This is a genomic window from Emticicia agri (genome assembly GCF_004168285.1).
GTDB lineage: Bacteria > Bacteroidota > Bacteroidia > Cytophagales > Spirosomataceae > Emticicia > Emticicia agri.
This window is the reverse complement of sequence record NZ_SEWF01000031.1, coordinates 1-57,671: the sequence shown is the minus strand read 5'-3', so window position 1 is coordinate 57,671 and position 57,671 is coordinate 1. Positions and strand designations below refer to the sequence as shown.

The window sequence follows — 57,671 nt, the reverse complement described above, 5'->3', positions numbered from 1 at the left end:
TACTATCGGTTGCTGCCTTACATGGGCCGTTGCCATCAGGGTCATTGGTAGTCAGTGTAAAATGTACAAAGCCTCTTGCTATATCCTGACTTGTATAGTTGTATTTTGTATTCAGACTCAGTGCATTATCAAACGAGCCAGTACCATCGCTTGTCCAGGTAGAACTTTGTGCCGAACCCCCGATTTTTCCTTTCAGGGTAAAGAACGTAGAGTTGATACACACAGTAGAATCGACTCCTGCATTAGCTGTAGCCGGACTGGTGGCACAAGAGGTAGTATCGTTACAAGAAATAATCTGTACATTAATTCTGCTTCCTTCGCTGAAACAACCATTGCCTGCTTTTTCAAATACGTAGTATGAGCCTGTTCCTACTGATGAAGGATTGGCAACTACAGCCGAATCAGGGCTGTTAAATGCACGGAAAGTAAATGTTCCGCCTACTGAAGACAAGGCACTCGTTACGCCTGTAGTTAAGTCCACATGGGTAAACGGACATACATTCACAAGGTCTTTGGTGGTTGGTTTTTTCAGCCCTGAGCCATTAACCTGTATAGTAATGGTATTTGATTTTTCACTTTGACATTTTCCGGCATCACAAATTGCCCAGTAACTGGTTACAGTTGAAGGCGATACATTAATAACAGCACCTACTTGTCCGTCAGACCACTTAACAGTACCCACGCAACCTGCGGCTTCTAAAGTAGTTGAACTACCACCACAAACCTGTGGTTTTTTACAGCTAACCAAAGGAGGGGCAGGACTACCTACGTTAACAGTAGCAGCGGCAGATGGGGCACTTTCGCAAGAACCTATTTTACATTTTACAGTATAAACTGTTGTTTCTTCCGGACTTACCACAATTGAAGAAGTGGTTTGTCCGTTCGACCACACAAATGTTCCCAAACAACCAATGGCTTTCAAGGTAAGTGTATCGCCTTTACATATTCTTGGTCTTGCACAAGTACAGGCAATAATTGGTGCCTCTGGTTGTGCAGTAACTGTAATAGTTAATTTAGCTGATTCGTCGCTTGTACAAGAGCCTTGTGCGGCTTTACAAACGGCGGTATATTCAGTAGTAGTAACCGGATTTACTGTTATTGTGCTTCCGGTAAGTCCGTTAGACCAGATTACATTACCATTACAACCTGTTGAAGAAAGTGTTGCGGCATTGCCAATACAAATGGTTGTCTGATTGGCGCTTATGACCGGTTTATTGAGTTTACCTATGGTAACAGTAATATTATTTGATTTTTCGCTTTCACAATTACCTATTTTACAAGCGGCTGCAAATACAACAGTGTTTGTTACATTTACTGTAATGCTTGACCCGGTTTGCATATTTGACCAGATTACTGTGCCTGTACAACCTGTAGCTGTTAATGTTATTTCACCGCTTGCACATAGATTCGTATTAGATGCCGAGATAACTGGAGCTACATTGGTTTCAGTATTTACAGTAATGGCTTTGGAGGCTACAGCTTCGCAAGTTCCGGCAGAACAGATAACAGAGTAAGTAATGGATGCCACAGGGTCAACAGTGATGCTGCTGGTGGTCTGACCATTGCTCCATAACAGAGAACCCGAACAGCCTGAGGCTGTAAGCGTAGATGAATCTCCTGAACAGAGAATTTCTTTAGTGGCTGTTATAACAGGCACAGCTGTAGATACAGTTACTGTATCTGCCGCAGAAGTAACACTATTGCAACCATTAACATTACAGATAGCGGTATAAAAAGTAGTGATTGTTGGACTTACTGTAATAGTTGCGGTTGTAGCACCTGTACTCCATGTAACTATACCATCGCAATTATGCGCTGTCAATACTACTGACTCGCCTGCACATATCTGGTCTTTTGCACTTGCAATAACCGGAGCCGCAGGTTGGGGTTTTACAGTAATAGTTTTAGACGCCTTGGCACTGCAACCTCCGCTTACACAGGTAACTTCATAAGTAGTGGTATTAACTGGAGAAACTGCAATGGCAGAACTGCTTACACCATTAGACCATACTAAAGTACCACTGCAACCTGTAGCCGTCAGGTTTACATTCCCTCCTGCACATACTACATCTTCATTGGCACTAATACCCGGAGTTTCGGCTGCCGGAGAAACAGTGATGGTAATAGGTGCAGAAGTCTGACTGCCACAACCACTTGACGAACAAGTAGCACTGTAAGTACCTGTTGTACCAGGCATAACGCTTATAGAACTTCCGGTTGAACCATTCGACCAGGTTATATTGCCGCTACATCCGTTGGCTGTAAGCACTACGGTTTCGCCATTACAGATAGCATTTTTGCTCGCTGAAATGGTTGGCGCATTGCCTGCAGTACCGATAGTAATCGTAATCGGGTTCGATATATTACTTGTACAGGTATTGGTTTTACAGGTAGCTGTATAAGTAGTATTAGTGGTAGGGCTCACTGTTATGCTTGAAGCGGTGGTGCCGTTAGACCAGATTACACTACCCGTACACAAAGTAGCTGTGAGAGTTACACTTCCTCCAGTACAAATAGTATTATTAGGGGCATTAGAAGTAATAACCGGAGCCACTATTACATTTACTACTACTGATATTGGGTTTGAATTGACACTGATACAATCATTAGTAATTTTACATTTGGCTGTATAACTTGTTGAACTTGTCGGGCTAAGTGTAATAGAATTACCTGTATCGCCTGTTGACCATACCACCGTACCTGTACAACCTACTGAAGTAAGTGTGATGCTTTCTCCGGTACAGATGTAGGGATTTAAGGTAGCAATCAAAGGAACAGGAGGATTACAAGCACCAGGAGTGATGGTTATATCTGCATCGTCGGTATCATCTTCTCCGTTTCCTGTGCCATTATTAGGGGTCGAATCATTGTCTTTCTGGTCTGATTTGGTAATCTGAGCCCAGTTTTTAATTGTTCCCGTTGTGGCAGTTACTCTGGCAACTATCTGGAAAGTTGAAGCATAACCTACTTTTATTTCATTAAATTTAGCTGTTACGGTATCGCCTGAAGTAGTAATATTGTCGGCTCCTGTAGCAGTAATTATAGTTAATCCATCAGGAACTATATCTTTTACTTCAATATTGGTAGCAGGATTTGAACCATTGTTGATAACCGTTACATAATAAGTGATTAACTCACCAGTAGTGGCAGTGGTCTTATTGACAGTTTTATCTAAGCTCAGGTCAGCAATAATTTCATTTGCAATTGGTGAAATAATTACTTTACTGTTGTCATCTTCTGAAGTAGTAGAAGCATTACCCGGAGTAGAGTCAATATCTTTCTGGTCGGCTTTGCTTACCTGAGCAAAGTTTATTTTATCTCCTGGCGATGTTACTTTTACCAGATAATCTAAGGTAATGGTTTGCCCTGCTGCAATATTAGAAATTGTGGCAGTAAGCATATCGCCATTTTTGGTAAAGAACGCACTTGATAAGAACTCCAGACCTGTTGGCATCTGGTCTTCAATCTCTACATTAGTTGCTGCATGAGGACCCGCGTTTGTAACTTTAATTGTATAAATAATATCATCCCATACTTTAGGAGTAGTAGTACTTACAATTTTAGTCAGGCTTAAATCAATGAGTGTATCACAGTTTTTCAGATTAACTGTTAACATTCTTGGCGGACTAAAGCAACCTGCCCCTGATTTTTCGAATAAATAGTAAACACCTGCCCCTACAGCTGATGGTGTTGATACCAGAGGCGATTTTTCACTGGCCGTAGTATGCCATTCAAAAGTACCACCCGGTGTAGTTGCACCGTTAATTACATAATCATTCAGATTAATAGTTTTTCCGATACACTCATCTACTACTCCCGCACAAGATGGAAGTGACGGACGAGCATTGACTACAATCACTACCGGCTGACGAGAATTAGGACAGCCTGGGCTTATTCCGTCGATCTCGGCATAGTAAGTAGTAGTAGTAGTAGGATAGACCAGATGAGACTCGTCGCTATTGGTAGTAAATGCCGGAGTACCATTGATAGCCGCTAAATACCACTTGATAGGGGCGTTGTTACTGGTAATACCTTTTATAAAAGTAGAGTCGCCCACACAAATATCACCATCAATGGTAGAAACTGCGAGTGTAGGACAAGCGACGGTCTGGTGGATAGCCGCATCTATTGATAAAATATCTTTTTTGGTGTTATCGGTTGGGTCAATGCTGATTTTTGCTGAATATCCTGTAGTAGGATTAAAATCGCTGTCAGCAGTATCATTACCACCTTTGTCTATCATTTCAGAGATAGCACTACCTGCCGGAAGAGAGGCTGTAATGATTTGCACTACATAGCCGCCCAGTGCTAAACCACTAAACAAGTAGAAACCATTGTTATCGGTAGTATCAGCTTTTAAAACATTACCTGTTGGAGAACCGTCGTTAGCCGCAGCATATAGGTGCAGAATAACACCTCCTAAACCAGACTCGTCCATATCCTGAACCCCATCATTATCGGTATCTTTCCATACATAATCACCGATTGAGCCAAGTGGATTATAGATGGCTGCATCAATTGTCAGGTTATCTTTATTAAGTGGATTAGACTCATTTTCGGGGTCTAATGTGATTTTGCCACTTAAACCTGTAGTGCTATTAAAATCGCTGTCAACTATATCATCACTGCCACTATTGATAAGCGTACTTATTACAGAACCTGCTGGCAATGAACTTGTCAATAGTTTTACTACATAAGCACCTTTAATCAGGTTGCTGAATTTGAATAAACCGTTGACATTGGTTGTATCTTTTGCCAGGGCAGTACCCACGGGGTTTCCGGAAGCATCAGCCGAATATAATTCTAAAATTACATTGTTTAAACCTACTTCACCACCATCCTGAATACCATTATTATTATTATCGTTCCATACAAAGTCTCCTATACTGCCTACCGGAGTATATAAGGCCGCATCTACAGTAAGATTATCTTTTTTGTTTCCTGTTGAATCAACATGAATGATTACTTTGGTAGAGAATCCGTTTGCGGCAGTAAAATCATTGTCTTTGGTATCATCAGAACCAACATCTTTTTTCTTTGAAATTCTTAGTGTATCTGATAAATTTGAGTCCACTATCTTCACCAGATAGTCGCCAGATAAGAGATTTGAAAAAAGATAATGACCGTTAGTATCAGTAGTATCTTTGCTGATAGCACTGCCTGATACATTTCCTGAACCATTTAAAGTATAGAGTTCTACAATAATGTTTTTGATGCCTGGTTCATTGGTATCTTGCAAGCCATTATCATTTTTATCTTTCCATACCCAATCGCCAATACTACCATAAGGGCCTGCAATGACTTGTATGGCACAACAGCCTTGTCCGACACATCCGCCTACATTAGAAGTAAAAGTATAATTGCCTATGGCTTTGATGGTAAGTGATGTGTCGGTATTTACTACTGCCTCAGGGGTACTTTCGATGATTTCTGTACCATTTCTGAACCATTGCACAATGGTACCAGTTTTCTTATAAGCACTTGGTACAAAAACAGTATATTGTTCGCCCGGATAAATCAAAAGCGGAACAGAAGAACAAACCGTAGTAATATCATCTTCACCAAGGTCATTGTTACCCGGAGTAGAATCAGAGTCGGTATCTCCACCGCCTATTGAGTTAATTTCAGCAATATTAAAATACACACCCCTTTGTGTAACAGTTCCCACTAATTCTAAACTTACCGAATCGCCTGCTGCAAGGGTTGCTATATTCCACAAGCCCTCGCCGGTACCTGTGTTATGAGTAAAACCTGCCCCGCCTGTATTGCTTGTAAGGGTAACACCGCCAATCGGGAAAGTATTTTTTACCACAATGCTGTTAGCAGTAGTAGCACCTTCGTTCTTTAACCAGAGTATATATTTAATTGAACTCCCTAAACTTGGCGCTGAGTTATCAATGATGCTGCGTAATGATAAATCTACGGTAGCAAATTTCTTTGCAGAAACCCCTAAAACGGAGAAAAGCACCAACAGAATTGTTGTTGCGGCACCTCTGAAAAATGAAGGATTTACCGGAGGGTCATTTTCTTTGTAAGCATTTTTATAAACAAGATTTGACTCAGAAAGGCAAGGTTTCCATTCTTTGGTTTCTTCATCAAATATGCTTGCTATCTGATAGGTCTTGGTAGAACTTGTTGACTGAACCACAGCGGCACTTGTATCTGACACTAATTTTGCTTTGATAGGCAATAGCTGATTAAGCTCATTTGCTTGCAAAGAATGTGGATACTCTTCTTCCGGATAAGGCTCATTATTAGTTACTCTATCCGAAAATAAACTATCTGAAGCAATAGTTGCCGGAGCTTTGTAAATGGATTTTTGACCCAACTTTTTCAGATAAATACCAACGGACGTACTGATTTTTTTTAAAAGTACAAATACGTTAATAGGTGTAGAAGTATTTCCTGCAAAATGTTCTCTTTTGTTTGTGGTAAATATATGTCTCATCTGCAAATATTTTTAATATTTACTTACTAATTGGGTTAATCCCACTCAATAGCATATTGTAATCTACATAGTAATATCTAAAACTGTGCCAAAGTTTTTTGTACGGTATAAGTGCTAAATTCGTTTTTTGCGAATGTTCTTAATATTATGCTAATTTATGGCATAATTTTCTATGTGAAAATTAATGAATAACTAAAATTGTGCCAAAGTTTCAAAAAAAAAGCAGGGGAAATTATTAGGAGAAAAGAATGATAGAGATGAAAACTTAGAAAAATTATATTTTCATTATTTTCTGAAATGGAGAAAAATAGCAGATAAATAGACAAATGAGCCTGAAATAAAGTTCAAATAAAGCCTGAATGACAGGCTTTATTGAGCTATTCTAAAACCTGACATTGGTAGCCATTGGTGTGAATAATGGTGCTGATTCTTTCGTGAGAAATGCTGTCGCCTTCTACTCTTAAAATTTTATCACAATCGTCTAAATCAAAATTTATTTTGAACAAAGGAAAGTGTTCTGCCAAAACTTCAAAAAGTAATATTGCCTGTTTTCTTTCCTGAATATTAGTTTTGAAAACTTCTACCATGATCATGTTAGTTTTATTATAAACATTTACCCTTCCTCGGCCAGCTCTTTTATTTTTAGTAGTGCTTCCTCCCACAATTCCGACATTGTATCAAAAGAGTCTTCCGTCATATCACACTCAATAGCAAGCAATGTTTGACCGTCTTTTGATGTCAGTTGGTAGCTTTCACGTGCTCCGTTGGTGAGTTTTGCGTCTTCACTTTCAAAGTCTTCGGCATGATTGTTTAACATTCCATAATACTCTATTTCCAAAAGCTCATAGGGGGCATGTGCAATGATACGGCCAATAATACCACTTCCTGAGTCGTCAGAAAAGACAACTTTACTGCCCGGTTGCCAGTCGGTTAAAGCATGTGAACCCGGGCTAAAGATTGCCAGCCAGTTTCGGTTATGGTGGTCCTGAATCAGAATCTCCCATACGTGTTCTTTAGTAGAAGCAATTTCAATCGATTTTTTAATAGTCTTCATCATGTTAAAATTAATGTGTGATTATAATGTATTATCCAGCTAATTCCGAAAAACTGTAGGTTGGTTGTTGCTGTGATGACAGAAGTTAAGCGGTGAATTATTGAAACAAAATTATACAATAACTCTCATTTTTATGGGTGTTAAAAAAGTCAATTGTAGGGGGTGTTTGAGACAAATTTTTTGTATTTTTACACAAAAAAAGTGCTATGATAAGCGTAGGTATTTTACTCCCACACGATTACAGATTACTAAGTGTTGCAGCTATTTTAGATGTACTTGAGGCTGCCAATAAAATCTATAAAGCCAATGGAGAAACAGCACCATTTGCTATTCATTTGTATCAGTTGGCAGAACCCGACAGAGATACCATTGGTTTATTTCATGGCTATCAGGTTGCCACAATTCCGCAAGAGAATCCTATTGATTTAATTCTGATTCCTTCGTTCAGCACCGACGATATGGGGCAAACCATTGCCAGAAACCGTGCCTATATTCCCTGGCTTCATCAGCATTTTATGCAAGGTGCCGAAATAGCTACTTTTTGCACCGGAGCTTTTTTATTAGCTGCCAGTGGTTTACTGAATGGAAAGGTGGCTACTACCCATGTAGATGCCTGCGGGGCTTTTGCTGGTGCTTTCCCTGAAGTAGTATTGAGAGGAGATAAGACTGTAACAGAAGACGGCAGACTTTTTACCAGTGGAGGTTCTACTTCTTCGTTTCACCTGTTATTACATTTGGTTCAGAAATACTGTAGCAGAGATGTAGCCGTGAAAATTGCCAAAATTTTTGCTATTGATATGGATAGACAGAACCAAGCGTACTTCAGTACTTTTCAACCTTCACGTGACCACCATGATAATATAGTGGCTATGGTACAACAAAAAATAGAAGACAATTATCAGGAAGCTGAAACGATTGAAGAACTGATAAAAGATATACCTTCAAGCCGAAGAAATGTGTTGAGAAGGTTTAAACAAATTACGGGTATTCCGCCTATTGAATACCTGCAACAGATACGCATAGAAGCAGCAAAAAAACTGTTAGAGCAAACCAACCACCACATGGGCGAGGTGATTTTCAGTTCAGGCTATAATGACCCCAAGGCTTTCCGCAGAATTTTCAGGAAAATTGTGGGAATGACCCCAACGGCTTACAGAGAGAAGTTTCAGAGTAATTGATGTCGGGTTTTTGAGATATGAGTTCTGTATTGTTTTAATAAAAACAAGGCTACAAACCTCAGTCTATAACCCTGTTTTTGTAGTTGTGAAGATTCATTTATTCATCTATGAAACTTATCAGTTCATTCAGAATACGTTCTATTTCTGCTTTATGGGTTTCAATTTCTGCCATATTATGCAAATAAGTCATACGGCGGGAAACATAATCGCCTTCTAAAATAGGTGAACTGATTTTCTCAATAGCCGGATGATGGAAAATGAGATGAACAAGGCTCTGGTTACGTGGATTAAAAGTTACCAGGTCTTCTTTATAATAATAACTTGGCGCCGCCCATTTAATACGCTCGGCAATTTTGCTGCTCGCATTTTTAATGATGGTTCTAACGGCCTCCATCTCGCTTTTTAGCGGATGGTCGAGTTGCGTCATGAACTCCTGTACTTTTTCAGCATCTGATGGTTTCTTAGCCATTTTTATAGTTATTTGGCAGGTACATAATTCAGCACTACAATACCACAAGGGCAAGCCTTGCTTTTGACTAATTCTAAACCGAATTTTTCAGATAAATTTCCGAAAATAGGTTTGCCTTTACCAATAGCAGCAGGATTCAGAAAAATATGATATTCATCAATCAGATTATTCTCAATAAAAGAAGAAACCAGACGGGCACCTCCGTATAGCATCAGGTCGCCACCTTCTTGACTTTTCAGTCTGTTAACAGTTTCAACCAAATCACCGCTTTCTATAATAGTGTTGTTCCAGTCGGCATGCGTAAGCGTTTTTGAAAAAACGTGTTTAGTCATGCTGTCGAAATTCTCAGCAGCAGTTTTATCATCTTCGCTACTTTCAGGGTTAGTCTTAACAGAAGGCCAATATACCGACATGCCTTCGTAAAGAACCCTACCAGCAATAAAAGAGTCTGCCGATGCCATAATTTCTCTTACATAGTCTTTCAGTTCCTCGTCCCAGTTCCATACTGTCCAATCCATTTCTCCGTCAGGACCGCAAACAAATCCGTCAACCGAAACCTGCATCTGTAATTTAATTTTTCTCATGTGTGTAGTATTAAAATTATTGTGTATTCTTTTGTGTGAAATTTTCTAATAAAGTTTCAACAGGAATCCCGTTGATGGTCATGCCTTTCAGGTTACAGTTTTGAATAGCTACATTGGTAAGGTTACAATCCGTAATTGTACTTGCTTCAAAATTACAATTTTCAAACCTCAATGGGGCTTGTCTGACATCAGGGTCATAGGCAGGATGCCCCTCAGGAGGCATACCAATGTTATGAATATAAGCACCTCCCAGACCTGCGCCTTCAATTTCAATATTACTCATATTGGCATTAGTAATCCGGGTACCAGTGAGGTTAACATCGTTGAAAATCAGGTTTTGCAGACTTACGCATTCAAAAGTAGAATTATCAATGCAAACATCTTTTACGGTAATGATGTTTCTGGCATAATCTATATCTATGAGGCTCATGACTGAAAATTTTATGATTGATGTAGGCAAAATTAGGCGGATTTATTAACTTTGAAGTGGTGTAAAAACGACAATAAAAGGGTCAAATCCGCCATTCTATTCAGCCTTTATTCTTATGAAAAATATTACGATTCTTATTCCCGAAAATGCGGTATTAGCCAGTGTTAATGACCCGCGTAATATCTTCACGTCGGTTAATCAATTTCTTCAGGCAGCCGGGAAACCGGCAGCATTCCGGGTGCAGATGGTAGGGCTTACCAAAGAAGTAAAACTCCATGACAATATTTTTACAGTACACGCTGATGCTATCATTGACGAAGTAGAAGAAACCGATATGATATTTGTCCCTGCGCTAAGTGGAGATATGCAAACTGCATTGGAACTGAATAAAGGTTTTTTGCCCTGGATTGTGAAACAATATGAAAATGGAGCAGAAGTAATCAGCCTTTGTATTGGTGCTTTTTTATTGGCTTCTACTGGATTGCTCAACGGAAAAAGGTGCTCTACCCACTGGCTATCGGCCAATGAATTCAGAACGATGTTTCCTCAGGTTGATTTAGTTGATGACAAGATAATTACCGAAGACCAGGGTTTGTATTCGAGTGGTGGTGCCAGTTCTTACTGGAATTTGCTTCTGCATCTGGTTGAAAAAAATGTAAATCGTGAAATGGCTATTAAAGTTGCTAAATATTTTGCCATAGATATTGAAAGAAACAGCCAGGCCTCGTTTATGATATTCAACGGCCAAAAAGGACATGAAGACGATGCCGTAAAAAAAGCACAGGATTTTATTGAAAAGAATTTTGAAGATAAAATTACGCTCGACCAACTGTCTGATATGTTTGCCATCGGTCGCAGAAGCCTTGAACGTCGATTTAAAAAAGCTACCAATAATACAGTGATGGAATATATTCAACGGGTGAAAATTGAAGCCGCCAAAAAACGCTTTGAAACCAGCCGTAAGAATATCACCGAAGTCATGTATGATGTGGGCTATACCGACAATAAGGCATTCAGAAGTACTTTTAAAAAAGTAACGGGCTTATCGCCCATTGCCTATAAAAACAAATATAACCGCAGTGCGCTGTTTTAATTCTTAGCTATTCGGCACTTCTGATACTTACTTTATCGGGTGTTGGGTATTCCAATAATTTTGAGAAATCAACTTTCCAGAAATCTAAATCAAGCAGGCGATTCTGGTGGTCTCTGGTTAGTGTAATTACAACGGGCGTGCCGTCGGTATCGGTATATTTTACCTGTATTAAGTCGCCTGCATAGCCTTCTACATCACCGCCCAGACTGATACTGCCCATTTTGCCACCCTCATATTCTTCTACATATTCATCGTAAGGATAATCAGCCGGATTCAGATTTAATTGCATGAGTAAAAAGCGAATTAACGCTCTTTCATTTTCTCTTATTAATCTTTTTGCGTTCATATTACCAGTTTTTAAAAGGATGAGCCGATAAGTTTGAATTGTAATATCTGTTGTCCCCGGTTACTTCTATGCTTATCCATTCAGGCAGTTCAAAAGATTCTTCTTCGCTTAAAAGTTCTATTTCGGCTACTATTAAGCCATCGTTATCACCCATAAACACATCTACTTCCCAGAGTTTATTCATGTACATTATTTTATACCTGACTTTTGATAGTTCAGATACCGCAAAATTATCTAATAATTCAACCGCCTCTTCTTTGGGTATTTCGTATTCAAACTCGGTTCTTGTCGCTCCCACAGAAGCGCCTTTAATAGTCAGGTAAGCAGTGGTATCGGTTAATCTGACCCTTATGGTTTTATTGGGGTCTTTCAGAATATATCCTTGTCGGTACAATTGTCCCTCAGGTTTTGAGAAATTATGCCATTTATCATGGTGGATTAAATATTTTCTTTCTATTTCTAAGGCCATATCAATAGTTTTAGATTTGTATCACGATTTTTTAAATCGTCTCCTCGTAAATGTGGAATATATATTATGTTATCGTCGAAAACGATTTGAAAAATCGTGATACATTTTCATTCCAACTCGTTCATGCGTTTACCTTTCAGGCTTGCAAATCTACTATGTTTTGGTTCGCCAATCATTTGTTTTTGATAAATACTCGTACGCCCCGACAACAAATAAGCAACAATACAGGCAACGGCCGCGTAAATGCCACATTCATGGCCGAATAATTCTATACCCATCAGCATACAAGCCAAGGGTGTATTGGTAGCTCCGGCAAAAACAGCTACAAAACCCATACCTGTGAGTAAGCCTACCGGCAAAGGAATAATGTATGACAAGGCATTACCTAAAGTGGCACCTATAAAAAACAGCGGTGTTACCTCGCCGCCTTTAAAACCTGCTGCCAGCGTAAGTATAGTAAATGCCATTTTAAGCAAAAAATCGTAGGCGGGTAAAGGTTCATGAAATGCTTGTACGATGGTTGGTATGCCTAAGCCAATATATTTGGTTGTACCCATGAGCCAGATAGCAAGAGCGACGATAACACCTCCGATAAAAGGCCGAAGTGGCGCATAGCTTATTTTTGATTTGAAAAGACTATTTATATAGTGAATAGTTCGGCTAAAAGTAGCTGCGCAGATACCTGCGGCAATACCCACTAATATAGCATAGAGAAGATAAAGAACCGAAACAGCAGGAATAAAACCTATCTGATAAACCGTATGCTGAACCTGACATAGTTTAGTTACTAAATCGGCAATAATAGCAGAGAGAAAAGCAGGCAGTAGAGCATCGTATCTCAGGCGACCTATCAGAAAAAACTCTAACCCAAAAATGGCTCCGGCTAAGGGTGTACCAAAAACAGAACCAAAGCCTGCTGCTACAGCCGCTATCAATAATATTTTTCTCTCGCTTTCAGACAATCTGAAAGGTTTGCTGAACTGGTCGGCAATGGCTCCTGCCATTTGTAAGGCTGTGCCTTCTCTTCCGGCTGACCCTCCTAACAGGTGTGTAACTAAAGTACCAATATAGATAAAAGGGGCCATTCTGAAAGGGATAGTTGTCCTGGGTTGATGAATAGTATCTATCAGTAAATTATTTCCAGCTTCTATGTCTTTGCCTAAGTGTTTGTAAAGTAAGCCAATAATCAGACCACCTAAGGGTAATAAGGCAATGAGCCAAAGGTGTGTTTCCCGAAAATCGGTTACCCAATCGAGTGTAAGCAAGAAAATAGCAGAAGCTATGCCTATGCAAGTACCGATAACCGAACTGATAAAAAGCCATTTTGCTAAATAAGGTATAGCAGGGAATTGTCTGAAAAACAGACGGATTTGAAGAATGATTCTGCGTGATTGTTTGTGAGTTGACATACCAGTTCCTGATTAAATGTGAAACATTTACAATCAGGCGCCATCAGCTTGTTTAAGGCGGTTCAATTAGGAAGACACCATTTCCTTTTTCTTTCTGCAAAAGTACTCATTGTGCTGATATAAAAAACAAAAGCTCTAAGAATACTTGTTTCTTAGAGCTTTGTTTTATTGGAGTAATAATTAATCTAAAGGCAATTCTGTAGTAATGGCTATTCTATTCCAGGCATTAATGGTTACAATAGCCATGATAATAGATGATAAATAATTAGCTCCGAACAATCTTTCTGCTGTTTGATAGGTTTCTTCAGAAACATGATTCTGAATAAGTGTTACCTCTTCTGTTAAAGCTAAAATGGCTCTTTCTTCTTCCGTGTAAAGTGTAGTTTCACGCCAGGCACTTAGCAGATACAGGCGTTGGTCGGTTTCGCCATGTTTCTTTGCTTCCTGGGTGTGCATATTTATACAGTAGGCACACCCATTAATCAGAGAAGCCTTTAGTTTTATTAAATCTTTATGGGTTTTACTTAATTGTGAAGTTTGCAAATAACCTTCTAAGGCATACATAGCTTTATAGGCTGCCGGTTCTACCTGTTGGATATTGATTCTTGTGCTCATTTTGTTTGTGTTTTAATGAACACAAAGGTCGGTAGTAGCTATTTAAAAAAACTTAAACAGGTTTAAGAAATACAGAGTTATATCTTTTTTTTGCGGATTTCACTCAGATATTCGGGTGTAAAGCCCAGATAGGAAGCTAACATATATTGCGGCACACGATTGACGAACTCAGGATGTAAACTCAGAAAATTCCGGTACATATCTTCTCTTGAAAGATTGTAAGTATGTTTGGTGCGTACTTGCGAAGCACCATAAGCCCTCTGAAGGATGAACCTGAAATATCGCTCAATTTTAGGAATTTCTTTTGATAATACTTCCTGTTGTTCGGCTGTAAGTACAAGAATATCAGTATGTTCAATTGCCTGAATATAAAAAAGTGAAGGCTTCTGGCTCAAAAGTGTGGAGTAATCGCTTAGCCACCAGTTTTCGATTGCAAAATTCGTAGTTTGTTCATCACCTTTATCGCTGATAAAAAACATTCTCAGGCAACCTTTTTCTATAAAATAACTGGCTTTGCATAGCTGACCTTCTTTCAATAAATACTCTTTCTTTTTTATGTGCAATTGCTGCACGCAAGCTGTTATGATATTTTCTTCCTGTTCGTCTAAGTCAATGTATTTACGTATATGGTTGAGCAGGCTTATAGACATATAGAAACTAATTGTTGAATGAGTTGATAAAAATTAACCACGGAGGTACACCGAGTTTAGCACGGGGTTTCACGAAGTTTAAGAAAAAATCAACCGTGAAACTCTGTGCAAGACTTCGTGGAACTCCGTGGTTTAATGCTTTAATAGCAAATAGTGCCCTCTATCCTTGTATAATAATCTAAAATAACCGAACTTGATTAGATATTTTAACCAATATTACTAATATCAAAAGGCAATTTACGTATGCGTTTACCTGTGGCTGCAAAAATGGCATTTCCCAATGCCGGAGCAATAGGAGGTAAGCCCGGCTCACCCACACCACCCGGATTAGCTCCGCTATCGATAATATGAATCTCCATTTTTGGTGCTTCGTTGATACGCATCAGGTTAAACTGATGGAAATTGGTTTGGTCGCAAACACCATTAGTAAAAGTAATCCCGTCTTTAATGGCTGATGTGAGACCCATCACAATATTGCCTTCGGTTTGTGCTTTTACATTGTCAGGATTTACATAATAGCCGCAATCAATTACCGATACTACTTTGTCAATCTTTACGCCATTTTCCTGTTTGCTTACCGTTACGCAAGCTGCTGAAATGCTATCAAACGAGCGGAATACTGCTATGCCTTTACCTTGACCTGCCGGAAGTTTTTCTTTCCAGTTGGCTTTTTCGGCCAATGTTTCTAATACTTTTCTGAAACGCTCGTCAGACAAAATATCCAGACGTGCCTGTAATGGATCTTTACCTGCCAGATGCGCCAGTTCATCAATGAAACACTCTTGCCCCCAACCAAAATTTGAGGCATATACCGAGCGCCACCATACAACAGGTATATCAGTTTTTACGTTTGTCCAGCTTATTTTTGAGGCCGTAGCAAAGTTGTATTTGCTGTTTTCGGGGCTTATCTCTCCAGTTAACCAAGGGTCGGCTTCATCGTCTTTTAAACCTTTGAATACCTGCCCTGCAATAGACTCACCAATAGCATGATGATGGAATCCGGTGATTTTACCATTTTCTACAAAGCCTTGCAGATGGCTCAACATGCCCGGTCTGTAAGGCCCTTGTGTTATATCATCTTCCCGTGTCCAGGTAACCTTTACGTTTTTTTTCAATTCTTTCGATAAATGGCAAGCCTCTAACAAAAAATCATGGTAGGCTTTACGACCAAAAGCACCGCCTAAAAGCGTTACATTGATTTTTACCTGCTCAGGTTTTACGTTCATATAACCACATACATCTCTCAAAGCCCAGTCAGGCCCCTGTACAGGTGCCCATATTTCAATGGTACCATCGTCTTTTACGTGTACAATGGCATTTTCTGGCTCTATAGGCGCATGAGCTAAAAAAGGAGTTTCATAATTGGCCTCTGTTTTTTGTTTGGCCGAAGCATATTTTGCCGAAAAGTCTCCTTTTTCTTCATAATTGATACCTTCTTTTTTTGCAGCCTCATAGGTGGCATCAAAATATTTCTGAGTACTTAGGGTTTTATCATAATTACCATTATCCCATTGCACTTTCAGCGCTTTTTTGCCTTTCAGGGCTGCCCACCAGTTAGTTGCAATTACTGCAACTGCTTCTGATTTACGATGTGGCATAGGGCGTTCGGTTCTTACTACCTGCAATACTCCGGCTATCTTTTTGGTTTCGGTATCATCAATAGAGGCTATTTTGCCATGCAACATCGGTGAGTGTACAATGCTTGCATAGACCATACCCGGCACATCTACATCTAAACCATAAACCGCTTTGCCTGTTACACGTTCGGGTACGTCAAGACGTTTGTTGTATTTGCCAATAATCTTAAAATCTTTGGCTTCTTTCAGTTTCGGATTTTTCGGGATTTCTAATTTTGAAGCATCATCAGCCAATTCGCCGTAAGTCAGGCTCTTACCACTACCCCTATGTACAATTTTACCATCTTGTGCAAAACATTCGGAGATTGGAACATTCCAGCGTTTAGCGGCTGTTTCGGTAAGCATTTCACGGGCGGCGGCTCCTGCTTTACGGATAGGTTGCCATAAGGCTCTTACCGAGCTACTTCCACCTGAGGTCTGGTCACCATATTTTCCTTTACCATCGCTCTGTACAATCTTCACTTTTTCGAGCGTTACTTCTAATTCTTCGGCTAATAGTGAAGGTACCGCCTGCGTTGAGCCCTGTCCCATATCCGGACGAGGGTTTACCAGCGTGATATTTCCGGCGGTGTCAATGATAATAAAAGGATTTATTTCGAGACTTACGATGGCAGGTGTTATCTTTTTGAGCGTAGCATCTTTTGCAAAAGAAGATACTCCCAACGCAAAACCAAAAGTGGTAAGACTTGTAGTTTTTAAGAAATTGCGTCTTGAAGTCATAGTGTTTTTATTTTTGTCGTAGTAAATAGGTCAGATTATCTTCCTCCACCCACACCAGCACTACCTTTAATGGTATCAGATGCTTTGTGAATGGCTTTACGGATACGGTCGTACGTACCACAGCGGCAAAGATTACCGCTCATAGCTGCGTCAATATCCTCGTCGGTAGGATTCGGTGTAGTTTTTAATAAAGCTACTGCCGACATGATTTGTCCTGACTGACAATAGCCACATTGAGGTACTTGCTCGTCAATCCAGGCTTGCTGAACTGCGTGTAATTGTACTTCGCCAATGCCTTCAATAGTTGTTATTTTAGCATTTTTGGCTACAACCGAAATGGGTGTCTGACAAGAACGGATAGGTTGTCCGTTCAGATGAACAGTGCAGGCACCACACATAGCCATTCCGCAACCAAATTTGGTTCCTTTTAAACCTACAAAGTCACGGATTACCCAAAGAAGTGGCATGTCGGGCTCGACATCTACTTTTACTTTTTTGTTATTTACTGTTAAGTTGAAAACTGCCATTGTCGTAGTAGTAATAGATGAGTCTAAACTAATGTAAAATTTTACAAAAGTCTTCACTTTTCCAATGGATTTTATAGTATTATTTCAAATATTAGACGAACGTCAGAAAATTGACAGATTTTGTGTATTTGTTCCCACAAACAGCAGGAGCGTAATTTTATGAAATAGTATTACTGGTATCAATTTTTAGATTTATTGATATCTACGTATTTCTTCAATTTTACAGTTTTTTTTTGAAATGCGGAAATACGCACCTCCACCGTCGGCTAAAGAATCTTTCAGTCTATAATTTATATGATAAAAGCTACTATCCTGAGTTGTTGTTAATTTCAAAGAATTTAAACCTTCATTAAATCTATTCATTTTCTTCTGGCTTAATACCTGGGCTTCTTGTAAATCACAATTCTTTGTCTGAAGAGTGTTCTTAGCACAACCAGTCGAAATAATGATAAAAAACAACAGATATACTTTCATTTTTAATTGAGGATATTGAACCTGTTTAGACTTATTTCTTTAGACTACGAATGGCTATTTCTTAATCATATTTCGCTTATTTATTTCGTCCGTAGCGCTGCTACGCCAGTTCCACTGCGGACTCAACAAATAATCTTATCTGATTGAAAAATCGCTCATTCTCGTTAACAAACAAAAAGTTTAAACAGGTTCATTTAATGCTTTCTTGAAAACGGATTCTTCTTCGAAAATAATATTAAGTAACTTCAAAGCAAAAAATACTACCTTGCATCATCTTTTACATTTCATAATAAAACACTCTTTTTAACTACCCATGTTTATAGATTTAAGAAGCGATACGGTTACAAAACCTACCCAGGGAATGAAAGAAGCGATGTTTACTGCTGAATTAGGTGACGATGTATTTGGAGACGACCCGACCGTAATAACTTTAGAGGAAAAAGCTGCAAAACTGTTTGGCATGGAGGCTGCCTTATTCTGTGCTTCAGGAACCATGACTAATCAATTAGCTATCAGAGTTCATACATTGCCCGGTAGTGAAGTAATTTGTGATAAAATGTCTCATATTTATTTATATGAGGGTGGGGGAGTATCACTTAATTCTTTTTCTTCCTTAAAACTATTAGAGGGCAATAAGGGTAGAATCAATGCGCAACAGGTAAGGGATGCGATTAATAACCCTGACGATATTCATCAACCCGTTACCCGATTAGTATCTCTCGAAAACACAATGAACAAGGGTGGCGGATGTTATTATCAATTGTCTGACATTGAAGCTATCAGACAGGTCTGTAATGAGCATCAACTTCCTTTGCATTTAGATGGAGCAAGAATCTTTAATGCTTTAGTTGAAACCGGAGAGTCAACCCTGACACATGGGCAACTGTTTGATTCCATCAGTATCTGTTTATCAAAGGGTTTGGGGTGTCCGGTAGGGTCTTTGTTAATTGGTAAAAAAGATTTTATCAAAAAAGCCCGTCGCTTCCGTAAAGTAATGGGTGGCGGCTGGCGACAAGCAGGTTTTTTAGCGGCTGCAGGGATATACGCTTTAGATAATCATATCGAACGCTTGAAAGAAGACCATGCCAGAGCAAGAAAAATCGGACAAATGTTGGAAGGGGTACCATTTGTAGAGGAAATTTATCCGATAGATACCAATATTGCTATTTTTAGATTGCCGGATTCTATTCTTGCTACCGAATTTGTAGCTAAGGCCAAAGAACATGAGTTGGGTTGTGTAACTTTTGGCAAGCATTTGGTGAGATTTGTTACACATCTTGATTTTTCAGATGAACATCTGATGGAGTTTGAGAGGGTGATTAAGGGAATTGCGTTTTAATGTGATGACAGCGAATGAAACGGCCGGTCGTCGTTGCCTAAAATAACAAAGGTTTATATATATTGCCGGACTTAAGTCCAGCTTACATAAGAAAATAAATCCTTTGTTATCTTAGCCACCGAATTTATTCGGTGAACACAAGATGTGGGAGAACTGAAAATAACAAAAATCCCTCGCAGAACTGTGAGGGATTTTTGTTTATGCCGGAAGCAATTCTTTTCTTTTCAGAATCGACTCAAATAGTTTCAGATCATGCTCACTATTAAAAACCGTGAAAGGAAAACGTAGAAACTGCCCTTTACCAATAATCAGTAAATAAGAATCAGGTGTTTTTTCTGCTGACTGAATACTCTCCCATTTCATAATTCCTCCTTCTTTCTGATTCAGTTTTACCAATATCTGGCGACTATCTATTTCATACATGAATTTATCAAACATCTGTTTGTTTTGTTCCATTTGTGAGGCTGCATAAAATTGTGCATACCAGAACAAAACGTATAATCCACCTCCAACTACAGCCACTACCGGAATCCACCAGTTTTTATATGACCCTGTAAAGTGTAATACTAATCCTAAGATAACTACCGCCGCCGGAATCAACAACCATTTCCAATCTTTGCGCATATGGCGCTTAAAGGCAATACTTACGTAATCTTTTTTATCTAATGCAAATTTCTTTGTTTTAACTATCATTTTTTTGTTTTGAACTTAAATGAAAGCACAAAAATAGAAAAAGGCTCTGATAATATCAGAACCTTTACTATTATTTTATACTTTTTAGGTAAATCAGAAAGATATATATATAGTTTAACTTTCTCTGAACTGAATGGTATCTATTACGTACTTATTGTTTTCGCCTCTTTTTACCAGAATATATACCAGAAAGTCTTTATTCCGGCTACGGTAATTGGCTACACTATATTTTAAATCTACATTTGACGCTCCCTGATAAACGTATTGAAAAGACAAAGGAGGGTTGTGCTGAAAAAATAATTTGAAAATCTGTTCGGCTTGTTGGGAGGAAATTTTCTGAAAATCAATTTTTTCTGAGTCAATTATCAGCTCTATTTCCTTACTAAGACAACTGGCAAGCATTTTAGGATTTCCTCCTTTGAAAGACATTCTGATTCGGTCTGTTAACTCATTATAAACTCTTTTTGTAGGGGTAAATTTCTTATTAGGTTTTGATGCATTAATAAAAGTTATCAGGACTAAAGCAGCGAATATGTATTTCATAGGCTTCATATATAGATATAATAAGTTTTAAGTATCTTTGTTGGTGATTTATGGTTGAATAGTCTTTTACATAAACTATGCCAAAATAAGCTACTATCCGGTATGAAAATATCGGTATGATTTAATTGAAAAAATCTATGTCCAGTCAATTATTAAACAGCACCGAAACCTTTCAGAAAATCCGTCGCATAGCTTATCAGATTTATGAGCAGAATTTTGATGAGTCAGAAGTAATTATTGCAGGTATCAATGGCGAAGGATATCATTTTGCCGAATTATTGGTAACAGAATTGAAGCAAATTTCATCTCTGACAGTACACATTGCCAAAGTTAGTGTAGATAAACAGGCACAATCGCAACCTGATATAAAGATAGAAAGTGGAGTAGATACTTTTAGAAATAAGAATATCGTTTTATGTGATGATGTATTAAATACAGGTCGCACACTGGCCTATAGCCTACGTCCGTTTTTAAGTATTCCTTTAAAAAAAATACAGGTAGCCGTTATTGTTGACAGAAACCATCCGATGTACCCTATTGCAGCCGATTACGTAGGGTATTCGCTCTCTACGACTTTAAATGAGCATATTCAGGTGATTCTGAGCGATGAAGCAAAAAAAGGCGTGTATTTATATTAATGTTGTTGAAGAATGATAAACAAAATAAGCCTTATCAGGGTAGTAGGTATTTTTTTTATAGCAGTAGCTATCTATGCCTGTGGTGAAAAAGAACCGGAGTTTCAGCCTAAACCCACGGGTTTTAATCGACTTGATTTACCGGCACACGCCTATCAGCCCCTGAAAGATGAACACCCTTATACATTTGAATACTCTAAAGCAGCGATTGTACAGAGAGATACATTTGCCAATGCAGAACCACATTGGATAATATTGTACTATCCTCAATTAAATACCCGCATTCAGTTTACCTACAAGCCAGTCAATAATGACCCTAAGCGCTTACAGAACATGATGGGTGATGCTGCTAAACTGGCGTTTCATCATGATAAAAAAGCGTATTCGATTACCGATAAAATCCTGACCACCAAATCAGGGAAAAAAGCCATTATTTTTGAATTGGAGGGAGAAGTGCCAAGTCATTATCAGTTTTTTGTAACCGATACCACAAAACATTATTTAAGAGGAGCAGTATATCTGATGACAGCGACCCAGAACGACTCACTTCGTCCGGTGATTGACTATATGAAAGTTGATTGCAGACATATTTTAGAAACATTAAAGTGGAAGTGATGAGAATCCTTACATCACTTCCACTTCTTCATGGGTTAAAGTTGAGATTATAATGGGAAAAAAACTTTAAAGCTCATTTTTACTTCATCTTTGGTTTTAACTCCGAATAAAGACGGGCGTTCTATCTGAAACTGGCTCAGTAGTATATCAAACTTCCCCTCAAGTGCCATTCTTTTATCGCTATTTGTGCGGGTTACAGTGATGGTTATTGGTTTAGTAACGCCATGAAAAGTAAGATTCCCTTCTGCCACTATAGTAGTATTATCATTCTTTATTTTATTACTGGTAAAAGTTACTTTCGGATATTTTAATCCTTCCAGAACTTCTATGGCGTGTGAGTCGCGATTGGCATTGCCACTATTAAAAGCATCTACTTTCAATGAGACGGCTACCTGACTAATGTTTTTTGTATTATCGTCGTACACAATAACGGCGTTTACGTCTTTGCAAACACCTTCCCAGTCGTGTGCCGGATGGCTCATGGCGTAAGTAACAGTAGAAGTTTTTTTGTCGGCAACAATTTTTCTGCTGTCAGCACCGGAAGAAAAAGCAAAAACAACAAATAAGATAATAATGGCTATAAGGTTTTCTAAGGTTCTCATTTTTTTGGGAATATTTTTAAAATGTTGTAAGGATTTTCAAGGGTATCAGAACTCAAACTTTAAAACGGCCATAGCAGCAAAATAGGCTCCGAATGTGGTATAAGCGGCTGCTCTGTGATAAGGCTTGAGTTTAAAGTTGTCGCTGATTTTATGTGCCAGTACATTAGTGGTTATCATACCTGTAAGATGAATGTAAGACAGATATTTATGTACTTTTGCATTACTTATACCTTTGCGGTTGAGCATGGCAGGCGGAGCCGTAAAAGCCATCAGTGCTGTGGTACCATAGGCTATGTTAATCCCCAAAGCGGTTGCTTCATGCGCTTTTTTGATACGGGTATAATCATCGCCTCCGGCTCTATATAATTTAGCTCCTAAAAAGCCCTGAGCCAACATACCTGCGGCAGTTAATATACCCACAGCCTGATGGATTTTAAACATAGTTCTTCTTACTTTCAACTCTTTCGCCCTGTTTTCAGGAGTTAATTCCGGTGCAATGTGCATTTTTCTGAAAACCCCTTTTTCGCCCCAGAAAATTCTTTGGGTCAATAGCATTTTATCTGGTAATAATTTGGCTTGCTTGGCAGTTGTATCTGACTCTAAGTCGGCTAAAAGACTATCAGATTCAGTAACCTGAGCAAAAGCTACCATAGAAAATAAAAGAGCAAAGAGTAATAAAGAAATTCGTGTCATATAATCCGTTAAAATTGGTTGGTTCGTAATAGGGGAGGATATTGCTATCCTCCTTATCCTACTAATTACACTATTCAGAAACACATATATCCGATTTTTATAAGAAACACATATATCTACAAAGGTTAACTAAGCCGAAACCCGAAGGGTATTACCACTATTCTGAATTTCAGTTTTATAAACTGTTAAAGATTGCGTTGCAGGAGATAGTTTTACCGAACCATCTAAATTAAATTCTGAACCGTGATTTGGACATTTTAAATCATTATTAGCACTGCGAAAAGCAATGGTGCTTCCTTCGTGTGTACATAATTTTGATAACGCTGCGTAAGTACCACCTGTGTTTACAACAATAATGTTGGCTACATAACTAAACTCATTGGCTGTTTTTAATTTGCTGAAGTCGGCATGAGTTAAGTCAATGGTAAAATCAATGTTTGCGCCGCTGGTGGTGCCTTTTATAGCAGTGCTTGTACCGGGGCCTGGTCCTGGACCCGGGCCGGGGTCTGGAGTTGGGTCGCCCTCGCTCGAACACGCAGTTAAACCTGTACCCATACAATAAAAAGCCATTAAAGCACCGCTACTCAGGCCAAGCTGTCGTAAAAATTGCCCTCTACTCAATTGTGTTTGTTCCATAGCAAGTATAAATTTTATCTGGTTTAAAATGCGTAGTAATTAAAACCTTTACGGACATTTTAAAATGAGGGTTGCGTAGCCAGATAAAATTTGAGCGCTATGCCGGGCTATTGGTGAGACGAAAAACCGCTATTGCAGGTTGCTTAAATAAACTCAATACCTATTGCTTGGATTGAGAAATATAATAAAAAAACTGATAATGTTTTTATTATCAGTTGCTTATGACGGATTCAGCATTACAATGAAAATGATAAAATGCTGCTTGTAATTGATAAGATTTTTTGAGAGAAAATTTTTGATAATAGTCGGTTATTTGTCTAAATTTTTTTTAGCCTCGGCAATAATACCCTTATTTTCGGCATAGTCTAAAGCCTTCTTAAACATATCTTCGGCACGTTTTTTATTCCCCGCTCTCTGGGCAATTCTGCCTAAACCGAGGTAGGTCATCGCATAATAATCTTTGGTATATCGTTCGTCAGGTTCGTTTTTCAATACATTATTGTAAAAATCTGAGGCAAGTTTATCGTTCTTTTTTGATTTCTCTGCTACCAATCCGTCAAACAGATTGGCGGCAATCTGATAGACCGAACTATTAATTTTTCGTAAAGTATTTATTTTTGGAATGGCCTCTTCGTATTTCCCCAGCATCACCAGTGTTTCTGTAAACCGCATCAGATAAATAGGATTGTTAGGGTATTTATCGTGTAATAAATCGGCATATACAAAGGCTTTGTTATAGTTTAACTCATATTTAAGATTAACATTCATAAAATAATAAGCCGCTTCTATTCTCGAAAAAACAGATTTTTGTACGGCCTGTTCCAACTGTGTTAAACCTGCTTTTTTGTTTCCATTTTCGAAGAAAATAACCACTGGTTTCACCATAGGGTGAGTTTCAGGATATTGAATCCGATAGTAATTATATAGCCCTGATGTAAAGTAGAATTCCGGGTTTCGTTCCATCATACCAAATCCATCTTTCATGTAACTGTAGGCTTTCCGGGCCTCATTGGCGGCTTTCATGGGTTCTTTTCTGTAAGTATAGGCTAAGGTAATGTACCCATGTGAAGCCAATAGAAAGAAAGTTGCTTCCGCTTTTTTGCCGGCATCTTTTAGCATAGGTTCTGCTAAAGCCTGACACTTTTCTAAAAGCGACATATAGAGGTTAACGGCTTTAGGATTTTTTTCAAGAGGCAGGTTCTGCCATTGTACCTGTAAGGCACTTAAAAGCGGTGTAACCGGGTGGTGAGGGTACCGGGCTTTCACTTTCTGAAAAAAAGTGTCGGCCTCTTTAAATTCATAATTATATAATTTATCCAGGCCTTTGATGATGGTCTGTTTTAAATCATTATCGGCTAATAATTGGGCAGCAGCAGAAAAACTAAAAAGTTGAGTAAGGATACAAAAAATAAAGAGCCTTTTCATAAAAAGTTAATAGTCATACGCTTTATAAACAAAAAAGAATAAAAAAACCTCCCAATCAGAAAGCTTTTTTATTCTTTATTTGCGTAACCTACTTATGTTGTGTAGTTTACAGATTAACGATGACTTTGTAGATAAGCATCTACTGCTTCACGGCTTCTTAAATTAACACCGGCAGCTTTCATGTTAGCAAGAAGTGTTTTCTCGATAGTTGAATACCCAAAGACAAGACTTGTTTGCGGTTTGTAGCTCATTACACCATTTGCGGCTTTTGAACTATAATACATTGAAATCTTTCCAGTTTCAAAACCGAAACTAACCTGCTCTGTAGAACCATCTGTTTCCTTAACAAGAACTCTTGGCAATGCAACCCATTGAGTACCGACTTTTACATATGCCATTACAATACTGCTGGCTGTAATATTGGCATCTGTTTTTTCAACTGCGCCAACTTGGCCTGTATTGCCAGTTCCGGTACCTGCTGCATCTACTGTCTTCCAATCAGTTGCGGCTACTGTTGCTTCCATCCACTTTACGTTGGCATTTCCGTCCTTGCCATCAGTACCATTGGTACCTGTAGCACCAGTTGCACCAGTTGCTCCTACTGCACCAGTAGCACCAGTAGCACCTTGAGGACCTTGCGCACCTTGAGGACCTTGAGCTCCTTGTGGACCAGCAGGACCTTGAGGACCTTGATCTCCTTTACATGACCATAAAGCAACAGATAACGCTAACGTTACCACTGAAAGAAGTCTATAAAATTTGTTCATGATTTGTTGGGTTTTGATAATTTGACTTCAGTTACGTAGCAATATTATTGAAATTTGCTCAACTTTGCAAATGCTAATATCGTATTATTTATTTTACGGCGAAAATATTTCAACGAAAAAATTAAAACATAATTTATCTGTCGTGTTTTTGAAATAAAAAATACCTAAAAAGCCAATAGTCGGCATCTGAATTAAAATATTATTAAATTAAAAAAATAAATTTCTTCTTATTTATGCAAGCATTAGATTGTCTTAATCAGGTAGCTGATTTTCATAAAACTTTCCAACACCCTATTTTAGAAAGCCCGCAGATACCCTCTCGGCAAAGATGTAATTTAAGGGTATCGCTTATTGCCGAAGAACTGAAAGAATTAGAGGAAGCCATTGAAGAAAAAGATATTGTTGGGGTAGCTGATGCTTTAGCAGATATACAATATGTATTGGCCGGGGCAGTCCTGGAGTTTGGCTTAGGTGAAAAATTCCGTGCCTTGTTTGATGAAGTGCAACGCTCTAATATGAGTAAGGCTTGCACCTCGGTTGCTGAGGCCGAAGAAACCATGAAACACTATGCCGAAAAAGGAACAGAGTCTTATTATAAAGAAATAGAAGGAAAGTTTCTGGTGTATAGAAAAGGCGATGATAAGACCCTGAAAAATATTAACTATTCTCCGGCAGACCTACAAAGAATATTAGGTATTCCTGCTGACTGAAATAATTAAAGAAGTGGGAATGAAAGATTACCACACAGTGGACTCTTAATCACTATTCACTAAATCGCTAATTCACTCATTAATTATGACACCTCTTGCTGACGCTATATATAATGTAAAAGAGAAGTTTCTCCGTTATGTACAAATTGATACACAGTCTGACCCTAATTCGACCTCAAATCCATCAACCGAAAAACAAAAAGACTTGAGCAGATTGTTGGTAGAAGAGTTGTTGGCTATGGGAGTTACGGATGCACACTTAGATGAGTGGGGGTATGTATATGCAACCATTCCGGGTAATTCGTCTAAAAATGTTCCGGTAATATGTTTTTGTTCGCATGTAGATACCTCACCTGATTGTAGTGGGGCAGGGGTGAAGCCGATGATTACTGAATACTGGGACGGAACGGATATTGTTTTACCTGACGACCCTATGCAAATCATCAGAATGGCCGAGCATCCTGATTTAAAGCAGCAGATAGGAAATGATATAATAACTGCAAGCGGAACTACACTCTTGGGGGCTGATAACAAAGCAGGTGTGGCAGAAATTATGGCAGCAGCAGAATATCTGATACAACATCCCGAAATAATTCATGGCACTATTAAAATACTATTTACCCCCGACGAAGAAGTAGGCCGAGGTACCGAAAAGGTGGATTTGCAGAAATTAAGTGCTGATTATGCTTACACAATGGACGGCGAAACCGTTGGTACATTAGAAGACGAAACTTTTTCGGCAGATGGGGTAAGTTTACTAATTAATGGCGTAAGCACTCACCCTGGCTTTGCCAAGGGAAAATTAGAAAATGCCATGAAAATAGCAGCAGATATTTTAGCTGCCTTGCCTAAAGACACTTTATCGCCTGAAACAACAGAAGATTATGAGGGTTTTATTCATCCTACGCAAATATCGGGTATTCAGGAGCAGGTAAAGTTAGACTTTATTATCAGAGATTTTTCGGTGGCTGGATTGCATGAAAAAGAAGCCTATCTACAGAATATTGTAAACCAGACATTGAAACACTATCCAAATTCAAGTGTTGATTTTAAGGTAATAGAGCAATACCGGAATATGAAAGAGGTGTTGGTCAATCATCCGAAAGTTGTGGAGTATGCGTTGGAAGCTATCAGATGCTCAGGAATGAAACCTGAACAGCGAAGTATCAGAGGTGGGACAGATGGTTCCCGATTGTCGTTTATGGGTTTGCCTTGCCCGAATATCTTTGCCGGAGAACACGCTTTTCATTCTAAGTTAGAATGGGTATCGGTGCAGGATATGGAAAAAGCAACAGAAGTAATTATTAATTTAGTGAAAATCTGGGAACAGAAATCTTGATTATGTCAATTGTAGCCAATATACAAGAAATAGAAGAGCAAATAAAAGGAAAGGGTGTTACACTTATTGCTGTTTCTAAAACCAAACCTGTTGAAATGCTCATGGAGGCATACGAGGCAGGCTTTAAGTGCTTCGGAGAAAATTATGTTCAGGAACTGATAGAAAAACAGGATAAAATGCCCAAAGATATTGAATGGCACTTTATCGGGCATTTGCAATCAAACAAGGTAAAGTATATTGCCCCTTTTGTAAGTCTCATTCATTCGGTAGATAGTTTCAGGTTATTGCAGGAAATAAATAAACAGGCAGCCAAAAATAATCGGGTGATTGACTGCCTGTTGCAGATATATATTGCCGAAGAAGATACTAAAAGTGGCATGACCGAGGATGAGTGTCTGGAAATACTTCAATCAGAAGTTCTGAAAAACCTTACTAATATCAGCATAAAAGGGCTTATGGGCATGAGTACTTTTACTGATGATGAAAACCAGGTTAGAAAAGAGTTCAGAAAACTCAAGACTTTTCATGCTTCATTGCTTACTTCTTATCCCTATCTTACTACTATTTCGATGGGTATGAGTGGCGATTATGCCATTGCCATTGAAGAAGGCAGTACCATGATTCGGGTTGGAAGCAAGATTTTTGGAAATCGGTCAGTCCAGACTGGGTCAATCCAGACTGGGTCCATCTAAACCAGCACTTATAAAACCTGATATTATCCCACCTGAAAACACCTCATACTAATGCTGCCCATATCAAAACCTTCGTAGGTATATTTGATAGGTTCATTTGTATTAACCAAACCTACTGTATAGAGCATAGGTAAGTAGTGGTCGTAGCTTGGGTGTGCGATTTGACCTAAAGCCCCGAATGACTTGAAATCTGCCAGATCGGCCAGTTGTCTGTTATCTAACTTGTTTTTCACAAGGGTGTCAAACTCTAAGGCCCAGTCAAAAGGTTTTGAACTGTCGCCATGCCAGTTAATCTGACGAAGATTATGAACAATATTTCCACTCGTCAGAATTAACACGCCCTTGTTTCTCAGATTTTGCAATTCTTTAGCTAATTCAAAATGAAACTGGGGTGGTTTTGAAAAATCAATACTCATCTGGAAAGTCGGGATATTGGCTTCCGGATAAATATGCCGCAGAACCGACCACGCACCGTGGTCGAGACCCATTTTGTGTTCTTCTATGATACCAATAGATTTGACTTCATTGATTACCTCCCTTGCCACCTCAGGAGCACCTTTGGGTTCATATTTAACTTCATATAGCTCTTTTGGGAAACCACCAAAATCATAAATGGTTTGTGGTGACGGGTTAACTGATACATACGTTTTATTCATTGTTAGCCAGTGAGCCGAAATAACTAAAATAGCTCTTGGTCGCTCAATACTTTTACCTAAAGTATGCAAACTATCTGTAAAATTATTGTCTGCCAGAGCGTTCATAGGGCTACCATGCCCGATAAAAATAGTTGGCATTCTCTCAGACTTAGAGAAGCCATCTGATATATTTTTTAAGTCTTGTAAATTCATAGCCTGTGTAGTAAATGGTAAAATACTTAACGTTTTCAAAAAATCTAATCTTTTCATACAACTACATTATATGTATATACAACTAATTTTTTGTTGATAAGATTCAATTTCGCTAAACTTATGTATTTTTATTGGCTATGCTATCGTATTTTTGCCACTATTCCCTCATATTATAAATACAGATAAAGCGATGAATAAATTTTTTTTGCAGGCAGGGGCTCTTTTAGGAGCAGTAGGAGTGGCTTTAGGAGCTTTTGGTGCTCATGCCTTAAAAGATAAACTTATGGCTTCGGGCAGAATGGAAACATTTGAGACAGCCGTAAAATACCAGTTTTATCATGCTTTAGCCTTGGTATTAGTAGGTATTTTAGCAAAAGAAATCATTGCCAAAAATATTGCCTATAGCGGCTATTGCTTTTTGGGTGGTACCCTTATTTTTAGTGGCTCTCTCTACCTTATCTGTTTTACAGGAATCAAAACTTTTGGAGCGATTGCTCCTATTGGCGGCACTCTGATGATTGCAGGCTGGCTGTTATTGTTCTGGGCGGTGATAAAAAGCTGATGTTTTATATTTTGCCACAATGTACACTATGAAACACGATGTTACACTATTAAATTGTGTCACTTTGTGGAATTTGTGTACATAGTGGCAATTTTATTTATTCCACATAATCCAAATCTTTAGAAAACGTTTCTTTAAGCGAAGCATTGGCAATAAATGCTGCTCCGAAGCAAACAATTCCTATAATAGTAGCACTCAATATTAAATTACCATTCAGTGCTTTTGTGAGATATTGATGAGCTAATAAGATAGGTACTGCACCTCCACGGGCAAAATTCGGAATAGTGGTAGCAACAGTAGCTCTCAGATTTGTACCGAATTGTTCTGCCGACATAGTAATTAATACAATCCAATAGCCAGAAGCAGCCCCCATCAATACACACATAATAAATATAATAGTATTGGTGGCTCCCCATAGGTTCAGGTAAATCAGGCACATACACAAACATATAGCCTGAAAAATAAAAATAGTTTTACGTCGATTTTTTAACCTTTGGCTTACGTATCCACTAATGAGGTCGCCACAGGTTAAGCCTATATATACATACATAACGGCCTGGCCTGCCGTAACTTTACCTTCAATCCCTAATGCTTTGGCTACTTCCGGTGCTAACTGCATCAGAATACTCACAATAAAAAAAATAGGGAAACCAATAAACATGCAGGCTATATAGCGCTTGAAACGGTCTTTATTGGTAAAAAGGCTTAAAAAATCTCCTCTCGTAATATTTTGCTCTTCGGCATGTTTATACAACTTAGATTCAAAAGTGCCTACACGTAATAATAAAAGGAGCAAACCCATGCCTCCCCCTATAAAATAGGCAGTCCGCCAATAGAAGGCATCACCGACTAATGCAGCTACTACTGCGCCAAAAGCCCCAACCGAGGCCATTATCATGGTACCATAGCCCCTTTTTTCTTTCGGCATGGTTTCGGCTACAATGGTTATTCCGGCACCTAATTCACCTGCTAAACCGATTCCGGCCAAAAACCTTAATATTCCGTATGTATATATATCCTGTACAAATCCGTTAATAATTGTAGCCAATGAATAAAGTATGATAGAACCGAATAAAACAGATAGGCGACCTTTTTTATCGCCTAACACACCGAAAAAAATACCACCACACAATAACCCTATCATCTGTACGTTAAATAGCCATAAACCGACATTCGTATTATTACTACCTACTACACCTAATTCGGTTAGACTGCTATGACGAAGCACAACGAATAGAATCAAGTCATAGGCATCTACGAAATAACCTAACGCTGCAACTAATACCAGTAAAAAAGTTGATTTTTTCATGTATTAACAAAATTTCACGAAAATAGAGATTCGTAAAGAATTTCACGAAAAAAAATAACGACATTTTCGATAATTTTCTGAACATATTCAATAAAAGGCTTGTTTGGTCGTTAATAAGCCTAAACCGTTAAATACTAAATATTCAGATTTCTATGGAACAAACTCAAGAAAGAAGAAGTAACACGGCAATGACTGCCGGACTTGTTTTAGCCTGTGCTTTAGCAGCACTATTTGGCTTCCTTTATTTCAATGCTCGTCAGGATATTGATTCAAAGAGCGTTGATATTTCGCAAAAAACAAAAGAACTGCTCCTTACGAACTCTAAACTTGATTCCATTGCCGTACAACTTGATGCAAAAATTGCTGAAGTACAAGCTTTAGGTGGACAAGTAGAGGATTTACAAGCATTGAAAGCTCAATTGGAGCAAGACAAGAAAAATTTAGTTAACTCAAAAAGTGTCAGTATTAAACAATACGAAGGCAAAATTAAAAATTACGAACTGGCATTGACAGAAAAAGATACCGAAATTGCCAAGTTGAAAGAAGAAAACGCAGTACTAGCTACACAAAACGAGACTTTAGGCACAGAAAATAACACCTTAAAAACAGAGGTTACCGGTTTAAAAACCGACAAGCAAGCATTGGCAGACTCAGTTTATAATGTTGGTGTTAAAAACAGAGAATTGGCAGAAAAAGTAACTTTAGCCGCTGCACTCAAAGCTATGAACGTAAATGTGAGTGCTATTAACTCTCGTGGTAAAGAACGTGATGGGGGTGAGTACAAAGCTAAAAGAGTAGATAAAGTTAAAGTATCTTTCAAACTGGCTGAGAATCCGCTTACCAAAAGAGAAGAGAAAGTTATTTACATGAGATTACTTGACCCTAAAGGCAATGTAGTTTCAGACATGGCAACCGGATCTGGTACGTTTAGCTTTGGTGGAAACGAAACCGTATATACCTCTAAACAAACTGTTATGTATGATAACTCTGGGCAGAATGTAGATTTCGTTTATTCTCGTGGAAGTTCTTACGAAAAAGGCAAATACACTATTGAACTCTATTCAGAAGGTTTCAGTATTGGCCGTGGTACTTTCGATGTGAAGTAATTGTCATATCTTTATATATGAATGCCGCCGGAGTAATCCGGCGGCATTTTTTATGGTTTGATAGTAACTTAGAATAGTTAATTACTGCATCCACCAATATAAGCCTTGAAAATACTGCCACTTTGTGCTTCAAAACCCGCATTTAAAGTAATGGCATTTCCTGCCTTATAAGTAACATTGGCAGGAGAAATAATCTTATTTGTAGCAGCAATAGTTTGTGTCGCTATCTGTGCAGTTATGCCTGATGAAATATTGGTTGTTAAATTGAGTGTAAGTGATGAGCCGGTTACAACGACCATATTTGTGGTTATACGACTACTCAAACAACTGCCGTTGATACAAGATACATAATAAGTAGTGGTTGTAGCCGGGCTCTGAGAAAGATTAATACCCGTTCCAAGTGCTGTTCCACCAGTTGCCTGGTTATACCAGGTAACTGTTCCTACGGCGCAAGTGGCTGATAATGAAATGCTTGAGCCAGAACAAATAGCCGTAGAACTCACTGAAACTGCTGTTGGGGTAGTAGGCTGCGTAGTTACAACTACCTGATTAGTAGCTACTCTGGCACTTTCGCAGGCGCCTATGACGCAGGAAGCGTAATAAGTTGTAGTTGTGGCAGGATTTTGAACCAACGGAGATGCTGTTCCAACAGCGGTTCCACCCGTCTGTTGGTTATACCATGTGATAGTGCCAGAAGGACAAGAGGCCGAGAGTATGACATTAGTACCTGAACAAATAGCTGTGGAATTAACCGAAACAACTGTTGGAATGGATATTATCGGTGCTACAGTTACTACAACGTCCACAAAAGCACTTGTACAATTAGGTTCTCCACCGCTTTCACAGCGAACTTTATAAATAGTATTTGAATTTAAGCTGGGTGTTACAAAAGGTGAGCCCGTACCTTGTAATGCTGTGCCGCCCGAATTATACCATTTAACTGTTCCCGATGCGCAACTGGCTGACAATGAAGTACTTGTATTATAACAAATGTTTACGTTTACCACATCTGTCGGAGGAGCAATAACTGGTGCAATTGTTACTGCAACTTCAGTGAATGTACTGATACAGGAGTTCGATTCGCACAGGGCTTTATAAGTAGTATTTTCACTTAAAACAGGGGTCTGAAATGGTATACCGCTGTAAAGTAGGGTAGTTCCGTTGGCTGCATACCATTTCACAGTTCCAACTGCGCAGGTAGCTTCTAAAGAAGTGCTTGTGTTAATACAAACCGTTTTATTGGTTTCATTAGATGGTGCGGCTATATCAGGTCTTACAGTTACTAGCACACTCGCAAAACTACTTACATTGCAAGCCTCACAACGAACATGATAAGTGGTATTGGAGACTAAATCTGGCGTTGTATAGGTTGAACCAGTTCCAAGCAAGGTACTACTACCCGAATTATACCATTTGACGGTTCCGGTTGCACAGGTTGCCGTTAATGTGGTTGACTTATTATAACAAATAGTAGGGCTTGAAGTACTGGGTGCTGCGGGTGGCGTACAACCACTTAAAGCAAAACTGAAACTATTGGTGTTGGTGGAGGTAATTTGTAAGTTTCCTGTAAATGAACCATCAGTTGAAGGATTAAATCTTACATACACAGGTGTATTGGGAACAGCACCATTTGTTGGTATAATAGAGACGCTGGAAGCAAAACCGCCGGATTCATTCAGCGAAACCTGAAAACCTGCAGGGGCAGTAACAGTAATATTACCCGTTAAACAATTTCCGCCCCATACCTGTACTGTCTGCGTAGCTGAGGGGCCTCCCACAGAACCCAAAAAATTGACAAAACTTCCCTGCACCTGTTCATAAGCTTTAATATGCGCTATATACTGACCAATAAACATCTCTGACAAACCATCACCGTCAAGATCTCCAAAAGCTGTATTCTGGTAAATACCAGCCGTTATAGTAATAAACGAATTGGTTACTAAATTAAATGTGGAGCTATTTACAGCCGCCTGTTTATAATAAACAATTGGGCTGAAAGTCCGTCCGATAATCAAATCTAATATACCATTTTTATCAAAGTCGGTAAAAGTGGGGGAGGCATCACTCCCGAGGTTTATACCAAGAAAAGAACTGGTTACCAGATTAAATGTATAGCTATTGGCTGATGCCTGTTCGTAATGATTGATAGTGCCATCACTTTTACCTACAACTAAATCCAGTAATCCATCTCCATCAATATCTGTAAAAGTTGGACTAAGCCTGCCGTTTGACACACTTATGCTATTGAAAGTATTTGTTACAAGGTTAAATGTCAGGCTATTTAATGCCGCTTGTTCGTAATGAGCTATTGTTGCGTAAGCTCCGATAATCATATCTATTAAACCATCGTTATCAATGTCTGAAAAAATCGGATTGGAAGCAATGCCAACGTCAATATTATTGAAATTGTTTGTTACCAGAGTAAAACTCAGGCTGTTGGGAGCTGACTGTTTATAATGCATCAGTGTTCCGGAAGCCTCACCTATAATCATGTCCATTAAACCGTCGCCATCGAGGTCAATGAGTTTTGGAACCATATTGACAACCTGTAAGCCCGGGCTTTCAAAACCTGAAATTTCGACAAAGGTCTGGGGGTTTCTGATTGCAGAGATTTTAGGCGTATTTACTTTAACTGAAACTGTTTCAAAATTGCTAAAGCAAGAACCATTTTCGCAACGAACTCTATATATTGTAGTTGAAGTTAAATTGGGTGTTGAAAATGGCGAACCTGTGCCTTGTAAAACCGTACCTGTATTATACCATTTGATAGTACCTAAAGCACAAGTTGCCGATAATGAGGCCGTTGTATTAGTACAAATAGTTGCGTTGGCTATGCCAGTAGGGGGTGCTACAACAGGATTTACTACGATTGTGACATCTACAAAATCACTCGAACAATCTGGAGTACCTCCACTTTCGCACCTCACTTTATAAGTAGTATTGGAAGTTAGATTGGGCGTTATAAATGGCGAACCTGTGCCTTGTAAGGTTGTTCCTCCTGAATTATACCATTTGACTGTACTACTTATACAACTGGCTGTAAGTGAGGCAGTAGTATTATTACAAATGGTTGCATTAGCAGTGCCTGTGGGCGCCTCAACAACAGGATTTACTGTAACCGTAACATCTACAAAATCACTTACACATGCTGAAACCTGAACACTTTCACAACGCACTTTATAAGTAGTATTTGAGTTTAAATTAGGTGTTTCGAATGAAGCACCCGTTCCGAGCAAAACGGTGCCATCTGAATTATACCATTTAATAGTTGCTGCCGTGCAATTGGCTGATAAAGAAGTGCTTGTGTTGTGGCATATAGTTAGATTTGATGTGCCCGTAGGAGGGGAAATAATTGTTACTGCAACTTCAACAATTGCACTAAGACAGTTTCCTACTGCACAACGAGATTGGTAAGTAATATTTTCATTTAAAACTGGTGTTACAAATGGTGACCCTGTATGATGAAGCGTAGTTCCATCCGGATTATACCATCTGACAGTTCCGGTATTACAAATGGCTGATAAGGAAGTACTTGTATTAGGGCAAATAGTTTTAGGTGTAACGCCATTGGGCGCAGCAAAGGGAGGGGTTACAGTTATCGAAACAGTAACAAAACTACTGATATTACAACCCTCACAACGAACATGATAGCTGGTATTCCCGAATAAGGGATTTGTTACAAATGGCGAACCTGAAGCCGTTTGATAGCTCCCTGTACCTGTGGTGTACCAACTGATAGTTCCCGCAGCACAAGTGGCTGTTAACGTGGCCGATTCAGTAACACAAATGGTTGGATTTGAAGTACCTATAGGAGGAGATATTGGAGTGCAACCACTCAAAGCAAAATTGAGTGTACTGGCATTAGTGGAACTAATTTCTAAATTTCCTGTAAAAGAACCTTCAGTTAAGGGATTAAACCTTACATAAAGAAGTGTATGAGCTACTGCTCCATTAGTTGGTGTAAGTGAAATACTGCCACCGAAACCACTACTTTCACTTAGGGAAACCTCGAAACCTGTAGGGGCGGTAACGGTAATGTTACCGCTTAGGCAAGAACTGCCCCATACCTGTATGGATTGTGTAGCAGAGGGATTACCTACTGAACCCGTATAAGCAGTAAAACTACCCGATAATTGTTCAAAAGCGAGGAGTGTACCATCAGATTTACCACAAATCATATCTAACAAACCATTGCCATCAATATCAGTAAATGTTGAGTTTGAAAGCGAACCCAGATTTAAACTATTAAATGTATTGGTTATCAGATTAAATGACAGACTATTCACAGTAGCTTGTTCATAGTGCTTAAAGGGGCCATTTGTTCCCACAATAAAATCTAATAGACCATCATTATCAAGGTCAGTAAAAGTAGGGCCGTTCCCCAAACTTGTATTAAGAAAAGAAGTGGTTATCAGGTCAAACGTGAGGCTATTTGTAGCTGTTTGCTCATAGTGGCTACAGTGACCATCTGATTTGCCAAGGATTAAATCTAATAACCCATCTCCATCGAGATCAGTAAAAGTGGGCATTAAAAAACTTGACGTATTTATGCCATTGAAAGTGCTGGATTTCAGGTGAAATGTCAGGTTATTTAATGAGGCCTGTTCATAATGGGCAATTGTACTTCCTTTTCCCACAATCAAATCTAGTAATCCATTTCCATCAAGATCTGTAAAAGTAGGATTTGATATATTCCAATCAATATTGTTAAAACTACTACTACTAACTAAGCTAAAACTCCTGCTATTAACACCTACTTGTTCATAATGAAAAAGTTTGCCCTCACCTTCGCCGATAATCAAGTCCATTAAACTATCACTATCAAGGTCTATCAAACTTGGGTCTGACATAGCCCCAATATCTGTTCCTGTAAAAGTTGTAATTGAGCCAAAGGATTGTGGATTTCTTGAAGCAGAGATGACAGGCGTATTTATCTTTACTGCTATTGTTTCAAAATTTCCAGTACAAGTGCCATTTTCGCATCGAACTTTATAAAATGTATTGGAAGTAAGCGTTGGCGTAATAAAAGGCGAGCCGGTAAACAGCAAAGTGGTACCATCGGAGTTGTACCACATCACAGTTCCTACGGCACAACTGGCTGATAAAGAGGCTGTCGTATTGATACAAATGGTTGCATTGGCAATACCTGTTGGATTAGGCGGCGGAGAGGCTATATAAGTGAGAAAAAAATCTGACCCACCCGAGGAAGTTAAACTTGATTCTCCAAATTGAGACATGCCTTCAAAATAACCCGTAGCATGAATCATACCTGCTGCCCCAAGAGCTAAACCTGTAGCCTGATCGTGTCCTGTTCCACCTGCTTTTTTAAGCCATATAATAGCTCCATAGGCACTAAATTTGGCTATGAAAATATCCTGACCACCGGCAGATGTTAATTCAATCCCATTTGTATTCTGATAGTACAGGAAGTTAAGGTTCATAGTCCCTCTGAAATTACCTGCCAGATAAATATTCCCTGACAAATCCTCCCTGATGTCAGCAGCATAGTCATCGTTTGCTCCACCTGCTCTGTGGAGCCACATGACTTCGCCTGCAGGGTTGTATTTGACTATAAAAGCATCAGAACCTCCCCACACATACAGATAATTATTAGCAAAAGAAGAGGGAGTATTGAAATTGGCTTGTCCTTGAAAAATACCAGAAAGATAAGTATTTCCGGCATTATCTGCGAAAATGGTAGTACCAATATCAGTATTTGTACCACCCCCTCTTTTAAGCCATTGAATAGTACCATCGTTAGCAAACTTGGCTATAAATATATCATAATCTCCTAATGAGACTAAGGTATTCGTATTTTGGTCAGAAGGCATATTAAAGTCAGTAGTTCCTACAAATCCGCCTGTTGTATAAACATTTCCGGTATTGTCCACTGTAATACTATAGCCATAATCACCGCCTGTACCTCCCGTTCGTTTAATCCAAGCTAAATCGCCGGAGTTATTGTATTTTACCATAAAAACATCCTGATCACCTGCTGACACTAACTCATTGCTACCAGTAGCTGACGGAGTATTAAAATTAGCAGTTAATCGGAAATTACCTATCACGAAAACATTTCCATCGTTATCTACTTTGATAGATTGTGCATTGTCATTATCAGTTCCCCCCATCCGTTTCATCCATTGCACTTCGCCAGATGTGTTATATTTGGCTACAAAAGCATCAGTTTGGCCTGCCGACGATATCTCATTACTACCTGTAGCCGACGGGTTGTTGAAATTCATTGTGGAATAGAAAAACCCTGTTACATAAATATTCCCTGCATTGTCAGTGGTGATACCCGTACCGAAATCATTGTTTGCACCACCGGCGCGCTTTACCCATACTAATTCGCCTGCTATATTATACTTGACTATGAAAACATCTTCATCTCCGGCAGAAGTTATGGTAAATGCACCAATTGTCATAGTACCATAAAAGTTACCAGTAATAAAAATATTTCCCTCACTATCAGTAGCCACATCAAATGATAATTCACTATTAACCCCGCCACCACGTATGGCTGTAAAACTCTCACAATCAACGTCAGCAGATTTTGTCATACTTCTCCACCCGGCAGTGGTATATACTTGTATGACACCATGCGTAAGGTCATACGCCATATTGCCTATGTGTGGAGACGGTAGTGCTAAAATATCTTTATAACTCAATCGAGGAATAGAATGGGTAGGAGGAGTATATGCTTTTGCATCGTTCCATAAAAATAGTAATATAAAAATGAGTACAGGTAAAAGTTTTTTCATAGTAAAAATCAGATTTGGGTTCTTGAAACCTCCATAAATGCAAGCTCTAAACGAATGCAAAAATTAATTTTAATAGCTTGAGATATTAAGAAGTTTTAAAGCAAAGCTATAAACATAAAAAACACTTCTCAATACCCTCTTGAGGGGATATATTTGGTGGATTTATAAGGTAATTTTATACTCCACTACACTATCGTATAGAAAAAGGAGTGATAAAGAATTGAATAATTAATCTGAAAAGCATTAATTTAGTTGACTCAATAAATAGCCTGAACTTTTAAAATTTTCAAAGATGAAAAATATCTTATATTCTTTCTTGTATTTAAGTATTCTTCTTTGTTCTTGTAAACAAAAGGCAGAAACTAATCAGACTAAAAATACTGCATCTGCTATGTCGGTGTGTGGTTTGCCTGAGGTAATTGATAAAAATTGGTATTCGTATGATAAAAAAGCGCCTCTCTTATCAGGGCTTGATGGAATAAATTTTCCGGTTACTACAAAAAATGTAGAAGCACAGAAGTATTTCAATCAGGGTCTTATGTTGGCCTATGGTTTTAATCATGCTGAAGCCGCCCGTTCTTTTTATGAAGTAACCAGACAGGACTCAACCTGTGCCATGGGTTGGTGGGGATTTGCCTATGTATTAGGCCCTAACTATAATGCCGGAATGGAACCGGATAATTTTCAGCGAGCCTATGATGCTGTACAAAAAGCCCAAGTACTATCAGTTAACTGTACTCAGAAAGAGAAAGATTTAATTCAGGTATTAGCCCAACGCTATTCCAACGACTCTAACATACCACGTACTCAATTAGATGCGGCTTATATGGCGGGTATGAGAAATGTCTATAAGAAATACCCTGATGATGAAGATATAGCCGCACTTTTTGCCGAATCTATTATGGATTTGCACCCGTGGCAATTATGGAAAAGCGATGGAAGCATGCAGCCGTGGACACCTGAAATTATTACCGTATTAGAAAAAGCTTTGCAGCTAAACCCTAAGCATGCCGGAGCCAATCATTTTTATATTCATGCCCAGGAAATGTCTCAGCATGCAGAAAAAGCCTTTGCAAGTGCTAAACTACTTGAGACGCTTGTACCGGGAGCAGGACATCTTGTGCATATGCCTTCGCATATTTATATCCGCATCGGAAGTTATCACGAAGGTGTTGTCTCTAATCAGCAAGCCTCACTTGCCGATAGTTTGTATTTAGAAAACTGCCATGCTCAGGGAGCTTATCCTTTGGGTTATTACCCTCATAATTATCATTTTATTGCTGCTTGTGGTACGCTGAGTGGCGAAAGCAAAAGTGCTGTAACAGGAGCTAAACAAACCGCTGACCATGCACATAAAAAATTAATGCTTGACCCCGCCTGGGGTACTTTGCAACATTATTATACAATTCCGTGGTATGTACAGGTGAAACTGGGTCTATGGAATGAGATTCTTCGGGCAAAGGCACCTGAAAAAAACTTAAAGTATCCGTCAGTAATTTGGCATTACGCACAGGCAATGGCGGTATTATCGCAGAATAAAACTGCTTTAGCCAAACAACATCTGGCTGAAATGAAAAACATTCTCAAAGACTCAACCCTAAAGAATTTAACTATATGGAATATCAATAATGTGTATGATTTATCTTTGATTGCTTCAAAAGTAGTAGAAGGAGAAATTAGTGCCAAAGAGAAAAATTATGTACAGTCAATTGCCTTGCTGAAGGAAGCTATTGCTAAAGAAGATGCGCTTAATTATAACGAACCTGCCGATTGGTTCTTCTCCATTCGTCATCATTTGGGAGCCGTATTAATTGATGCCGGAAAGTATAACGAGGCCATTAAGGTTTATGAGCAGGATCTAAAAAATTACCCCAACAATGGTTGGGCACTTAAGGGGCTGATGAACGCATATGGCGAACTACAAAATGAAAGGCAGTATGATAAGATAAAAAAGCAATTTGAAGAGGCATGGAAATATGCCGATATTCAGATTGCCTCTTCACGGCTTTTGTAAATCTGTTGATATAAAAAATGCCGATGAATTACTCCCTCGGCATTTTTTATATAGTTAAACAGAATGTTTTTATTTCGGAAATGTTACATACATCTCTTTACGGTTCTGATACGGATTTTCAGACTCATTTACTTTTAACGGTTCACCTTTCATTGCTGAAACAGATGTACGGGCATTTGGGTCAATCTGTTGAGTAGCTACTTCTCCTGTAATTAATTCCAGCGCTTTTTTCAGAAGTGTTTCATTCTCATCACCCCAGGTTTTAAAAGGAATTACATTGTCAGTTACCGCATAATCTGGTTTAAAACCCTCTTTTGTGCCATAATTTGACTCACCTTTAGAATTGACTGTTCTTAATACGATAGGTTGCATAGCCCATTTCCAACGTTTCTGCGAGTCTGATAAAGTTACAGAACCTACATTTTTTCCGTAGGTATGAGCGCCAATCAGAATAACATCCATATAAGGTCTTAATCCGTTAATAATTAATTCACTTGCCGAGGCTGTTCCGGTAGAAGTCAATACGTATAAACGATTTAATGTACCCAGATTATTAGGCTCATTTCTGAATTTCGTAGGGGTCGTATAAGTAGGTCTGTCTTTGGTAACATTGGCATTCCATTGGTCGCTATGAATTACATTATCTGTATTAAGATTTTTTACAATCAATGAGGCCAGAATATCGGCAGAAGAAATATACCCACCCGGGTTTAATCTTAAATCAAGTACTAATTCATTCACACCTTTACTTTTAAATTCGCCAAATACTTGTCGAAGGTTATTATCAAAAGCACTTATAAACTGGCTATACACTAAATAACCAATTTTTTTGTTGCCTTTCTCAATTACTTTCCAGTAATGTACAGGGTTATCCTGCACTTCTGCCTTGGTTACCTGTACAGTTGTACCACTTAAAGAAAAAACACCGCTGGCTACTTTCCCTAAACCAAAAGTAGCAGTTTCTGCGCTTGTTAAGGTACCATAATTATTTTTGTCTAATTGTGTACCATTAACTGTCAGAATAATATCTCCTCTTTTTAGTCCGGCTTTTTCGGCAGGACTGCCTTTTATGACATAAGTTATAAAAAAGCCAACATTTGTCTGTGCGTTATCAAGGTAATAAATGGTATACTTCATCCCGAACACTTTGTTTATCCCATTTAATGAATTGGTAAGGGCTTCAACATCTTCTTCAATCCATGAGAAACGGTCAGTGTTGGGATAGTCGTTCAGTAAAGTATAAAAATAGTCTTCAGGCGATGCGGCAGAAGTTTGCTTGGCAGGCATCTGGTCTGACCAAAGATACCAATACTTCATGTTGTCATAAACCCAGCTATTGATAGTTTCATTAGATTTATCAGTGCCGGTAGGTGTAGGAGCAGGATTGTCTACTTTACAAGATAGTATACTTCCTGTCAAAAATAGACCCAAAATCAGTGATTTTGCAGGTGTAAATTTCATATTCAAAAGTATTATTTAGCGTTCTTTGTTAATGACGTAAGATATTAACGATAAGTTGCGGATTTTGTTTTATTTCAGTAAATATACTCTTATTTGTGACAAAATCTACAAAATTTCTGCCAGATTACCTTTAATGTTTTTTACCATATTATCCAGGCCTAAATCGTTGGCATCAGTCCCAAAAGGCTCTTCTATTTCTTCGGCCATAATTTCTATTCCTGCAAAAGCATAAAATACGAGTGTTACGATAGGAATAGACCAGAATTTATATTCTAATACTGCTGTGATAGGCATTGTAAAGACATAAATAAAGATTATTTTCTTAATAAAAATATTATAAGAAACCGGAATCGGTGTGTTCTTGATGCGTTCACAAGCCCCAAGATTATCGGTAAAAGACGAAAGCTCGTTATTCAGTACAAGCAGTTGTTCGGCATTGATAAGGCCTGCCTGATGTAACTGATGAATTTCGGTATAAATAGCCTGGCATATTCTGTTAGGGAGATGCTTGAAGCCTTTATAATATTCTTCATTATAGTTCTCAGTAAAGGTAAGGCTACTGATATGTGCTTTGCCTCTGAGATGTTCTTTAACGGCGTGTAAATAATTGCCAATCAGGATTTTTAAAGTTTCTTTTGCCGGATGTTTTTCCGGTAGAAAAGTAGCTAATTTTAAAGCAAAATTTCTTGAATTGTTGGTAAAATTTCCCCAGAGTCTGCGACCTTCCCACCATCTGTCATAAGCTGTATTGGTTCTGAAAACCAATAATAAAGACAATACAAAACCTACTAATGAATGAATGGTGAGCGGATTTTTAATGGGTACATAATGCAGAATATTGTTTTCTACATAAACAAATATGGCTGTGTAAGCTGCCAGACCCAGCATGGCTGGCATGAGTTTAATAAAAGTATCTGCTTTGTGGAAATAAAAAATGAATTTCCACCAATTCTTTGGATTATAATCTATCATAAACTTGTGGGTAGTTTGCCAATAGGCATTGTTAAGGTGTTTACCAATGCAAATATAATTTTTTTACTGTATAGAGCTAAAACTGAAAAACAGAATCATTGTTCTTGTAGTTGTAATATTATTTTCCAGGGGATTATTTTTTATGAATAATTCAGAAAAAAGTCAATTAATTTCTAATAATGCTTGTATATTCGTGCCAAAACCGTTGAAAATATGAAAAAACTGCTTTATTTGGTTCGCCACGCTACTGCTGAAGAAGGAGGCAATACACCCATGTTTCGGGATTTTGACCGAAACCTTACTTCGCATGGTATCATCGAATCGGCCCGCATGGGGAAATTTTTAGCAGAAAAAGGAATAAAAATTGAGCTAATGGTAAGTAGTGCAGCCGACCGTTGTAAATCTACTGCCAAGATTTTTGCTGAACAGTTGCATAAAGATGCCGAAGAAATCGTTTTAGATGAGGCTATATACGGAGGAGGCGCAAGGGCATATCTGGCTGCAGTGAATAATATGAATGAAAAAGTAAAAACTGTAGCTATTTTTGGGCATAACCCTGATATTACTTTTTTTGCTGAATATCTTACCCGTGCCGACATTGGGGGCTCAATGGAAAAGGCAGGCGTAGTAGTAATAGAGTTTGAGAACGTGAAGTGGGCTGAGATTTCAAACAAAAGTGGTAAGTTTTTGAACTATTACTCGCCAAGTAGCATTACAAAAACAGAGTAGTATTAAGTTTTGGTATTTATCTGATGACAAACAAAAAACAGGGTAATAAAAACCGCCTTATCTTCAGAATTATATTTATTGCATTTATAGCCATTGTGCTTTGGTTTCTATATGATTTATCAAGGCAGACCACAGCCCCCTGGAATAAGAAAAAACAGATTGAACGTGCTTTCTGAGAAAGCGTTCAATCTGTTTTTTTATCTTCTTCATTAAAAAGATATAGTCGCTAAAACAGGATGATGGTCTGAGGCAAATCTACCTCCCCATGACATGGAAATAGTAGCGTGTTTTCTGACTTTAAAGTCTGCATTTTTCAGAAATATATAATCGATTCGCATACCTTCTTGCTCTCTTGCCTGAAAACCTGTAAATGAGCTATATGGTCCGAAATGGGGAGTAGCTGACAGATTTTCAGAATCAAGTAAATGGTCAGGATTAGCTCCATCTGTCAACATCTGGATAGGTTCTGAACTTGGCACTGCATTAAAGTCTCCGGTAATAATGGTAGGGGTATTTCCTGCAATCTCTTTGATTTTTGATAGTAATAATTTAGCACTTTCTCTACGTGCTACCACAGCTTCGTGGTCGAAATGGGTATTAAAAACAAAGAATATTTTCTTATCGGCTATACGTTCAAATTTGGCATAGGTAACAATGCGGTTATACTTGGCTTCCCAACCAAGACCCACAGTTTCGGGGTGTTGATTGAGCCAGAAAGTATTGGTTTGTAGCATGGTATATTTGTCTTTTCTATAAAATATACACGAAAACTCTCCGGCCTCCTTACCGTCGTCCCGTCCTTTGCCAACCCAGGCATAAGTGTCGGGCAATAAACCTTCAAGGTCCTGAATCTGGCTAAAGAAGGCTTCCTGCATGCCGCAAATATCGGCCTCAAAGAAATTCAATATACTTGCCAGATTTTTCTTACGGTTGTTCCACTGGTTGTCTCCATCAGAGGCTATACCGAGGCGGATATTGTAAGTCATAACATTCATGTCTTTTTGAGCAAAACTCAATTGTGCCGAACTAAAAATAAGAATAAATAAACATGCAATTTTTTTCATACGATGCTAAAACCAGATGATTGGGTTTCTTATAGGTAAATTTCTGATTACTTCTTCTGTTGTTGGGTTATGCTCCAGGTTTTTCCAGAGCTGAAACCAGTGATTTTGTTGAAATTCAGCCGCTCCAAAAACAAGGAACGGATGTGCTACAGGCCAATTGGGCCAGTACATCACATCTTCTTTAAAAGGCCATTTGCTTTTATCTGCTACGTAAGGGTACATAAATTCGATACCTTTCCTTATTGTCTGCCCTTCCGGTGCTTTGTATTCCCATAAATTATCTTGCGCTGTTGAGAGTATCTGGCAAATCATTACCATAGCATCTAAATTAAATAACGAATAACCATAAGGTTTGGTACGATTCAGTTCTAACGGAAAACTACCATCAACGGCCATCTGTTTAGGTAATAAAACGGTTTTATAGCGATTGCGACAAAACTCAAGCAAGTTCTGCTTATCAGTCAGTTTGGCAAAAGAAGCTACCTGCATTACCCAGCAAGTGCCATGATTGTTTTTTGCCTCCATTTCTTCTTTGCCATAGGGGTGGGTAGTGAGCCAGTTAAGGTATTCTGCAAACCAGTTTTTTATATCGGCTACTAATTGCTTATTGGTATTAGCGGCATGCTCTATTTTACTAAGCCCCTGAGCAACTTCCATCAGATGAATGGTGTCTATAATACCAATACCCCGGCCTGAAACTTTGCGTGTAATGGCCTGCGCATAAAGTAAAGAAGGATTCATTTTTGTAGCAGGATTTACAAACCATGCCTGCAAATGGTTGAAAGCATGGGTAACATATCGAGGATTATTAGTCAGTACATAAGCAGACGATAATGCCCCGATGATTTTGCTGAACCGAATCATGGCTAAACGATGTGCCACAAAATTATCGGGGTTAGTCATCCCATCTTTCTGAATATACGGCCCATCAGGATTAGCAGGGTCAGGCCACCAGTAATCTCCTTCTGAATAAAAATCATGAATCGTACCCTGGCTACGGCTACTGCTGGATGCAGTAACTGTAACCGGAGCCTGTTGCATGGCCCAGTCGGCTTGTGTGAGTATCTGCTTACGAAGCGTTTCAATGGCTTGTTGTTTTACCGTTTGCTGTGCTAAAGCAGTATCTATTAAAAACAGGTAAAAAAGAATAGATAATACACGCATAAATCATTCTTGTTTGGTCATAAATTTCCGTAAAATCTGACAACAATCTCTGTTTTGTCTAATGGAAATGCAGAAACAGGAAGTTTTTTTATGGCAGCCATGTTAGGTTTCATGTCAGTAGCCGTCAGTAAATTGTATTTTTCGGGTGTGCCTACTGAAACTTTCCAGATGCCGTTGCTGACTTCGACCTATTTTCAAGATTGTGCATGTATAGCAAATGAAAATAGGAATAAGACAAATAGAAGTGGTTTCATAGAGGTGTAGGTTGTACCAGATTGAGGTAGAAAGGTACAAATTTTTTCTATTTTGCCAATACAATCTTACCAGACTCTACCACAGGTTCAAGGGTAATTACTACCGATTTTGAGGTAGGTGTCTGGCTTATGTCGGCATAACTGTCAATTGGCACCAATACATTAGCCTCGGGGAAATAGGTAGCCACACATCTGGCAGGAATACTATATGGCACCACAATAAATCTTTCTGCCGTGCGCTTAATTCCTCCGAAATGATTATGCAGATTAACCACCTGATAAATCTGTAAGCCTGCTCCCTTAATATCCTGTTCGTTCATCAGAATAATTCTACGCTCGTTGTAAATACCTCTGTAGCGGTCGTCGAGACCATAGACGGTTGTATTAAACTGGTCGTGGCTTCTGATAGTCATCATCAGGTATTCATCTGCTTTCAGTTGAATCGTATGCAAAATATTGATACTGAACTTGGCTTTTTTTGTGTCAGTAGTAAACTTCTTATCCCGTGGGGCATTCGGGAGGTAAAAGCCTCCTTCCTGTCTTACCTGCCTGTTATAATTGTCAAATCCTTCAATGGTTTTTTCAATCAAATCTCTGATATGGTCATAATTAGAAATAAGGTAGTCCCAGTTGGTAGTAAAATGTTTGTCGGCTAATGTGGCATTGGCTATACCGGCTACAATGGCAGGCTCACTCAGCAGGGTTTCAGAAGGGGGTGTTAGTACTCCCTGACTGCTATGCACCACGCCCATAGAGTTTTCGACACTCACAAACTGATTGCCTGTAACCTGATAATCAATATCGGTTCTGCCCAGACAAGGCAATATCAGTGCCGTTTTGCCATGCACTAAATGACTACGGTTGAGTTTTGTAGAAACGTGAGCGGTTAAATTACAGTTTTGCAAGGCTTTAGCTGTAAACTCAGTATCGGGCGTAGCAGACAGAAAATTGCCACCCATAGCTAAAAATACGCTGGCTTTTTTCTCAGCCATCGCTTTAATGGCTTCTACCGTATCGTATCCATGTTTGCGAGGGGGTGAAAACTGAAAAACCTCTTTCAGTTTATTTAAAAAGTCTGATTTAGGCTTTTCGTAGATACCCATTGTACGGTCGCCCTGTACATTTGAGTGTCCTCGTACAGGGCAAGTGCCTGCGCCTTCTTTACCAATGCTTCCTTTCAACAATAGCAGATTCACAATTTCTCTGATAGTTGGTACTGAGTTTTTGTGTTGGGTAAGCCCCATAGCCCAACAAACAATAATTTTATTATGATTAATCAGAAGTTGAGCAGCTTCTTCGATTGCATGGAGTGGAATGCCACAATCATCGACTAATTTCTCTAAATCATACTTCTTCAGGTTTTCTACTAATTCTGCATAGCCCTCAGTATGTTCTTTAATGAATGGCTTATCTAATACATTCCCCTTTTTTTCTTCGGCCTCTAACAAGATTTTATTAAATGCCTTAAGTAGGGCTAAATCGCCGTTAATACGTATCTGTAAATAAATATCTGTAAGTTTCTCGCCACCAAAAATCAAATCTCTTACCTCTTGCGGGTGATTGAATTTGAGTAAACCGGGTTCAATTAAAGGATTGATAGAAATGATTTTTACACCTGCTCTTTTGGCTTTTTCGAGGGCTGTTAACATTCTTGGATGATTTGTGCCGGGATTCTGCCCTAAAATCATAATGACTTCTGCTTTCTCAAAATCATCGAGTTTTACAGAACCTTTCCCTAAACCCAGAGTTTCGCCCAATGCCGAACCACTTGATTCATGACACATATTAGAGCAGTCAGGCAGATTGTTAGTGCCATACATTCTTACAAAAAGCTGATATAAAAAAGCTGCTTCATTGCTTGTTCTGCCTGAAGTATAAAAGATAGCTTCATCAGGCGAAGCTAATTGATTAAGGTGTTGTGCAATTAACTGAAAAGCATCTTTCCATGCTATTTTTTCATAGTGCGTTTGTGCCGGATGTAAAACCATCGGATGGGTTAGCCGCCCTTGTTGCCCTAACCAGTAATCAGATTTCTGAGAGAGTTCTGCCACCGAATATTTCTGAAAAAATACAGTTGTAACCTTGCGTGTAGTAGCTTCTTCTGCAATGGCCTTAGCTCCGTTTTCACAATATTCGGCTACTTTCGAACGCTCATTGTCAGGGTCAGGCCATGCGCAACTTGGACAATCAATGCCGCCTTTCTGGTTAAGGTGTAACAAAGCCTTTAATCCTCTCTGTACAGGCATCGCCCCAAACACGTGCTTGAAAGATGAATAGACCGCCTTCACTCCAGCCGCCGCTTTGGCAGGATTGCTTGTTTCAATACCTGTAAAATCTGTAGGAGATTGAGGATTTATTGGAGTTTTTTCTACTTTCTTCATAAATTCAATGAATTACTTTCGGGCTTCCGCTATAAATATTAAAACTATGCTCTTTAGAAAAACCTATGAGCGTTATACCAAATGCCTGAGCGGTTTCGATGGCTAAACTTGAGGGCGCACCCACGCATACCATAAGTGAGATACCCGCCGTAACGGCTTTCTGAATTAACTCAAAACTTGCTCTGCTGCTCATAAATAGCAGGGTGTCAGACAGTGGTAGCAAGTTCTGTTGAAGCGCTGCACCAATAAGTTTATCTAAGGCGTTGTGGCGACCAATGTCTTCACGAAGTAAAAGCAGACTTCCTGTAGCCGTATTTGCTACACGAATCAATGCCGCCACATGTGAGCCTCCGGTATGTTTAAAGAAAACCTGTTTTTCTTCCACAATGTTTGGTAACTGATAAATTAAACTGGAGGAGACTTGAAGTGTTGAATTGACCGGGACAGGGCATTGTACCTGAATGGCTTCTATGGAAGCCTTGCCACAAATACCACAACTGGATGAAGTATAAAAATACCGTTCTAATTTCTGAAAATCTAATTGAACCTCAGGGTGCAGTTCTACTCTCACTATATTTTCCTGTTGTTGCCGCTGATTATCGGTGCAATAGTGAATAGAAAGAATCTGATTGAAACGATTGATAATGTTTTCAGTAAACAAGAATCCTATAGCCAGTTCAAAATCATGTCCTGTAGGCGTGCGCATGGTTACAGAAACACTTTTCTGCTGACGATTGTCTGCTGCTCCATAGCCTATTCTTATTTCCAACGGCTCTTCTACTACTACCAAATCAGGTTTTTCAAATGGCTCGTGGCCATTAAACTTGATAATTGTATCTGATTTGATGGAATTAATCATGTTTAAGAAATAGGGTTTTTATCTTAACAACAATATACCTGTTAAGGTTTTGCCAGGATAAATATGGATTGTTGTACAAAGTTAAAAATCAGAGCGTAGGTTATGAACTATATTGGCATATAATAAGACACACTACCGTTATTGATAAAATATTATTTACTTTGTAGTATAAAAACTCATCTCTTACTATGAAAAAACCAATCAGCTTATTTATTACCGCGTTTATTATGGCTCCTTTTTTTTTAATGGCTCAATTGAATTATCCCACTACACGTAAAGTAGAACAAAAAGATAATTATCATGGCACAACTGTTGAAGACCCTTACCGCTGGTTAGAAGACGACCGCTCTGCTGAAACTGCCGAATGGGTAAAACAACAGAACGAGGTAACTTTCAGTTATCTTGAAAAAATACCTTACCGTGAAGCACTGAAAAAAAGACTGGAAAAAATCTATAACTATGCCAAATACTCGGCTCCAAGCCGTAAGGGAGAATGGTATTATTTTTATAAAAACGATGGCTTGCAAAATCAGGCCGTATTATATCGTCAGAAAGGTTTGAATGGTGCACCTGAGGTTGTGATAGACCCGAATAAACTTTCTACCGATGCTACTACCCGTCTGGCACAGTTTCAATTATCTAAAGATGGTAAGTATGCGGCTTATGCACTATCAAAAGGTGGTTCTGACTGGCAGGAAATCTTTATCATGGATATGTCGAATAAGCAAAACCTGTCAGATAAAATTGAATGGGTAAAAGTTTCGGGCATTGCCTGGCAGGGAGATGGGTTTTATTATAGCCGTTACCCGAAACCTGATGGTAGTGCGCTGGCTGCAAAAAATGAAAATCATCAGGTATTTTTTCATAAAATCGGCACTTCGCAAAATGCCGATGTGTTAGCATTTGAAGACAAAGCCAATCCACAACGTTTTCATACTGTCAGTACCACAGAAGACGAGCAGTTTGCCATGTTGTATGTAAGCGACCGTGGTAAAGGTAAAGACGGTAATGCTTTATTTTACAAAGAAGCAGGAGCAAAAGTATTTAAACCTGTAGTAGCCGAAGTAACAGATTTCTCGTTTGGTGTCATTGAAAATGTAGGAAAAATCTTGCTGATTCAGACTAACAGAGACGCCAAGAACGAAAAAATTGAAAGTTTTGATACAGCTAATGGCACATGGAAGTCGGTAGTAGCAGAGCAACCTGAACCTTTGCAGTCTTCAAGTGTAGCAGGTGGGAAATTATTTCTGACCTATATGAAAGATGTTACAACCCGTGCTTACGTGTATGACGTGAAGGGTAAATTAGAGAATGAGATTAAATTACCCGGTTTGGGAACGGCTTCTGGTTTTGGAGGGAATGCTGATGATAAAGCAGTATTTTACACTTTTACTTCGTTCAATTACCCGTCCACCATTTTCAGTTACGATATAGCTACTAAACAAAGCTCGGTTTTCCGTACGCCAGAAGTTGATTTTAAAGCGACTGATTTTGAAACCAAACAGGTATTTTACCCAAGTAAAGACGGTACCAAGATTCCGATGTTTATTGTTTACAAAAAAGGTATCAATCTGAATGGTCAAAACCCAACCTTACTCTATGGTTATGGGGGGTTTAATATCAGTATGAATCCTGCTTTCAGTCCTTTATTGATTCCGTTTTTAGAGCAGGGAGGGGTATTTGCACAGGCTAATTTAAGAGGAGGAAGTGAATATGGCGAGAAATGGCATGAGCAAGGTATGAAACTAAAGAAACAGAATGTATTTGATGATTTTATTGCCGCCGGAGAATACCTGATTGCTCAGAAATATTGTGATAATGCACATTTAGCTATTCGTGGAGGGTCAAATGGGGGACTTTTAGTAGGTGCTGTAATGAACCAAAGACCTGAATTAGCTAAAGTAGCTATTCCACAGGTGGGAGTAATGGATATGCTTCGCTTTCAGAAATTTACCATTGGCTGGAACTGGATTGCTGATTATGGTTCGGCTGATAATGCAGAAGAATTCAAGGCTTTGTATGCTTACTCTCCATTGCATAATATCAGGGAAGGCGTAGACTATCCGGCCACTTTAATTACTACTGCCGACCACGACGACCGTGTAGTACCTGCGCACTCATTCAAATATGCAGCTATGTTACAGGCCAAAGCCGGAAAAAGTAGTAGTAATCCTCTATTGATTCGTATTGATACTAATTCGGGTCATGGTGCAAGTAATACGGCCAAAAATATAGAGCAAACAGCCGATATTTATGCCTTTATCTGGTGGAATATGGGTACGCAACTGAACTTATAAATAATAAAATGATAGAGAAGCCAACCTTCTCTATCATTTTATCATTATCTATAGCCTAAAGAAACTATCCTGCAATTAATGAAAAAGTATCACAGACTTTATCTGGCTTTGGTTATTGTTTTTACTTGTATTGCCTATAGCAATCATTTCCAGAATGCCTTCCATTTTGATGATTCGCATACAATTGAAAACAATCTCTATATCCGCAATCTGAAAAACATACCTTTGTTTTTTAAAGATGCCACCACTTTTAGTACTTTACCTGCCAATCAGGCTTACAGGCCGATAGTTACTACCTCACTTGCCATTGATTACTGGTTAGGGAATGGCTATAATCTGTTTTATTTTCACCTGCTTACTTTTATTTTTTATCTCATTCAAGGGATATTGATGTTTTGGTTGTTCGTAAAGATTTTTGATATTGCCTATAAAAACCAGTGGAATGGGTATATAGCATTAATAGCCGTTGCCTGGTATTTATTACACCCTGCAATGGCCGAAACAGTAAATTACGTCATTGCCCGTTCAGATACGCAATCTACTTTTTTTGTGATTCTTGCTTTTGTACTATATGCTTATTCATCTTTTTGTCGGAAAACATTTCTTTATCTGCTTCCAATCGTATTAGGAACATTAGCCAAACCTACGGCGGTTATGTTTGCACCCATGCTGTTTTTCTACATCACTTTCTTTGAGAAAAATATGAGTATATCAGATTTTTTCAGGAGAAGTTATTTTAAACAGACTGTCAGTAGTTTTGTGAAGGTAATTCCTGTCTTGGTAGTTTGTGCGCTATTGTATCTGTGGGTTGATAAATTTACCCCTAAAACATGGCAGGCAGGTGGTAACTCGCCCTGGTTGTATCTTATTACTCAGCCTTTTGTTATTACTTATTATTTCGGTACGTTATTTCTGCCTGTTCACCTGAGTGCTGATACCGACTGGCAATTGCTGAAAAATATCTGGGACGTCAGGTTTTTTATAGGCATACTATTTATTATTGTCATGCTGGGTGTAGCCACTTATTGCTCCAGAAAACCAGCTGCCCGCCCTGTTAGTTTTGGTATTGTATGGTTCTTTCTGGCTCTGGTGCCGTCATCAAGTATTATTCCTTTAGGAGAGGTGATGAACGACCATCGTATGTTTTTCCCATTTGTAGGGCTTATTATGGCGGTAGTGTGGGGAATCGCCCTGGTATTGATGAAATACAAAACCATCTATGAAAAATATTCAAAAGCAATTATAGCTACTATATTTATTATTTTGGTGGGGTATGGCATCGGGACTTATCAGCGTAATGAGGTCTGGAAAACCGAAGAAAGTCTGTGGTATGATGTAACCATAAAAAGCCCTAAAAACTATCGGGGATTGATGAACTATGGGTTATCAAAAATGAGTAAAGGCGAGTATGCCATAGCCGAAAAATACTTTACAGATGCTTTAACCGGATTACCTTCCTATGCTACGCTTCACATTAATTTAGGCGTATTAAAGGAGGCACTGGGAGATAAAAAAACAGCCGAAACCTATTTTAAAAATGCCTTAGCCTACAACAGTACGAGTGCAGACTCATATTATTTTTATAGCAGATTCCTGGTTAATCAATTCAGGTATGCCGAAGCCGTTCCGCTTTTATTAAAGGCCATTGAGATTTCACCAGCTTATTTAGCTTCAAGAGAGTTGTTAATGAAAATCTATGATATTCAACAAGAATACGAAAAATTAAATCAACTGGCAGAAAGCACATTGCAATTAGCACCCGATAATGCATTGGCTGTGAGGTATAAAGAATCTGCCTTGAAGAAACAAAATAGTTTGAGTTTACAATTAGAGCAAATTAGGATGAATCCTGACCCGGAAAAGTACTTAGATGTAAGCCTATCTTACTATCAGGCAGGACAATACGAGAAAAGTATAGATGTTGCTTTAGAAGCGATAAAGCTGAAACCCGATTATACCGAAGCCTATAATAATATTGGCTCGGCATATAATGAAATCAAGCAATACGATAAAGCAATACCGTTTCTGAAAAAGGCTATTGCTTTGAAACCTGACTTCCAGTTGGCTAAAAATAATCTGGCATTGGCAGAAAATAACATCGGCGTATCAGCTAATTTCCAACAGTTAGCAACGCAAAAACCTTCGGCTGAGAATTATTTGAGTTTAAGTTTACTCTATTTTAATCAGAAAAAATATAAAGAGTGTATAGAAGAGTGTAGGAAAGCCTTAGTTTTAAAACCTGATTACGACCTGGCATACAATAATATATGTGCAGCCTATAATCAGTTAGGCGACTGGGAAAATGCAATTATTGCAGGAGAAAAAGGTTTGAAAATAAACCCTGATAATGCACTTTTAAAAGGGAATTTAGCAGAAGCTTACCAAAGAAAAAATAAATAACAGAGACCAATGAGCGATTTGCAATGTATTGTTTGCGGCAATAAACAAAACTTGAAATTTGAATTAAAGCACAAGGTTTATCAATGCGCATCGTGTGATTTGTATTCGTCTGATGCAACTTTTGATTTATCTTTTCAGTCGAGTTTGGAGGAGGATAGTCGGGAAATAGGATTAAAAAAACTAAGATTTCACAACTTTGAGTTAATTGTAAAGGCTTTAAAAGAAGAGCATTTTAAAGATAAAAAGACGATTAAAGGGCTTGAAATAGGCAGCGGCAATGGTTGGTGGTTAGAAGTGTGCAGAGCTCATCATATTGATTGTATAGGTATAGAGCCGGAAAACACATTTGAAGATTATTACAAAGCAAACAATTTACAGGTAGTATCAGGATTTTATCCTGATGTTGCCACTGATTCAGCTGAAGGATATGATTTTATTATTTTTAATGATGTTTTTGAGCATATCTCCGATTTGAAGAGTCTGTTAGTAAACATCAAAAAAGACCTGAAAAAAGATGGATTATTGATTATTAATATCCCTATGAGTAATGGGTTCTTTTACCGTACCGCTACCATACTTTATTATCTCAAAATCCAATCATTTTTAGACCGACTGTGGCAGTTTAATTTCCATAGTCCACATATTAATTATTTTAGCCCTAAAAACCTGCCAGCTTATCTGACTAAGTATGGTTTTCAATTGCTTCAAAATTTCAGATTAGAGACCTTAGATTTTTCGAGTATCAGAGAGCGGATTATGGCAGATAACAAGATGAGCAAGCCAAAGGCTTATACAATCAGTAGCTTATTATTGTTAATAAAGCCTCTCATTCAGAATACCAGTGCTGATATACGGGTTTTCTTTTTTCGACAGTAGCTTACTTTCGTACATAGGCAAAAAACATGGCAATACTTACTTTCGCCATATAATAAATACTTGAAAAAGTACGGATTGAGGATTGTCCTCCTTGTCGTTCTTTCATCACCACAGCTATTTCTTCAATTCTCAGGCCTGCTTTGGCAAATGTAACCAATGATTCAGGTTCGGGGTATTCGTCAGGGTAACTATTGGCTGCTATACTGATAGCTTTCTTATCGAATAAACGGAAACCGGAAGTAATATCTAAAATGCGATTGCCTGTAAATAACTGATTAAGCCGGTGAAAATAAGCGATGCCACTTCTTCGTAGAAAAGAAGATTGAAATCCTTCTTTTGAAATAAATCGTGAACCAATTACTATGTTAGCTTGGTTTTTTTCATGCTGTGCCAATAACTTGGCTAATTGCGTAGGCGGGTGCTGTCCGTCTCCATCCATCTGAATTGCTAAATCGTACTTGTTTTTATAAGCATATTTATACCCTGTTTGCATAGCTCCGCCAATTCCCAGATTTACTGGCAAATTCAGAACGACTACATCAAATGAGCGAATTACAGCCAATGTGTTATCTGTTGAGCAGTCATTCACAACGGCAATAGTTACCTTGTAGGATAGTTTTAAGCTCAATAATTCTGTCAGCAGATTAGCGATTGAAACTTCCTCATTGAAGCAGGGAATGATTACTAATAGTTTTTTTTCATGGTGTGGCATGGGTATTAGTTTTCAAAAGTGATTGAGCGGTAGATTAGTTTTCGCAATAGAATATTCAAAAGATTTTATTGGATATTGGTGGCACAAAAAAAGAATAATATTTTGATATATAAAAACTAATCGTTTATATTTACCACTTCTACCACGTATTGTAGCAGATTCTTTTTTTTGAACTGCTAACCAAGCTGCCTCATATAACCATTAGCCAGTTGAAGTTTACTTAAATGCCCTTAAGTACTACTTTTTACAGCTGCTTTTAGTCCTGATTAAAATTTATAGTCTCAATTGAAATACCTTAAGGTTTTCAGATTTTTACTGTTTGGTACTAAGTTTTATTCTACCACGTAAAATAGCAGATTCTTTATTTGAACTGCTGAAAACTGACTTATATGCGCAATAGCTCGTTGAGATAGGCTTTAATGCTTGAAACGACCTGTTAGTTCTATTGAGTTTGATTTTATCCTGCTGCTATCAATGCCTGAAAATATTGACTGTAGTTGTTGCTTTCGTTTTTAATTTTTCTATTGGTAACTTTTAGAATAAGTAAAATCACTAAGTATATCTATGAAGAGAAATCTACTATTTTTCATTTTTACTGCTTTGATTGTTCTGGATACTTTTGCGCAGGTGCCACAGGGAATTCCTTATCAGGGGCTTGCCAGAAGTGCAAACGGAACAGTTCTTTCCAATCAAGCTGTCTTGGTCAGGTTCTCTATCCTGAATGGCGCGCCTAATGGGACGGCCATTTATGTAGAAACCCATACTGCTACTACAAATGCCAATGGGATTTTTAGTTTGATACTGGGTCAGGGTACTGCTCAGAGCGGCACATTTGGCAGTATAAACTGGGCTTCGGGAAGTAAGTTTTTAAGAGATGAAATAGATACAGGTAATGGCTATGTAACTTTGGGTACTATGCAGATGATGAGTGTGCCTTATGCCTTGTATGCTGCTACGAGTGGAACACCGGGAGTTACAGGTGCTACCGGAGCTACCGGACCGACAGGGGCAACAGGTAGTCAGGGAGCAGTCGGGTCAACCGGAGCAAGAGGAGCAACGGGTCCAACTGGTGCACAAGGCATACAGGGAGTTACAGGCTCAACTGGT

The 57,671-nt window shown here is 38.6% G+C and carries 48 protein-coding genes and 1 riboswitch (1 of these 49 running past the window's edge); of the genes, 17 read left to right on the top strand and 31 right to left on the bottom strand.

The window, feature by feature from the left end; all coding sequences use genetic code 11:
* From EWM59_RS18820 to EWM59_RS18810, 3 genes are all read right to left on the bottom strand, one after another.
* Nucleotides 1-6,448 carry the 5' portion of an SdrD B-like domain-containing protein gene (locus tag EWM59_RS18820; protein ID WP_130022801.1) on the bottom strand. The gene continues 3,659 nt to the left of window position 1, outside the view, so 6,448 of the gene's 10,107 nt are visible here — the first part of the coding sequence; its start codon is at nucleotides 6,446-6,448; its stop codon lies beyond the left edge, outside the window.
* Nucleotides 6,449-6,825: 377 nt separating this feature from the next.
* A complete protein-coding gene (locus EWM59_RS18815) occupies nucleotides 6,826-7,035 on the bottom strand; it encodes a hypothetical protein (RefSeq protein WP_130022800.1) in 210 nt (69 codons plus the stop codon).
* A 26-nt stretch (nucleotides 7,036-7,061) separates the two neighbouring features.
* Entirely contained in the window at nucleotides 7,062-7,505 is a 444-nt protein-coding gene (locus EWM59_RS18810; protein WP_229239390.1) for an SRPBCC family protein, read from the bottom strand.
* Nucleotides 7,506-7,708: 203 nt separating this feature from the next.
* Here EWM59_RS18810 and EWM59_RS18805 point away from each other — a divergent pair, with 203 nt between their 5' ends.
* Nucleotides 7,709-8,680: a GlxA family transcriptional regulator gene (locus EWM59_RS18805; RefSeq protein WP_130022799.1), complete on the top strand. Its 972-nt coding sequence runs from the start codon at nucleotides 7,709-7,711 to the stop codon at nucleotides 8,678-8,680.
* Between the two features lie 97 nt (nucleotides 8,681-8,777).
* On the opposite strand, the gene EWM59_RS18800 is transcribed toward EWM59_RS18805, so the two are convergent.
* From EWM59_RS18800 to EWM59_RS18790, 3 genes are read right to left on the bottom strand one after another with little or no spacing between them, the layout of a single operon-like run.
* The gene (locus EWM59_RS18800) at nucleotides 8,778-9,149 is read right to left on the bottom strand and encodes a DUF1801 domain-containing protein (RefSeq protein WP_130022798.1); all 372 of its coding nucleotides are present in this window, start codon (nucleotides 9,147-9,149) and stop codon (nucleotides 8,778-8,780) included.
* Between the two features lie 8 nt (nucleotides 9,150-9,157).
* Nucleotides 9,158-9,733: a dihydrofolate reductase family protein gene (locus EWM59_RS18795; protein ID WP_130022797.1), complete on the bottom strand. Its 576-nt coding sequence runs from the start codon at nucleotides 9,731-9,733 to the stop codon at nucleotides 9,158-9,160.
* Nucleotides 9,734-9,749: 16 nt separating this feature from the next.
* A complete protein-coding gene (locus EWM59_RS18790) occupies nucleotides 9,750-10,163 on the bottom strand; it encodes a pentapeptide repeat-containing protein (protein WP_130022796.1) in 414 nt (137 codons plus the stop codon).
* Nucleotides 10,164-10,278: 115 nt separating this feature from the next.
* Between EWM59_RS18790 and EWM59_RS18785 the strand changes: the two genes are divergently transcribed.
* Nucleotides 10,279-11,256: a GlxA family transcriptional regulator gene (locus tag EWM59_RS18785; protein WP_130022795.1), complete on the top strand. Its 978-nt coding sequence runs from the start codon at nucleotides 10,279-10,281 to the stop codon at nucleotides 11,254-11,256.
* A 7-nt stretch (nucleotides 11,257-11,263) separates the two neighbouring features.
* Here EWM59_RS18785 and EWM59_RS18780 read toward each other — a convergent pair whose 3' ends face one another.
* The 8 genes from EWM59_RS18780 to EWM59_RS18745 all read right to left on the bottom strand — a co-directional run bounded on the left by EWM59_RS18780 (nucleotide 11,264) and on the right by EWM59_RS18745 (nucleotide 18,103).
* Entirely contained in the window at nucleotides 11,264-11,602 is a 339-nt protein-coding gene (locus EWM59_RS18780) for a DUF6984 family protein (RefSeq protein WP_130022794.1), read from the bottom strand.
* A gap of 1 nt (nucleotide 11,603) precedes the next feature.
* Complete coding sequence (locus EWM59_RS18775) at nucleotides 11,604-12,071, bottom strand: CYTH domain-containing protein (RefSeq protein WP_130022793.1); 468 nt, start codon at nucleotides 12,069-12,071, stop codon at nucleotides 11,604-11,606.
* Between the two features lie 107 nt (nucleotides 12,072-12,178).
* Nucleotides 12,179-13,480, bottom strand: coding sequence for a voltage-gated chloride channel family protein (locus tag EWM59_RS18770; protein WP_207220022.1), 1,302 nt, complete (start codon nucleotides 13,478-13,480; stop codon nucleotides 12,179-12,181).
* A 27-nt stretch (nucleotides 13,481-13,507) separates the two neighbouring features.
* Nucleotides 13,508-13,574: riboswitch (Fluoride riboswitch) on the bottom strand.
* An 86-nt stretch (nucleotides 13,575-13,660) separates the two neighbouring features.
* Complete coding sequence (locus EWM59_RS18765) at nucleotides 13,661-14,095, bottom strand: carboxymuconolactone decarboxylase family protein (protein ID WP_130022792.1); 435 nt, start codon at nucleotides 14,093-14,095, stop codon at nucleotides 13,661-13,663.
* 77 nt (nucleotides 14,096-14,172) lie between these two features.
* Nucleotides 14,173-14,745, bottom strand: coding sequence for a Crp/Fnr family transcriptional regulator (locus EWM59_RS18760; protein WP_130022791.1), 573 nt, complete (start codon nucleotides 14,743-14,745; stop codon nucleotides 14,173-14,175).
* Nucleotides 14,746-14,951: 206 nt separating this feature from the next.
* Entirely contained in the window at nucleotides 14,952-17,102 is a 2,151-nt protein-coding gene (locus tag EWM59_RS18755; protein WP_130022790.1) for a xanthine dehydrogenase family protein molybdopterin-binding subunit, read from the bottom strand.
* Nucleotides 17,103-17,137: 35 nt separating this feature from the next.
* Nucleotides 17,138-17,629: a (2Fe-2S)-binding protein gene (locus EWM59_RS18750; RefSeq protein WP_130022789.1), complete on the bottom strand. Its 492-nt coding sequence runs from the start codon at nucleotides 17,627-17,629 to the stop codon at nucleotides 17,138-17,140.
* Between the two features lie 192 nt (nucleotides 17,630-17,821).
* A complete protein-coding gene (locus tag EWM59_RS18745) occupies nucleotides 17,822-18,103 on the bottom strand; it encodes a hypothetical protein (RefSeq protein ID WP_130022788.1) in 282 nt (93 codons plus the stop codon).
* A 313-nt stretch (nucleotides 18,104-18,416) separates the two neighbouring features.
* Here EWM59_RS18745 and EWM59_RS18740 point away from each other — a divergent pair, with 313 nt between their 5' ends.
* Nucleotides 18,417-19,442, top strand: a complete 1,026-nt coding sequence (locus EWM59_RS18740; protein WP_130022787.1) for a threonine aldolase family protein — start codon at nucleotides 18,417-18,419, stop codon at nucleotides 19,440-19,442.
* 198 nt (nucleotides 19,443-19,640) lie between these two features.
* On the opposite strand, the gene EWM59_RS18735 is transcribed toward EWM59_RS18740, so the two are convergent.
* Together EWM59_RS18735 and EWM59_RS18730 are read right to left on the bottom strand one after the other, a co-directional pair.
* A complete protein-coding gene (locus EWM59_RS18735) occupies nucleotides 19,641-20,135 on the bottom strand; it encodes a YcxB family protein (RefSeq protein WP_130022786.1) in 495 nt (164 codons plus the stop codon).
* 114 nt (nucleotides 20,136-20,249) lie between these two features.
* The gene (locus EWM59_RS18730) at nucleotides 20,250-20,678 is read right to left on the bottom strand and encodes a DUF4783 domain-containing protein (protein WP_165372224.1); all 429 of its coding nucleotides are present in this window, start codon (nucleotides 20,676-20,678) and stop codon (nucleotides 20,250-20,252) included.
* Nucleotides 20,679-20,815: 137 nt separating this feature from the next.
* Between EWM59_RS18730 and EWM59_RS18725 the strand changes: the two genes are divergently transcribed.
* Both EWM59_RS18725 and gldD read left to right on the top strand, forming a co-directional pair.
* The gene (locus tag EWM59_RS18725) at nucleotides 20,816-21,316 is read left to right on the top strand and encodes a phosphoribosyltransferase family protein (RefSeq protein WP_130022784.1); all 501 of its coding nucleotides are present in this window, start codon (nucleotides 20,816-20,818) and stop codon (nucleotides 21,314-21,316) included.
* A 12-nt stretch (nucleotides 21,317-21,328) separates the two neighbouring features.
* Nucleotides 21,329-21,928 carry a gliding motility lipoprotein GldD gene (gene gldD, locus EWM59_RS18720; RefSeq protein ID WP_130022783.1) on the top strand — a complete coding sequence of 200 codons (600 nt, stop codon included), beginning with the start codon at nucleotides 21,329-21,331 and terminating at the stop codon, nucleotides 21,926-21,928.
* A gap of 47 nt (nucleotides 21,929-21,975) precedes the next feature.
* On the opposite strand, the gene EWM59_RS18715 is transcribed toward gldD, so the two are convergent.
* The 5 genes from EWM59_RS18715 to EWM59_RS18695 form a co-directional block, all read right to left on the bottom strand.
* Entirely contained in the window at nucleotides 21,976-22,530 is a 555-nt protein-coding gene (locus EWM59_RS18715; RefSeq protein WP_130022782.1) for a YceI family protein, read from the bottom strand.
* Nucleotides 22,531-22,575: 45 nt separating this feature from the next.
* A complete protein-coding gene (locus EWM59_RS18710; RefSeq protein WP_130022781.1) occupies nucleotides 22,576-23,223 on the bottom strand; it encodes a hypothetical protein in 648 nt (215 codons plus the stop codon).
* 129 nt (nucleotides 23,224-23,352) lie between these two features.
* Entirely contained in the window at nucleotides 23,353-23,859 is a 507-nt protein-coding gene (locus EWM59_RS18705) for a QcrA and Rieske domain-containing protein (protein WP_130022780.1), read from the bottom strand.
* Between the two features lie 309 nt (nucleotides 23,860-24,168).
* Nucleotides 24,169-25,284, bottom strand: coding sequence for a tetratricopeptide repeat protein (locus EWM59_RS18700; RefSeq protein ID WP_130022779.1), 1,116 nt, complete (start codon nucleotides 25,282-25,284; stop codon nucleotides 24,169-24,171).
* Nucleotides 25,285-25,397: 113 nt separating this feature from the next.
* Nucleotides 25,398-26,051, bottom strand: a complete 654-nt coding sequence (locus EWM59_RS18695) for a collagen-like triple helix repeat-containing protein (protein ID WP_130022778.1) — start codon at nucleotides 26,049-26,051, stop codon at nucleotides 25,398-25,400.
* Between the two features lie 233 nt (nucleotides 26,052-26,284).
* Here EWM59_RS18695 and EWM59_RS18690 point away from each other — a divergent pair, with 233 nt between their 5' ends.
* The 3 genes from EWM59_RS18690 (at nucleotide 26,285) to EWM59_RS18680 (ending at nucleotide 28,792) form a co-directional block, all read left to right on the top strand.
* Nucleotides 26,285-26,761: a pyrophosphohydrolase domain-containing protein gene (locus EWM59_RS18690; RefSeq protein ID WP_130022777.1), complete on the top strand. Its 477-nt coding sequence runs from the start codon at nucleotides 26,285-26,287 to the stop codon at nucleotides 26,759-26,761.
* 85 nt (nucleotides 26,762-26,846) lie between these two features.
* Nucleotides 26,847-28,100 carry a peptidase T gene (pepT, locus tag EWM59_RS18685; RefSeq protein WP_130022776.1) on the top strand — a complete coding sequence of 418 codons (1,254 nt, stop codon included), beginning with the start codon at nucleotides 26,847-26,849 and terminating at the stop codon, nucleotides 28,098-28,100.
* A gap of 2 nt (nucleotides 28,101-28,102) precedes the next feature.
* Complete coding sequence (locus EWM59_RS18680) at nucleotides 28,103-28,792, top strand: YggS family pyridoxal phosphate-dependent enzyme (RefSeq protein WP_130022775.1); 690 nt, start codon at nucleotides 28,103-28,105, stop codon at nucleotides 28,790-28,792.
* 23 nt (nucleotides 28,793-28,815) lie between these two features.
* On the opposite strand, the gene ygiD is transcribed toward EWM59_RS18680, so the two are convergent.
* Nucleotides 28,816-29,640 carry a 4,5-DOPA-extradiol-dioxygenase gene (gene ygiD, locus EWM59_RS18675; protein WP_130022774.1) on the bottom strand — a complete coding sequence of 275 codons (825 nt, stop codon included), beginning with the start codon at nucleotides 29,638-29,640 and terminating at the stop codon, nucleotides 28,816-28,818.
* A 190-nt stretch (nucleotides 29,641-29,830) separates the two neighbouring features.
* Between ygiD and EWM59_RS18670 the strand changes: the two genes are divergently transcribed.
* Nucleotides 29,831-30,202, top strand: a complete 372-nt coding sequence (locus tag EWM59_RS18670) for a DUF423 domain-containing protein (RefSeq protein ID WP_130022773.1) — start codon at nucleotides 29,831-29,833, stop codon at nucleotides 30,200-30,202.
* A 97-nt stretch (nucleotides 30,203-30,299) separates the two neighbouring features.
* Here EWM59_RS18670 and EWM59_RS18665 read toward each other — a convergent pair whose 3' ends face one another.
* On the bottom strand, nucleotides 30,300-31,511 hold the full coding sequence (locus tag EWM59_RS18665; RefSeq protein WP_130022772.1) for an MFS transporter: 1,212 nt from the start codon (nucleotides 31,509-31,511) through the stop codon (nucleotides 30,300-30,302).
* 152 nt (nucleotides 31,512-31,663) lie between these two features.
* Here EWM59_RS18665 and EWM59_RS18660 point away from each other — a divergent pair, with 152 nt between their 5' ends.
* On the top strand, nucleotides 31,664-32,617 hold the full coding sequence (locus tag EWM59_RS18660; protein ID WP_130022771.1) for a DUF8428 domain-containing protein: 954 nt from the start codon (nucleotides 31,664-31,666) through the stop codon (nucleotides 32,615-32,617).
* Nucleotides 32,618-32,694: 77 nt separating this feature from the next.
* On the opposite strand, the gene EWM59_RS18655 is transcribed toward EWM59_RS18660, so the two are convergent.
* On the bottom strand, nucleotides 32,695-39,381 hold the full coding sequence (locus EWM59_RS18655; RefSeq protein WP_130022770.1) for an Ig-like domain-containing protein: 6,687 nt from the start codon (nucleotides 39,379-39,381) through the stop codon (nucleotides 32,695-32,697).
* Nucleotides 39,382-39,673: 292 nt separating this feature from the next.
* Between EWM59_RS18655 and EWM59_RS18650 the strand changes: the two genes are divergently transcribed.
* Nucleotides 39,674-41,395 (top strand): tetratricopeptide repeat protein, encoded by a 1,722-nt coding sequence (locus tag EWM59_RS18650; RefSeq protein ID WP_130022769.1) that lies wholly within the window; start codon nucleotides 39,674-39,676, stop codon nucleotides 41,393-41,395.
* Between the two features lie 69 nt (nucleotides 41,396-41,464).
* On the opposite strand, the gene EWM59_RS18645 is transcribed toward EWM59_RS18650, so the two are convergent.
* Nucleotides 41,465-42,856, bottom strand: a complete 1,392-nt coding sequence (locus tag EWM59_RS18645) for a S41 family peptidase (protein ID WP_130022768.1) — start codon at nucleotides 42,854-42,856, stop codon at nucleotides 41,465-41,467.
* Nucleotides 42,857-42,961: 105 nt separating this feature from the next.
* The gene (locus EWM59_RS18640; RefSeq protein ID WP_130022767.1) at nucleotides 42,962-43,828 is read right to left on the bottom strand and encodes a bestrophin family protein; all 867 of its coding nucleotides are present in this window, start codon (nucleotides 43,826-43,828) and stop codon (nucleotides 42,962-42,964) included.
* A 213-nt stretch (nucleotides 43,829-44,041) separates the two neighbouring features.
* Here EWM59_RS18640 and EWM59_RS18635 point away from each other — a divergent pair, with 213 nt between their 5' ends.
* Nucleotides 44,042-44,557: a SixA phosphatase family protein gene (locus EWM59_RS18635; protein ID WP_165372223.1), complete on the top strand. Its 516-nt coding sequence runs from the start codon at nucleotides 44,042-44,044 to the stop codon at nucleotides 44,555-44,557.
* A gap of 23 nt (nucleotides 44,558-44,580) precedes the next feature.
* Nucleotides 44,581-44,733 carry a hypothetical protein gene (locus EWM59_RS27700; RefSeq protein WP_165372222.1) on the top strand — a complete coding sequence of 51 codons (153 nt, stop codon included), beginning with the start codon at nucleotides 44,581-44,583 and terminating at the stop codon, nucleotides 44,731-44,733.
* Between the two features lie 33 nt (nucleotides 44,734-44,766).
* On the opposite strand, the gene EWM59_RS18630 is transcribed toward EWM59_RS27700, so the two are convergent.
* The 4 genes from EWM59_RS18630 to fdhD all read right to left on the bottom strand — a co-directional run bounded on the left by EWM59_RS18630 (nucleotide 44,767) and on the right by fdhD (nucleotide 50,279).
* The gene (locus tag EWM59_RS18630) at nucleotides 44,767-45,621 is read right to left on the bottom strand and encodes an endonuclease/exonuclease/phosphatase family protein (protein WP_130022765.1); all 855 of its coding nucleotides are present in this window, start codon (nucleotides 45,619-45,621) and stop codon (nucleotides 44,767-44,769) included.
* A gap of 6 nt (nucleotides 45,622-45,627) precedes the next feature.
* Entirely contained in the window at nucleotides 45,628-46,785 is a 1,158-nt protein-coding gene (locus EWM59_RS18625; RefSeq protein WP_130022764.1) for an alginate lyase family protein, read from the bottom strand.
* A gap of 301 nt (nucleotides 46,786-47,086) precedes the next feature.
* Nucleotides 47,087-49,420 (bottom strand): FdhF/YdeP family oxidoreductase, encoded by a 2,334-nt coding sequence (locus tag EWM59_RS18620; RefSeq protein ID WP_130022763.1) that lies wholly within the window; start codon nucleotides 49,418-49,420, stop codon nucleotides 47,087-47,089.
* A gap of 4 nt (nucleotides 49,421-49,424) precedes the next feature.
* Nucleotides 49,425-50,279 carry a formate dehydrogenase accessory sulfurtransferase FdhD gene (fdhD, locus tag EWM59_RS18615; protein WP_130022762.1) on the bottom strand — a complete coding sequence of 285 codons (855 nt, stop codon included), beginning with the start codon at nucleotides 50,277-50,279 and terminating at the stop codon, nucleotides 49,425-49,427.
* 227 nt (nucleotides 50,280-50,506) lie between these two features.
* Here fdhD and EWM59_RS18610 point away from each other — a divergent pair, with 227 nt between their 5' ends.
* The 3 genes from EWM59_RS18610 (at nucleotide 50,507) to EWM59_RS18600 (ending at nucleotide 55,852) form a co-directional block, all read left to right on the top strand.
* Nucleotides 50,507-52,576, top strand: a complete 2,070-nt coding sequence (locus EWM59_RS18610; protein ID WP_229239392.1) for a prolyl oligopeptidase family serine peptidase — start codon at nucleotides 50,507-50,509, stop codon at nucleotides 52,574-52,576.
* A 78-nt stretch (nucleotides 52,577-52,654) separates the two neighbouring features.
* Complete coding sequence (locus EWM59_RS18605; protein ID WP_130022760.1) at nucleotides 52,655-54,976, top strand: tetratricopeptide repeat protein; 2,322 nt, start codon at nucleotides 52,655-52,657, stop codon at nucleotides 54,974-54,976.
* 9 nt (nucleotides 54,977-54,985) lie between these two features.
* Complete coding sequence (locus EWM59_RS18600; protein ID WP_130022759.1) at nucleotides 54,986-55,852, top strand: class I SAM-dependent methyltransferase; 867 nt, start codon at nucleotides 54,986-54,988, stop codon at nucleotides 55,850-55,852.
* A 1-nt stretch (nucleotide 55,853) separates the two neighbouring features.
* Here the strand turns inward: EWM59_RS18600 and EWM59_RS18595 are convergent, their stop codons facing one another.
* A complete protein-coding gene (locus EWM59_RS18595) occupies nucleotides 55,854-56,564 on the bottom strand; it encodes a glycosyltransferase family 2 protein (protein WP_130022758.1) in 711 nt (236 codons plus the stop codon).
* 564 nt (nucleotides 56,565-57,128) lie between these two features.
* On the opposite strand from EWM59_RS18595, the gene EWM59_RS28595 reads away from it, so the two are divergent.
* On the top strand, nucleotides 57,129-57,671 hold a 543-nt coding region (locus EWM59_RS28595; RefSeq protein ID WP_165372221.1), incomplete at its 3' end, for a collagen-like triple helix repeat-containing protein.

Bases quoted from the DNA above. Each gene is read 5' to 3' on its own strand.
- EWM59_RS18815 (WP_130022800.1), bottom strand. From the start codon at position 7,035: ATGGTAGAAGTTTTCAAAACTAATATTCAGGAAAGAAAACAGGCAATA.
- EWM59_RS18810 (WP_229239390.1), bottom strand. From the start codon at position 7,505: ATGATGAAGACTATTAAAAAATCGATTGAAATTGCTTCTACTAAAGAA.
- EWM59_RS18805 (WP_130022799.1), top strand. From the start codon at position 7,709: ATGATAAGCGTAGGTATTTTACTCCCACACGATTACAGATTACTAAGT.
- EWM59_RS18800 (WP_130022798.1), bottom strand. From the start codon at position 9,149: ATGGCTAAGAAACCATCAGATGCTGAAAAAGTACAGGAGTTCATGACG.
- EWM59_RS18795 (WP_130022797.1), bottom strand. From the start codon at position 9,733: ATGAGAAAAATTAAATTACAGATGCAGGTTTCGGTTGACGGATTTGTT.
- EWM59_RS18790 (WP_130022796.1), bottom strand. From the start codon at position 10,163: ATGAGCCTCATAGATATAGATTATGCCAGAAACATCATTACCGTAAAA.
- EWM59_RS18785 (WP_130022795.1), top strand. From the start codon at position 10,279: ATGAAAAATATTACGATTCTTATTCCCGAAAATGCGGTATTAGCCAGT.
- EWM59_RS18780 (WP_130022794.1), bottom strand. From the start codon at position 11,602: ATGAACGCAAAAAGATTAATAAGAGAAAATGAAAGAGCGTTAATTCGC.
- EWM59_RS18775 (WP_130022793.1), bottom strand. From the start codon at position 12,071: ATGGCCTTAGAAATAGAAAGAAAATATTTAATCCACCATGATAAATGG.
- EWM59_RS18770 (WP_207220022.1), bottom strand. From the start codon at position 13,480: ATGTCAACTCACAAACAATCACGCAGAATCATTCTTCAAATCCGTCTG.
- EWM59_RS18765 (WP_130022792.1), bottom strand. From the start codon at position 14,095: ATGAGCACAAGAATCAATATCCAACAGGTAGAACCGGCAGCCTATAAA.
- EWM59_RS18760 (WP_130022791.1), bottom strand. From the start codon at position 14,745: ATGTCTATAAGCCTGCTCAACCATATACGTAAATACATTGACTTAGAC.
- EWM59_RS18755 (WP_130022790.1), bottom strand. From the start codon at position 17,102: ATGACTTCAAGACGCAATTTCTTAAAAACTACAAGTCTTACCACTTTT.
- EWM59_RS18750 (WP_130022789.1), bottom strand. From the start codon at position 17,629: ATGGCAGTTTTCAACTTAACAGTAAATAACAAAAAAGTAAAAGTAGAT.
- EWM59_RS18745 (WP_130022788.1), bottom strand. From the start codon at position 18,103: ATGAAAGTATATCTGTTGTTTTTTATCATTATTTCGACTGGTTGTGCT.
- EWM59_RS18740 (WP_130022787.1), top strand. From the start codon at position 18,417: ATGTTTATAGATTTAAGAAGCGATACGGTTACAAAACCTACCCAGGGA.
- EWM59_RS18735 (WP_130022786.1), bottom strand. From the start codon at position 20,135: ATGATAGTTAAAACAAAGAAATTTGCATTAGATAAAAAAGATTACGTA.
- EWM59_RS18730 (WP_165372224.1), bottom strand. From the start codon at position 20,678: ATGAAATACATATTCGCTGCTTTAGTCCTGATAACTTTTATTAATGCA.
- EWM59_RS18725 (WP_130022784.1), top strand. From the start codon at position 20,816: ATGTCCAGTCAATTATTAAACAGCACCGAAACCTTTCAGAAAATCCGT.
- gldD (WP_130022783.1), top strand. From the start codon at position 21,329: ATGATAAACAAAATAAGCCTTATCAGGGTAGTAGGTATTTTTTTTATA.
- EWM59_RS18715 (WP_130022782.1), bottom strand. From the start codon at position 22,530: ATGAGAACCTTAGAAAACCTTATAGCCATTATTATCTTATTTGTTGTT.
- EWM59_RS18710 (WP_130022781.1), bottom strand. From the start codon at position 23,223: ATGACACGAATTTCTTTATTACTCTTTGCTCTTTTATTTTCTATGGTA.
- EWM59_RS18705 (WP_130022780.1), bottom strand. From the start codon at position 23,859: ATGGAACAAACACAATTGAGTAGAGGGCAATTTTTACGACAGCTTGGC.
- EWM59_RS18700 (WP_130022779.1), bottom strand. From the start codon at position 25,284: ATGAAAAGGCTCTTTATTTTTTGTATCCTTACTCAACTTTTTAGTTTT.
- EWM59_RS18695 (WP_130022778.1), bottom strand. From the start codon at position 26,051: ATGAACAAATTTTATAGACTTCTTTCAGTGGTAACGTTAGCGTTATCT.
- EWM59_RS18690 (WP_130022777.1), top strand. From the start codon at position 26,285: ATGCAAGCATTAGATTGTCTTAATCAGGTAGCTGATTTTCATAAAACT.
- pepT (WP_130022776.1), top strand. From the start codon at position 26,847: ATGACACCTCTTGCTGACGCTATATATAATGTAAAAGAGAAGTTTCTC.
- EWM59_RS18680 (WP_130022775.1), top strand. From the start codon at position 28,103: ATGTCAATTGTAGCCAATATACAAGAAATAGAAGAGCAAATAAAAGGA.
- ygiD (WP_130022774.1), bottom strand. From the start codon at position 29,640: ATGAATTTACAAGACTTAAAAAATATATCAGATGGCTTCTCTAAGTCT.
- EWM59_RS18670 (WP_130022773.1), top strand. From the start codon at position 29,831: ATGAATAAATTTTTTTTGCAGGCAGGGGCTCTTTTAGGAGCAGTAGGA.
- EWM59_RS18665 (WP_130022772.1), bottom strand. From the start codon at position 31,511: ATGAAAAAATCAACTTTTTTACTGGTATTAGTTGCAGCGTTAGGTTAT.
- EWM59_RS18660 (WP_130022771.1), top strand. From the start codon at position 31,664: ATGGAACAAACTCAAGAAAGAAGAAGTAACACGGCAATGACTGCCGGA.
- EWM59_RS18655 (WP_130022770.1), bottom strand. From the start codon at position 39,381: ATGAAAAAACTTTTACCTGTACTCATTTTTATATTACTATTTTTATGG.
- EWM59_RS18650 (WP_130022769.1), top strand. From the start codon at position 39,674: ATGAAAAATATCTTATATTCTTTCTTGTATTTAAGTATTCTTCTTTGT.
- EWM59_RS18645 (WP_130022768.1), bottom strand. From the start codon at position 42,856: ATGAAATTTACACCTGCAAAATCACTGATTTTGGGTCTATTTTTGACA.
- EWM59_RS18640 (WP_130022767.1), bottom strand. From the start codon at position 43,828: ATGATAGATTATAATCCAAAGAATTGGTGGAAATTCATTTTTTATTTC.
- EWM59_RS18635 (WP_165372223.1), top strand. From the start codon at position 44,042: ATGAAAAAACTGCTTTATTTGGTTCGCCACGCTACTGCTGAAGAAGGA.
- EWM59_RS27700 (WP_165372222.1), top strand. From the start codon at position 44,581: ATGACAAACAAAAAACAGGGTAATAAAAACCGCCTTATCTTCAGAATT.
- EWM59_RS18630 (WP_130022765.1), bottom strand. From the start codon at position 45,621: ATGAAAAAAATTGCATGTTTATTTATTCTTATTTTTAGTTCGGCACAA.
- EWM59_RS18625 (WP_130022764.1), bottom strand. From the start codon at position 46,785: ATGCGTGTATTATCTATTCTTTTTTACCTGTTTTTAATAGATACTGCT.
- EWM59_RS18620 (WP_130022763.1), bottom strand. From the start codon at position 49,420: ATGAAGAAAGTAGAAAAAACTCCAATAAATCCTCAATCTCCTACAGAT.
- fdhD (WP_130022762.1), bottom strand. From the start codon at position 50,279: ATGATTAATTCCATCAAATCAGATACAATTATCAAGTTTAATGGCCAC.
- EWM59_RS18610 (WP_229239392.1), top strand. From the start codon at position 50,507: ATGGCTCCTTTTTTTTTAATGGCTCAATTGAATTATCCCACTACACGT.
- EWM59_RS18605 (WP_130022760.1), top strand. From the start codon at position 52,655: ATGAAAAAGTATCACAGACTTTATCTGGCTTTGGTTATTGTTTTTACT.
- EWM59_RS18600 (WP_130022759.1), top strand. From the start codon at position 54,986: ATGAGCGATTTGCAATGTATTGTTTGCGGCAATAAACAAAACTTGAAA.
- EWM59_RS18595 (WP_130022758.1), bottom strand. From the start codon at position 56,564: ATGCCACACCATGAAAAAAAACTATTAGTAATCATTCCCTGCTTCAAT.